Origin of the sequence: Pseudoduganella violaceinigra DSM 15887 (assembly GCF_000425385.1) — a bacterium.
Lineage (GTDB): Bacteria > Pseudomonadota > Gammaproteobacteria > Burkholderiales > Burkholderiaceae_D > Rugamonas > Rugamonas violaceinigra.
Map to the genome: position 1 here is coordinate 1 of NZ_AUDI01000016.1, position 55455 is coordinate 55455.

Genomic DNA, 55455 nt, shown 5'->3' on the forward strand with positions numbered 1-55455 from the left:
GTGCGTGCCAGCACACGTGCTTCAAGCCGGTCCGTTACTTTGAAGGCGGATCGTCCGGCGTGGCGCGAATACAAGCCAGCCAGGCGTTCGGCGGAGAAGCGCTTGTGCCAGAGCGCGATGAAGCCGTTGCTGCAATCGAGCTTGGCGCGGATTTCCTCCCACGTGTGCTTATCCGCCAACAGCAGAATCAGCCTCGCCCGTCGCACGACATCCGCACGCACATTGCGCGCATTGACCTGCTGCTGCAGTTCCGAACGTTCGCTATCTGTGAGTATCATGGACGCCTCCTTGCGTTCAATGATACTCCAGTTTTAACTGTTACAGTCCACTAGCTCTCAAGCCTGCGGCCATGCAGTGCGCCCCGATCCGGGCTTACCAACTTCTTGAGTTCCTCGTTAGCGGCAACTTGCGCGTTCGCGTTGACACCGCAAACCAAAAATATCAGCGCAACGATTATCTTCATTCTATTAAACTTACTCGTTGCATCAAACAGATTTCACTTGCAACGATGTTCCGGTTCTGGCCGTTCTCAGTCATACCTTCAGTCTACTGATTTTAATTGAAATTTTGTCACAGGTCCGATTTCCATCATGGCGTTCACCGCAAAAGCCTCTACTGTAAGGTTCCAAGGTTTTCGCTCTTTAGGCTCCTCATCATCAAATACGAAGAACAGTCGCATTGAGTTACCCGTTATTTTCCCAACTACCGGGCCAGTCTCAAATATGTCAGCGGTGTTGGCAGCATCTACAACCCGGAAATAAAAGCCGACTTCATCCAAACGATAGGCGCTGGACGCTGGCCAATCTATTTGAACTGTGATACTACCGTATTGACCGCACGGCATGGCATCTCTGCCAGGAGAACGGCGAACGTCTTTTAACGAAACATCGAAGGGGGGCAAGCGTGCCGGCATCAGCCCCTCTGACGTTTCCCGCATCTTTACCCTCACCGGTTTTTTAGAGGGTCGATAGCTCATTACGCTATCTGGTGCGGCACATGCAAACGCGGTTGTAGACAGCAGCACATAGGAGAAAAATGCGCAGCAAATCACTCGAAATTTTACTTTCATCAGCCATCCCGTTCAGTTTTCATTGTTTACTCTACAGGTGCCAATTCCCCTTGCCATGCGAGCGAAACCGGCAAGTCTAGAACTGCGCAGAGAACGCCGTTCGCCTCGGCAACGGTAATAGGTAATAGGTAATAGGTAATAGGTAATAGGTAATAGGTAAGCGTGACATGTCCGTCATTCCAAAAAATTCATGTTCGCTCAATCCGAGCGCCGCTCAACCTCTGCACGACTGCTCGAGAAAATGCGGGCTTACATAGACAGCTAGCGATCTGCTCACCATGTACAGGCGACGAGATCAGCTATCGGCGGACACCTTACCGCCATATGCGCGTAAATTGGCTGCCAGAAGCGCCACCGCGAAGATGACGAACGCAGCGCCAAGGTAGCTGACGAAATTGAATGGATCCTGCTGATGTATTCCTTCGTATCCGTAGACCGAGCCGCATACACCAAAGAAGGCGGGGCCAAGGAACCTCGATTTACGCGTAACCTTCAACATCTTTGTACTGCGCAGGGTAAGGGAATTCAGAGAAGCCGCACGCTCTTGGTGCTCGCCTTTGCATGAAATACTATGACCAAGATCGGCGGCGCATTCAGAACAAAGTCCGCGTGCGCAAACTCGACAAATTCCGACTGCGCTGCTATGGGGGTGGTTGAAACAGTTCATCTAATTCTATTCGATTAATTTGACTACAAAACTCTAGGCCGTCAATGCCGGGGAGTCGTTCGCTTCGGGTCGAAAGGGGCCGCCAGGCCGCGCGTGATCCCACCTTCGCCATGGCATCGCCGTTTAATGCGGCGCTGTGCTTCAGCTTCGGCTGGAAGTAAAACTCCCGCCGAAACCGATCAGAGAAAGCCGATGTGCTTGCGCTCGAGCCCCGACATCACCAGCTTGATATAGCGATTCGGGACGTACAGCTCCACCTCCACCGTCGCGCCTTCGGCGTTCTGCGCCTCTGACACCAGGTGGAAGAAATCGCGGTCGGGACTGGCCTCCTTGCAAGGCAGGTACCTGCCTGAAGGCCCCTCGGCCAGGTAGTCCTTCAGCGCGGCGCCCAGTTCCGCCACGCCCTCGTCGGTCAGCAGCACACCAAAAGCCATCATGGCCTCCTATTGTCCAAACATGCGCACTTTGGCCAGCAGCTTGGTGGTCGAGCGGTCATGCTCGAAGTCGATCGCCACCGCCTTGCCGCCGTATGCCAGCACCGCCTGCCCTTCCGGGATGGCGGTCATATCGTAGTCGCCGCCCTTGGCGTAAATTTCCGGCCTGGCCTGCAGCACCGCTTCCAGGGCGGTGTCCTCGTCGAAAGGCACCACCAGGCTGACGGATTCCAGCGCGGCCAGCAGCGCCATGCGGTCTTCGCAATTGTTCAGCGGACGATCATCCCCCTTGCCCAGGCGCTTGACGGAGGCATCCGTATTGGCGGCCACCACCAGCGAAGCGCCCAGCGCGCGTGCCTGCGCCAGATACGTCACATGGCCGCGGTGCAGGATATCGAACACGCCGTTGGTCATCACCACCGGTTTTGGCAGGGCAGCTACCCGCGCGGCCAGATCGGCGCGCGAGCACATCTTGTTTTCAAAATCGGTCATTCGCCTTCTTCCTCTTCTTCATCCAACTGCATGCTCAGGCCGCTCGACGCCTTCGGCGCCGCCACAACCTGGGCTGCCGCATCGGGCGGCGGACGGTTGCCATGCAGCTTGATCTGCAGGCGCAGGCCGTTGGTGGAGTCGGCGTTGCGCAGCGCCTCCTCGTAGGCGATGTAACCCTTATTATAGAGATCGAACAGGGCCTGGTCGAAAGTGCACATGCCCAGTTCGCGCGACTTGGCCATGATTTCCTTGATCGAGTGGAAGTTGCCTTTGAAGATCATCTCGGCGATGGTCGGCGTGTTCAGCAGGATCTCGATGGCCGCCTTGCGGCCCTTGCCGTCTTCGGTGCGGATCAGGCGCTGCGAGACGATGGCGCGCAGGTTGGACGAGAGGTCCATCAGCAGCTGGTTGCGGCGCTCTTCCGGGAAGAAGTTGATGATGCGGTCCATGGTCTGGTTCGCATTGTTCGCGTGCAGGGTGCCCAGGCACAGGTGGCCGGTCTCGGCAAAGGCGATCGCGTGCTCCATGGTCTCGGTGTCGCGGATCTCGCCGATCAGGATCACGTCCGGCGCCTGGCGCAGGGTGTTTTTCAGCGCATGGTGCCAGGACAAGGTATCCACACCCACCTCGCGGTGGGTGATCAGGCAGCTCTTATTCTTGTGCACATACTCGACCGGGTCTTCCACGGTGATGATATGGCCGGCCGAATTCTGGTTGCGGTAATCGATCATGGCCGCCAGCGAGGTCGATTTGCCGGAGCCGGTGCCGCCCACCACCAGTACCAGGCCGCGCTTGGTCATCACGACTTCTTTCAAGACTTCCGGCAAGTCCAGCTTCTGGAAATTCGGGATTTCCGAGGCGATGGTCCGGCACACCATGCCGACCGCCTGCTGCTGGACAAAGACGTTGATGCGGAAACGGCACACATTCGGCAGCGAAATCGCGAAATTGCACTCAAGCTCAGTCTCGAACTCGCGGCGCTGTTTCTCGTTCATGATGGCGTAGGCCAGGGCCCGCGTCACATCCGGGGTCAGGCGCTGCTGGCTCAGCGCGCGCATCGAGCCCTGCGATTTGATACTGGGTGGGAAGTCCGCCGAAATGAACAGGTCGGAGCCGCCGACCTGGTGCATGGCGGTCAGCAGTTTGTAGATATATGACTGGGCTTCTTCGTGGCCTAGTGTGGATGACATGTTTTGCCTCGTTTATTGGGATTGCTAGTCATTATAGCCAGTGCCATCCCCCATACCTGGCATTGCAACAAGGCATTCACCTGTGTTCAAATGGGTTCATGACGCTGACCGAGCTTAAATATATCGTAGCTGTTGCCAGAGCGAAACACTTCGGCCATGCCGCCGAGGCATGTTTTGTCGCCCAACCCACACTTTCCGTGGCGATCAAAAAGCTGGAAGACGAACTCGGCGTCGTCCTGTTCGAGCGCGGCGGCGCGGAAATCTCGGTCACCCCGCTGGGCGCCCAGATCGTGGCCCAGGCCGAACGGGTACTGGAACAGACGGCGGCCATCAAGGAGCTGGCAAAACAGAACAAGGACCCGCTGGCCGGCCCCCTGCGCCTGGGCGTCATTTACACCATCGGCCCCTACCTGTTGCCGCCCCTGGTCAAGCGGATGATCGAAACCACGCCGCAGATGCCCCTGATCCTGCAGGAGAATTTCACGGTCAAGCTGCTGGAAATGCTGCGCCAGGGCGAACTGGACGCGGCCATCATGGCGCTGCCGCTGCCCGAGCACGGCATGTCGGTACAGCCCCTGTACGACGAACCGTTCGTGGTGGCGATGCCGAAAAACCACCCCTGGGCCGCGCGCAGCAGCGTGCCGGCCGAGCACCTGAAAACGGAAACCATGCTCCTGCTGGGCAATGGCCACTGTTTCCGCGACCAGGTGCTGGAAGTCTGCCCGGAAATGGCCCGCTTCTCCTCGCCCGGCAACGGCATGCAGCGCACATTCGAGGGCTCGTCCCTGGAAACCATCCGCCACATGGTGGCCAGCGGCATCGGTCTGACGGTGCTGCCGCGCGCCTCGGTGCCGGATATGGAAGGCCGCGACGGCATGTTGGCATTCCGCTATTTCGAGAACCCGGAGCCGAACCGGCGCGTGGTCATCGTCTGGCGCAAGAGCTTCACCCGCAAGGCGGCGATCGATGCAGTCGTGGCGGCCGTGGCCGACTGCCGTCTGCCCGGCGTCCGCGTGCTGAACGGCCACGGGTAGTAAAATGCCGGGATGCACGCGACTACCCCACCCCTGAGCAAACTCGAACTCTATTTCCGCCTGGTCCGGCTGGACAAGCCGATCGGCACCGTTTTGCTGCTGTGGCCGACGCTGGCCGCCCTGTGGCTGGCCTCCGGCGGGGTGCCGGACTGGAAGCTGCTGCTGATCTTCTCGCTCGGCACTTTCCTGATGCGTTCGGCCGGCTGCGCCGTGAACGACTACGCCGACCAGGATTTCGACAAGCACGTCAAACGCACGGCCGAACGCCCCATCACCAGCGGCCGCGTCAGCGGCAAGGAAGCACTGGCCATCGCCGCCGGACTGTCCCTGCTGGCCTTCCTGCTGATCCAGCCCCTGAATATCCTGGTCAAGCAGCTCAGCGTGGCGGCCCTCGTCATTGCCGCCACCTATCCCTATTTCAAGCGCTTCTTCGCCATCCCGCAAGCCTATCTGGGCATCGCCTTCGGTTTCGGCATGCCGATGGCCTTCGCCGCCGTGCAGGGTACGGTACCGCCGGTGGCTTGGCTGCTGCTGGCGGGCAATGTGTTCTGGGCCGTGGCCTACGACACCGAATACGCCATGGTCGACCGCGACGACGACCTGAAAATCGGCATCAAGACTTCCGCCATTACCTTTGGCCGCTTCGACGTGGCCGCCATCATGCTCTGCTATGGCGTCCACCTGGCGATCCTGCTGGCGGTCGGCTGGCATTTCGGGCTGGGCCTGCCCTTCGTGCTGGGCCTGGCCATTGCGGCCGGCTGCGCCATTTACCACTACGTCCTGATCCGAGGCCGCGAGCGTGCGCCCTGTTTCGCCGCATTCCGCCACAATAACTACCTCGGCGCCGCTGTCTTTGCAGGCATTGCACTCGACTACGCGCTGCGCTGAGCTATACTGAAAGTTACCCTGCGTGCTGTTCACTGAGACGAGGCGATCATGGACCAGACACCCCAAACTGCAGCAAAACCCAACGGCGGCGGCATTGCCAACGGCAAGAGCCACAGCCACCACGAGAGTGCGGAAGCACGCGAACAGCTGATGAGTGACCTCAAGCAGGCGGTGCAGGACGCGGAAACCTGGCTACGCAATGCGGCCACGGCCAATTCCGACGACCTGGGCATGGTCAAGGCCAAGTTCGAAGACGCCCTGCGCACCGCCAAGCGCGATCTCCTGAAGCTGGAAGACAGCGTGATCGCGCGCGGCAAAATCGCGGCCCAGGCCACCGACCACTATGTGCACGACAATCCCTGGAAGGCGGTCGCCACCGGCGCCGCCATCGGCGTGATTGTCGGCCTGCTGGTCGCGCGCCGCTAGCGTCCGTTGCCGCCGGCTTCCCCGATCCGGTAGCTGGCGCGCAACTGCTGCAGTCGTCCCTGCTCCCGTTGCAGGAAGCGGTTGAATTGCTCAACCACTTCCTTGCAGCGCCATGTCGCCAGGCGGAAGTCGGAACGCGCGTGCGGCAATCCAGGGTCGAACACCAGCGCGCCCGGCGCTTTCAATGCCCCAGCCAGCATGTAGCCGGCGACGTCGACGTTCACATAGGCGGCATCCAGGTTGCCCATCATGGCCAGCCGCAGCAGGCCGTCGGTGGTATTCGAGGTCGACACCTTGAGCGCCCGGCTGTCGATGGCCGCCTTGTACGGCCACGGCGTAAATCCCAGTACCGTGCCCAGTGTTTTCAGGGAGGACAGCGGCTTGCCGAGCTTGTGCGGCAGCACCATGGCGCCCTCCTCCGTCGACACCACCACCGAGCTGTAGCTCAACTGCGCACCGCCGCGCAATTCTTCGCGCCATTGCGGGTTGTCCGGATACTTGAAGTCCAGCGTGCGTTCCGTGAGGAAGCGCGCATACAGCCGGTTGATCGGCAAGGGAATGTAATCGAAGGTATAGCCGTGATCGGCTGCGAAGGCGTCCAGCACGTCGCGCGCAAAGCCGCCGAAGTGGTTGTTGCCGTCGACCGTATGCAGCGGCAGGTATTGCAGCTTCTCGACACCGACCGTGAACGTGCTGCCGCGCACCGCCTCACAACCCTGCGCTGCCGCCAAGACGCCGGTCAGCGCTAGTGATGCACACAGTAAGAGCTTGGTCAACATCGGACCAGCATAGCCAAATCCCGTCCGAGCGGCAATCGCCAAGGCTGGAGCCCTGTCGCGCAGACAGGACAATGTGTCAGCCCAGCATTGCATTGTGGAGAGCCCAGGCGTACAAAGAGACTGTCAGCATCAGCCGGGGGATGGTCGTGAAACGGCTTGCACCGATATTCCTGGGAGTGGCCGCCTGCGCGCCAGCCCTCGCCCAGCAAGGCATCACCGTTTACGGCGTGGCCGACCTTGGCGTGCTGCGCGACCATGACTCCGGCACCACCACAATGAAGGTCGACAGCGGCCTGCAGACGGCATCGCGCCTCGGCGTCACAGGCACTGAGGCACTGGGCCGCGGCATGACGGCCAGCTTTGTCATCGAATCCCAGATCGAGGCCGACACCGGCACGCCTTCGTTTGCCGGCAAGGTGTTCGGCAGCCAGGTCTGGGTCGGCCTGGCCGGGCCGCTCGGCGCGCTCAAATTGGGCCGCATGTTCACGCCCTACTTCGGCGCCATCGCCACCAATGATCCGTTCGACGCCAAGGGGCCGGGCGAGGCGACCCGCCTGTTCCAGGATTCCGGGGTGCGGATGGACAATACCGTCAAATATTCGCTGCCGCCCCTGCTGGGCGGTGTTTACGCGGACTTGGCCTATGGCTTCGGCGAGTCCGGCGTCAGCCAGGCCGCCAACCGCCAGCTCAGCATGGATGCCGGCTATGCGGCCGGTCCGCTGAACACGGTGCTGGCCTACCACCAGACCAACGATGCAAAGGGCAACCGGCAGGTGCGCAGCGTGCTCGTGGGCGGCAATATGGACTTCGGCCCCGTGCGTGCCTGGCTGCTGGCCGCCCGCAACCGCAATGACGCCGAACTCGACACCCGCGACATCCTGCTGGGCCTGACCGTTCCGCTGGGCCAGTCATCCATCGCCGCGACTTATGTACGCAAGCAGGACCGCTTCCACGCCAACGCCGATGCGCACCAGCTGGCCCTGGGCTACTACTACACGCTGTCGAAGCGCACCAACACCTACATCATCGCGTCCGGCTTGCGCAACGAGGCTGCGGCGCGCTACCAGGCATCGCTGCCGGGCGGCGACCGGCGCCTGCTGGCCTGCGGCATGCGCCACCAGTTCTGAGGCAGACCATGCCAACGGCCGCCAACCTCAGCCTTGCCATCATCCTGGCGTTGCTGCTGCGGGCGGCATCGGCCGCGGACGTCAGCATGGCGTTCGGTGAAAAAATCCCGCCGTTCTGCTTCCCTGAAACCGATTCCGGCATCGAGCTGGAAGTGATGCGCGAGGCGCTGGCGTTCCGCGGACACGTGCTCAAGCCGCGCTATTACTCGTTCGCGCGGATTCCCGTCGCCTTCAAGTCCGGCGAGGTGGATGCGGCCATGACCGACCTGGGCGAGGACATGACATCCTGGGGCGCCTTCTACGGCAACCCCGCCGTCTTCTACGACAATGTCTTCATCACGCTGAAAGAGCGCCACCTGGCGATCAACCGGCCGGAAGACCTGCAGGGGCTGACCGTGATTTCCTTTGCCGGCGCCGCCAAGCGTTATCCAGAATGGCTGGACGCGGTACGCAAGGCCGGCCACTACTTCGAGCAGAACGACCAGGCGCTGCAGGTGCTGACGCTGGACCGCGGCCGCTACGACGTGGTCCTGAGCGACCGCAATATCTTCAAGTATTTCACCTTGCAGCTCAAGCTGAACAAGTCCTTCCGGCCCAAGCCGGTCACCGAGCACCCCTTCGTCCGGCTGAACCCGATGGACTACCGTCCCGTGTTCCGCGACAGCACCATCCGCGACGATTTCAACGCCGGCCTGAAGTACCTGAAGGAGAGCGGCCGCTTCCAGGCCATCTATTCCAAATACCTGGCCGGCGATTGAGCCGCGCCGGTGCGGAAAGCCGCCGGCGACACCCCGAACAGCTGGCAGAAGGTGCGGCGCAGCATGGCCTCCGTACGGAAGCCCGATTGCAGCGCCACCTGCAGCATCGACAGGCCCGGCCGGGCCAGCAGTTCCTTCGCATATTCGGCGCGGCAGCGTGCGATATAGATATGCGGCGCCATGCCGACCGCGTGCTGGAAGCGGCGTGAGAAATTGCGCACGCTCATGGCGGTGCGCTGCGCCGCGCTCTCCACCGTCAGGTCCTGCTTGAAGCAGCGTTCAATGTATTCCTGCGCTTGGCGGATGCGCTGGTCGCCATGCTGCTTCAAGCCCGCGTTGCGGATCGCCACCCGTCCCGTGCTGGGCTGGCTGGCGGGATTGGTGTAGCGCGACAGCTTGTGCGCCACCGCGTCGCCATGGAAGTGGCCCACCAGGTAGCTGCACGCGTCCAGACAGGGGTTGACCGAGCCGGCGCTGATGATGCTGCCGTCGATCACCAGCGGCGCGTCGGGACTGAAGCGCACGTCGGGATAGTGCTGGGCGAATACGCGCTGGTCGGCCAGGTTGCCGGTCACTTCGCGTCCGTCCAGCAGGCCCGTCTCGGCCAGGATGCGCATGCCGCCCGCCATCCCCACCAGCAGCGCGCCGGCGGCGTGGGCCTGCAACAGCCATGCGCGCAAGGCGGGCGCAATCGGCTGGCGCGCCGCCATCGGCAAATAGAACGGCGGCACGATGACCACCTGCGGTTCCGCCAGGTCCGCCAGGGTGGCGTCCGGCAGCAGGGCGGGGCCGGTAAACGAGCGCACCGGCCCCGCATCCAGCGCCACCAGGCGCACGCGGAACAGGGCCGTTGCCTCCAGGTTGGGATTGCGCGCATGCAGCGTGCCGGCGATGGCAAACGCTTCGCGCGCCAGCAGGGCAAGGCCGCCCCAGCAGTCGTCGGCAACGTAGATGGCGATAGTCACTGGCGCTCTCATCCTGGCCGATACTAACAGCAGAATTGGCCGATTTCGCGCATAACAGTTTAATAATGGACGGATATACTGGCTTCGCTGATGCATCTCTACAACGGCAAGGAGAATTTATGTATAAAGCCATCGGCGCGCTCGCGCTGTGCTGCATGCTGTCCGCCTGCTACAAGACCACACCATCGCTGCCGGCGCCCGTTTCGGCGGCCGACATCGCCTTCCAGAAGCAGTTGCAGGAACAACTGCTGGACGCCAAGCCAGGCTCGGTGATCGCAATCCCGGCCGGCAACTACAAATTCACCAGCGGACTGCAGCTGCGCGCCGACGGCGTGACCATCCGCGGCGCCGGCATGGACCAGACCGTCTTGTCTTTCAAGCCGCAAGTAACAGGGCCGGAAGGCTTGCTCGTCTACGGCAACAACTTCACCATCGAAGGCTTGACCATCGAGGATTCCAAAGGCGACGGCCTGAAGATCAACGACGGCGACCACATCACCATCCGCAGCGTGAAGGTGCAATGGACCGGCGGTTCCAAGGTCAGCAACGGCGCCTACGGCATTTACCCGGTCAAGACGAAAAACGTGCTGATCGATGACTGCGTGGCCATCGCGGCGTCCGATGCCGGCATCTATGTCGGCCAGTCGCAGAATGTGGTGGTGCGCAATTCGCGCGCCGAAGCGAATGTGGCCGGCATCGAAATCGAAAACACCATCAACGCCGACGTCTACGACAACGTGGCCACCCGCAACACCGGCGGCATCCTGGTGTTCAATATGCCGAACCTGCAGCAACCCGGCCACAGCACGCGCGTGTTCAAGAACAAGGTCGAGGCGAACAACCTGGGCAACTTCGCCGCCCGCGGCACGGCCGTCGCCAGCGTGCCGGCCGGCTCGGGCGTGGTGATCAACTCGAACTCGAAGGTTGAAATCTTTGACAACGACATCAGCGACAACCAGACCGCCAACGTGATCATCTCGAGCTACCATTCGACCGGCTACTACACCGAAAAAGGCGTGGACAAGGACTACGATCCGTATCCCAAGGCGATCTACGTATACGACAACCGCTTCAAGGGCGGCGGCGATTCGCCCGACGGTCTAGACCTGAAGACGCTGAAGGTGGCACTATACGGCCTGTCCGGCCACCTGCCCGACGTGCTGTGGGACGGCTACGCCGACAACGCGCTGGCCAGGAACGGCGTGCTGCCGGCCGACGCCCGCATCTGCGTGCAGGATGGCGCGGACGTGCTGAACGCCGATGGGCCGAACAAGTACAAGAACCCCAGGGCCGATTCGGCGCCGCACCGCTGCCGGCTGGCCAAGCTGCCGCCCGTCACCATTCCCCAACTCAGCTCGCAATCCTGATGATGCCTGCCGTTCCCGCTTTCCGCCTGTTGCGGGCGGCGCGTATGGCCGCGTGCGCGCTCCTTCTCGCTGCCTGTGCACGCAGCCCCGCCCCGCCCGCCGGGCCGGTGAACTTCATTGCCGACGGGCGTCCCGAAAAACTCAGCGCGTGGCGCCTGATGGCCGCCAGCGAAGGCCAGCTGGTGTTGAACAAGGAGGTGCTGCCTTACCGGCTCAACACGCCGCTGTTCAGCGATTACGCCCACAAGCTGCGCACCGTGTGGATGCCAAAAGGCGTAGCGGCGGCCTACCGGCCCGATACGGCCTTCGATTTCCCGGTCGGCACAATCATCAGCAAGACGTTCTACTATCCGCGCGATGGCGCCAGCGGAGCCGTGCTGGCCAGCGACGACAACGGCGCCGACAGCGCGCTCGACCTGCGCAAGGTGCGCCTGGTGGAAACGCGCCTGCTGGTGCGCCGCGAAGCCGGCTGGACCGCCCTGCCCTATGTATGGAACGAGGCGCAGACCGAAGCCGAGCTGAAACGCACGGGCGAGCAGATCCCGATGGAGCTGGTGTCGCCCCAGGGCCGCCAGAAATTCACCTACGTGGTGCCGAACGTGAACCAGTGCGCGTCCTGCCACGTGGCGGACCTGAAGAGCAGGAAGTTCGAGCCGCTCGGCCTCAAGGCCCGCCATATCAACCTCGATGGGCAGCTCGACAAATTCGCGCAGGCCGGCTTCCTGTCCGGCGCGCCGGCGGCGGCCGCGGCGCCGCGCAATGTCGACTGGCGCGACAAGCTCGCCAGCGTGGACGCGCGCGCCCGCGCCTACCTCGACATCAACTGCGCCCACTGCCACAACAACAAGGGCACGGCCAACACCACCGCCCTGCACCTGGAGATCGGCGCACCGGCCAACCAGCACCTGGGACTGTGCAAGCCGCCCGTGGCGGCGGGCGCCGGCACCGGCGGCAATGCTTTCGACATCACTCCGGGCAAACCGGACGATTCGATCTTCGTCTTCCGCCTGCAATCGACCGAGACGGGCGTGATGATGCCGGAACTGGGGCGCGCCACCTCGCACCGCGAAGGCGTGGAGTTGATCCGCGCATGGATCGCCGCAATGAAGGAAAGCTGCAACTGACAATAACGAGGGAGACCAGATGAAGCTGCGCAAGAAAGTCCTGACGTCCAGCATTTCCAGCGCCCTGCTCGCATGCAGCGGCGCCGCCTTGGCCGCCGACCAGGCGCCCAAGGAAGAAACCCATGTGGTGGTGGTCACCGCCCAGAACCGCACGCAGCAGGCGCAGGACGTGCCGATTGCGCTGCAGATCGTCGGCGCCGAGCAGATCGACAAGCTGGCGTCGCCCAGCCTGGCGGAGATGAACGGCTACATCCCCGGCCTGTCGGTCAACGCCGAGCAGGCCACCCAGCCCTCGATGTCGCTGCGCGGCATCGGCACCAGCGATTTCGGCATCGGCACCGACGCGCCGGTCGGCATCTATATCGATGGCGTCTACGGCGGCAAGACCGGCGGCGCGGTCATGAACTTCAACGACGTGCAGCGCATCGAAGTGCTGAAAGGGCCGCAAGGCACCCTGTTCGGCCGCAACAGCGCGGCCGGCGCCATCTCGATCGTCACGCGCGAGCCGGGCCGCGAAACCGAGCTGGAAGCGCGCCTGCGCTACGGCCGCTTCCACACCCGCAATGTGGAGCTGCTGGCCAATACGGCGCTGTCCGACAGCACGGCCCTGCGCATCACCGCCGTCCACCACGGCAGCGACGGCTGGCTGAAGGACGCCGCCAGCGGCGCCTCGCTGCAGCATGGCACCGACAACGGTGTGCGCGCCACCCTGCGCTGGGATGCGCCGGCGCGCGCCAAGGTGCTGCTGTCGGTGGAGGCGGAAAAGCTCGACCACATGGCCCGTCCCGCAATCGGCCTGGTGGCCGGCGTGCCGGCGGTGCCGGCCGACCCGGCCAGCTACCTCGACCCGCGCACGGCCCCCGTCTACAACGACGCCATCCACAACGGCGAGACGCGCAACTTCCGCGGCAGCACCCTGCGCATCGAAGTGCCCCTGGGCTGGGCCACGTTCAATGCCACCACCGGCTACCGCCGCTTCGACTCGCGCAACCGCCAGGACAACGACGGCACCAACCTGCCGACCCATTATGTCGACACCGAAAACTCGGAACGCAACCGCAGCTGGCAGCAGGAGTTCCGCCTGTCCGGCAATACGGGCATGGCGGACTGGGTGACAGGCGTGAGCCTCTATCACGAGAAAGCCGGGCAGACCAGCCAGGTCAACACCAATACCGATACCCTGGACAATATCTTCGGCAATGTGGCCGGCTTCCCCGTTTTCAGCCAGCTGGAAGGGGCTGCGGCCATGGCCGGTATTCCGGCCGGCCTGCTGGGCAACTCCTGGCAGGAGAACCTGCATGTGGAAGCCCGCAACAAGGCCAGCGCGATCTACGGCGACGTGATCTGGCATCTGGCGCCGAAGCTGAACCTGACCACCGGCGTGCGCTTCACCCGCGACGACAAGCGTTTCAGCTGGTATAGCCCGCTGCGTACCGCGGCCGGACTAGATGGCAGCATCGCCAATCTGCAGAACCTCGGCTTTTTCGACGCCCTGGTCGGCATGGGGGCCATCACGCCGGAGCAGCTGATGATGGCGATGGGCGCCATGACCCAGAATATCGAATTCACCAGCACCGGCGCGACAGCGGCGCCGCTGGCGAAGAAGAATAAATGGAACGACACCAGCCCGCGCATGGTGCTGGACTACAAGCTCAATGACGACATGATGGTGTACGGCTCGATTGCCAAGGGCTACCAGTCGGGCGGCTTCAACGCGCTGCAGGTGAATGCCAGCTATGACCCGGAGAAGGTGTGGAACTACGAGATCGGCATGAAGAACTACTACCGCCGCTACAAGCTGCTGGTCAACGCCTCGCTGTACAAATACAAGTTCAGCAACCTGCAGTCGCTGGCCCTGGTGAATAACGGCTCCGCCATCCCGAGCTACCAGGTCACCAGCAGCGACCAGGGCGCGCACGGGGTCGACTTCGACATGCGCTGGCAGCCGGTGCGCGACCTGCGCCTGAACATGAGCACCGCCTACATCGACCAGACCTACAAGAACTTCACCACCAGCGACGGCGTCAAGCTCGATGGCCAGCCGGTCGGCACGCCGAAATGGACCACCGCCCTGGGCGCCGACTACTGGGTGCGCGATGTGGCGGGCGGCGACCTGGATTTCACGCTGCAGCATGCCTACACGGGCGCCACCCGCTGCAATGCCGACGCGCTGCAGGGCGCCTGCCTCACCACCCCGCGCTTCCGCGTCGGCGGCGCCACCCAGCGCACCGATTTCCGTGTCGGCTACGAGGCGAACAGCCATCAGTGGGCGGCGGCGCTGTTCGTCAACAATCTGTTCGACAAACGCTATGTCACCAGCATCGGCAATATGACCACCGGCCTGCTCGGCACCCCGTACGCCATGGTCAATGCGCCGCGCCAGGTGGGGGTGGAAGTGCGCGTGAACATGTAGCGCCGGGCGCCGCAGCGGCGCGGAAATACTGGCTTGCACAGTGATAGAATCGATCTTTTGTCGTTCACTTTTCTTGCATGCCAGTCAACATCCGCACTCCTTTCGGTGCTCTGCGCGCGGCGCTGCCACGGCGGATTGTCACGCCCGGCGCCAATGCGGAACACCTGGGCGCCTGGCGTCTGAGCCTGTTGAACGGCATGTGCGCGGTGTCCTGCTACCTGGGCCTGCTGGTCGGAGCACCCAGCGTGTGGTTCAGCGTCCAGTACCAGTTGTGGGCCCTGGTGGCGGCCGACTTCCTGGCGCTTATCACCGTGGCAATATTGCATTTCCGCCGCGACCTTTCCTATCACTACCGCGCCGCCGCCTTCCTCACCACCGTCTACCTGCTGGCCGTGTCGCTGCTGTTTGCCATCGGGACCATGAGCCAGATCTACCTGCTGGCCTTGCCGCTGCTGTGCACCGTGCTCATGGGCAGCCGCTCCGCAGTGCTGGCCGTTGCCGGCTGCAGCCTCACCCTGTTCCTGGCAGGCTATTTCGGCGGCATCCCGCAAGGCACGCCCACCGATACCTCGACCCCGCTGCTGCACTGGACCATCGTCTCCATCAATTTCCTGCTGGTGGCGTCGCTGCTGGTGGTCTCCTGCGCCTACCTGCTGCACGGACTGCAAGGCGCCCTGAGGCGCCAGCGCGCCGTGCACGAAAAGCTCGAAGCGCAGATCGCCATCCTGCAGGCGCGCGAAGTGGCGCTGCGCGAATCGGTCGCCGCGCAAAAGGCGGCGGAAGAATCCAACGAACAAAAAAGCGAATTCCTCGCCATGATCAGCCACGAGGTGCGTACCCCGCTAGGGGGCGTGATCGGTATGCTGCGCCTGGCGAAGAAGGACAACAGCCTGTCGGCCGAAACCCGCAACAAGCTGCGCATCAGCCTGGGCAACGCCGAAGTGCTGCTGCACATCATTAACGACATCCTCGACTTCTCGCGCCTGGAAGCAGGCAAGATGCCTTTTGAGAACATCGATTTCGACCTGCCCGCCCTGCTGCACGACGTGGTGGCGCTGCTGGCCGACCGGGCCGAAACCAAGGGTATTTCCCTGGTGGCCGATATCGACGCCGCACTGCCGCGCTGGTGGCGCGGCGACCCGGTGCGGCTGCGCCAGGTGGTCATGAACCTGGTCGGCAACGGTGTCAAATTCACCGAACGCGGCGAAGTGCGCCTGGCCGCCGGCATGGCGCCCGATGGCTGCATCGCGCTGGCCATCAGCGATACCGGCATCGGCATCGAGCCGGACGCCATCTCGCGCCTGTTCGGCAGGTTCGAACAAGGCAACGCCGCCACATCGCGCAAATACGGCGGCACCGGCCTCGGCCTGGCAATCTGCAAGAACATCGTCGACGTGATGGGCGGCGCGATCGCCGTCCGCAGCGAGCGCGGCGCCGGCAGCGTATTCGACGTGCGGCTGCCGCTGCAGCAAGGCCAGCCCGCGGCGGTAAGGGCGCTGGAGAAGCCGGCCCCGCATGCGGCGCGCCTCGAAATCCTGTGCGCGGAAGACGGCAGCACCAACCAGATCATCCTGCGCGAGCTGCTGTCCGACATGGGACATGGGGTCACCATCGCGGAAGATGGCGCCGCCGCGCTCCAACAGCTGGCGCAGCGCGACTTCGACCTGGTGATCATGGACAGCCGCATGCCGCGCATGGACGGCATTGCCGCCCTGCGCTTGCTGCGCGCCGGCGCCTACGGCGTGCGCCAGCCGGCCGTGCCGGTGATCGCCCTGACCGCCAACGCGGCGGCCGAGGAGCGCCAGCGCTTCATGGAAGCGGGCGCCAACGGTTTCCTGCCCAAGCCGATCGACGAAGCGAATCTGCATGCCGAAATCGGCCGCCAGGCCGGCTTCCTGGTGCCGGCGCCGGCGCTGGCCGACCTCGACGCCATGTTCGGCATGGATAATGCCGCCCTGCCCCAGCCGCCGCTGCGCATGGTCAGCCCGGCGGCGCGCGCCGCCTTCAGGCTGGAAGGACCGCGCCAGCTGGCCGCCATCCGCCAGGGCATCGCCAACGGCGACATGGTGGCCGTCAGCCTGAACGCCCACAACCTGCAGGGCAGCGCCGGTCTGTTCGGCGACCGCGAGCTCAGCGCCCTCTGCGGCCAGGTGGAAATGCTGGCCAATGCCGGCGTAACGGAATATCTTGGCACGCTGGCGACGGAGCTGGAGAACAAGCTGGCATCCTTGCTGGCCCGGCTGGCCGAGGCTAAATAAGCGTATAGAAATTCAGGACGAGGCGGTCCTGGGGCACGTAATCGTGCATCCGGAAGCGCAGCGTAAGCGGGTCGATGCGTTCCCGCTTGCCGGGGAAGCAGAGGGAAACGATCTGCTGCGGCGTGTCCTTGACGATATCCAGGGTGAATTCGCCGATGCCGCCTTTGCCTTCATCCAGGCAGGCGCGGTCGGCCTCGTCGCTCGACGACACGGGCACACATTCGGCAGACGGGGGCGCGTGGCGTCCGCCACGCCGATGCGCGTTCTGCCGGCAAAGGCTCGCTCGCCCCTAATGCCTGCAGGCGGGCCACGAGCGGTTCCGGCAGCGTCATGCCGCCCTTGCCGAAGGCGTCGCCAAAGCTGCGGAAGATCTGGTTCCCGTCCAGGCCGGCCTGGCGCAAGTGCCTGCTGATGTCACGGCCGCCGACCCGCTGCGCGGCGCGCCAGGCGCATGGCCTGGCGCGCCATTCGCCGGGCGCGTTAGCCGGCGGCGCCGAGCTGCTCGCCCAGTTCCTTGCCGCGCGCCGCGGCGGCCTTGACGGCGGTGATGATGGCTGCCTTGACGCCGCTAGTTTCCATGCTGGTCAGCGCGGCGTAGGTGGTGCCGCCTTTCGAGGTCACTTTCTCGCGCAATACCGGCACCGGGTCGGGCGACTGCGCCGCCAGCTGGGCGGCGCCGCTGAAAGTCTCCATGGCCAGCTGCCGGCCCTGTTCCGCCGTCAGGCCCAGCTCCTCGGCGGCCTGCTGCATCGCTTCGATGAAATAGAACACATAGGCCGGGCCGCTGCCGGAAACCGCCGTCACCGCATCGATCTTCGCTTCATCGTCGAGCCAAACGGTGGCCCCCACGGCGCGCAGGATCTGGTCGGCGGCCGCGCGTTGCGCCGCCGTCACAGCCGGCGCGGCAACCATGCCGGTCACGCCCATGCCGATCAGGGCCGGCGTATTGGGCATGGTGCGCACGATCGCCGGGTAGCCGCCCAGCCAGCGCGCCAGGTCGGCGGCGCGGATGCCGGCCGCGATCGACAGCACCAGCGGGCTGCGGCCATCCGCCTGCGCCGCCTGCAGCAGCGGCAGCAGCTGCAGCGCCACTTCATGCATCACCTGCGGCTTGACGGCCAGCACCAGCACGTCGGCGCCAGCCACCGCCTCCCCCGCCGCCGGCGCGACGCTGACGCCGTATTCCTGGCGCAGCTTGTCCAGCGAAGCCGGATTCGGGTCGACCACGTGGATATTCGCGCCCGCCGTCAGCTTGCCGGCCAGGCCGGCGATCAGGGCGGCGGCCATATTGCCGCCGCCGATGAATGCAATCTTCATGACTTTTTATCCTTTGTTGTAATCACGGGCACCGAAGATGGCGCTGCCAACCCGCACGATGGTGGCGCCCTCGTGGATGGCGGCGCGCATATCGGCCGACATGCCCATCGACAGGGTGTCGAGCGCAAGGCCCTCGCCGCGCAGCTGTTCCCGCAGTTCGCCCAGCACGCGGAAGGCCGCGCACTGGCGCTCGAAATCGGGCTCCGGCTCGGGAATGGACATCAGCCCGCGCAAGGCCAGGCGCGGCAAACCGGCCACGGCGCGGGCCAGCGCGGCGGCGTCGGCGGGCAGCACGCCGCTCTTGCTGGCCTCCCCGCTGGTGTTGACCTGAATGCATACCTGCATGGGGTGCAGGCCCGCGGGACGCTGCTCGTTGAGGCGCTGGGCGATCTTTTCCCGTTCAATCGTGTGCACCCAATCGAAGTTTTCGGCTATAAGACGCGTCTTATTGCTCTGGATTGGTCCGATAAAATGCCATTCCAACGGAGTGCAGCCGCGCATGTTTGCCAGTTCGTGGATTTTATCCACCCCCTCCTGCACATAGTTTTCACCGAACGCCCGCTGCCCCGCCAGCACCGCCTCGAAAACTGCCTGCGCCGGGAAGGTCTTGGACACGGCCAGCAGCTGGACTTCGTTGGGCGCACGCTGCGCTTCTCGTGCGGCAACGGTAATTGCTTCAGTAACAACTTGCAAGTTGTGGGCTATTGTGGACATAATCGAATGAGACAGGGCCAAGGATTTTGGCTTATGAATAAAGCACAGGGATTATAAATGGACATTTCCGAACTTCTCGCATTCTCCGTCAAGAACAAAGCATCCGACCTGCACCTGTCTGCAGGCCTGCCGCCGATGATTCGTGTACACGGCGACGTGCGCCGCATCAACCTGCCGCCGCTGGAGCACAAGGACGTGCACGGCATGATCTATGACATCATGAACGACGGCCAGCGCAAGGCGTACGAAGAGATGCTCGAATGCGACTTCTCGTTCGCCATTCCGGGCCTGGCGCGCTTCCGCGTCAACGCCTACAACCAGGAACGCGGCGCCGCGGCCGTGCTGCGTACCATTCCGTCCAAGATCCTGACGCTGGAAGAACTCAACGCGCCGAAGATCTTCGCCGACTTCGCCATGAAGCCGCGCGGCCTGGTGCTGGTGACTGGCCCGACCGGCTCCGGCAAGTCGACCACCCTGGCGGCGATGGTCAACCACCTCAACGAAAACGAATACGGCCACATCCTGACCATCGAAGACCCGATCGAATTCGTGCACGAATCGAAGAAGTGCCTGATCAACCAGCGCGAAGTGGGGCCGCATACCCTGTCCTTCAACAACGCGCTGCGTTCGGCGCTGCGGGAAGACCCGGACGCCATCCTGGTTGGCGAATTGCGCGACCTGGAGACCATCCGCCTGGCGCTGTCGGCCGCGGAAACCGGCCACCTGGTGTTCGGCACCCTGCACACCTCCTCCGCCGCCAAGACCATCGACCGTATCATCGACGTGTTCCCGGCCGAAGAAAAGGAAATGGTGCGCGCCATGCTGTCCGAGTCGCTGCAGGCCGTCATATCCCAGTCACTGCTGAAAACCAAGGACGGTTCCGGCCGCGTCGCCGCGCACGAGATCATGGTCGGCACGCCGGCGATCCGTAACCTGATCCGCGAAGCGAAGATCGCGCAGATGTATTCTGCGATCCAGACCGGCAACAACGTCGGCATGCAGACGCTGGACCAGAACCTGACCGACCTGGTGCGCCGCAACCAGATTTCCCCGGCCGCAGCGCGCGCTGCCGCCAAAATCCCAGACAACTTCCCAGGCTGATAAAAATGGAACGCGACCAGGCTTCAAAATTCATGTTCGACTTGCTGCGCCTGATGGTCAGCAAGAAGGGCTCCGACTTGTTCATTACCTCCGGCTTCCCGCCGGCCATCAAGATCGACGGCAAGATGACGCCCGTCTCGGCGCAGGCGCTGACGCCGGCCCACACGGCCGATCTGGCCCGTTCGATCATGAACGACAAGCAGACTGCGTCCTTCGAGCAGACCAAGGAGGCCAACTTCGCCATCAGTCCCGGCGACCTGGGGCGCTTCCGCGTCTCGGCCTTCGTGCAGATGAGCGCCGTGGGCATGGTGCTGCGTACCATTAACAGTTCGATCCCGGAGTTCGACGAACTGGGCCTGCCGCCCATTCTGAAGGACGTGATCATGACCAAGCGCGGCCTGGTGATCATGGTCGGCGCGACCGGCTCCGGTAAATCGACCACGCTGGCGGCCATGGTGGGCCACCGCAACGCCAACAGCTACGGCCATATCATCACCATCGAAGACCCGGTCGAATTCGTGCACCCGCACCGCAACTGCATCATCACGCAGCGCGAAGTGGGGGTCGACACCGAGGACTGGGAAATTGCGCTGAAAAACACCCTGCGCCAGGCGCCGGACGTGATCCAGATCGGCGAGATCCGCGACCGCCAGACCATGGACCACGCGATCGCCTTCGCCGAAACCGGCCACCTGTGCCTGGCCACCCTGCACGCCAACAGCTCCAACCAGGCGCTGGACCGTATCATCAACTTCTTCCCGGAAGAACGCCGCCAGCAGCTGCTGATGGACTTGTCGCTCAACCTGAAGGGCATGATCTCGCAGCGCCTGATTCCGAAAAAGGACGCCAAGGGCCGCGCCGTCGCGGTGGAAATCATGCTGAACTCCCCGCTCATCGCCGACCTGATCTTCAAAGGCCAGGTGCACGAGATCAAGGAGCTGATGAAGCGCTCGCGCGAACTGGGCATGCAGACCTTCGACCAGGCCCTGTTCGACCTGTACGAGGCCGGCCAGATCACCTATGAAGATGCGCTGCGCAACGCCGACTCGGTCAACGACCTGCGCCTGGCCATCAAGCTGGAGTCGAAGGAAGCCAAGACGCGCGACCTGGCGGCCGGCACCGAGCACCTGGGGATCATCTGATGACGACGGTTTACGACTTCAGCGCCGACAGCCTGGCGGGCCAGGCGGTGGACCTGGGGCAGTACAAGGGCAAGGTGCTGTTGATCGTGAACACCGCCAGCAAATGCCGCTTCACCCCGCAGTACAAGGGCCTGGAGGAGCTGCACCGGCAGTTCGCCGGCCAGCCCTTCGAAGTGCTGGGCTTCCCCTGCAACCAGTTCGGCCAGCAGGAACCCGGCAACGCGGAGGAAATCGGCGCGTTCTGCGAACAGAATTTCGGGGTCAGCTTCCCGATGTTCGCCAGGATCGAGGTCAATGGCGACAACGCGCATCCGCTCTACCAGCACCTGAAAAAGAACGCGCCGGGCATCCTGGGGACGGAAGGCATCAAATGGAACTTCACCAAGTTCCTGGTGCGGAACGACGGCAGCATCCACGACCGCTATGCCCCGACCACCAAGCCGGAAGACCTGGCCGACGAGATCAGGAAGCTGCTGGCGCAATAACCGGAGGGGAGCGCAGTCATGGGCGCGATCAAGACCTACTTGATCCAGCTGTTTTCACCGCCCGCCGACCCGGCGCTACTCACCTACGGGAGTTACGATCCCTGGCTGGTCCTGCTATCGCTGCTGGTGGCCAGCTTTTCCTCCGCCATGGCCCTGCAGATGGCCGGCCTGGCGGCAGGCGGCACCCGGCCCGGCCTGCGCCTGGTGGCCCTGGCCACCGGCAGCCTGGCCCTTGGCAGCGGCGTCTGGGCCATGCATTTCATCGGCATGCTGGCCTTCACGCTGTGCACGCAAGTCTCCTACGACCCCACCACCACCCTGCTGTCGATGCTGCCCAGCATTGCCGCCTCCAGCGTCGCCCTGTCCCTGCTTAGCCGCAAGCGCATCGGCCTGCGCAGCCTGCTGCTCGGCGGCGCCATGGTCGGCGCGGGCATCGCCGCCATGCATTACACGGGCATGGCGGCCATGCGCTCGGCCCTGCAGCTGCGCTACGATCCCTGGATATTCGGCCTTTCCATTCTGGTGGCGATGGCGCTGGCGACCCTGGCCCTGTGGGTGCGCTTCGGCCTGCAGGGTCTGCGCGGCCGCCTGGGCCACACGGCCACAGTCGCCACGGCCGGCGTGATCATGGGCTGCGCCATCGCGGGCATGCACTATACCGGCATGGCGGCGGCGCGCTTCGTCGGCCGCATGCCTTTGGAGCCCGACAGCGGCATCGCCAACGCCGCGTTCCTGGCGCTGGCCGTGGGCATGACCACGGGGCTGCTGACGGCGCTGGTGGTGTCCGCCAACGGCATGCTGCGCTACCGCGCCCTGTTCCACCAGGTGAGCGGGCTGGAACTGGCGCTGCGCACCAGCGAGGAGCAACTGCGCTCGCTGGTGGCGAATATCCCCGGCATCACCTTCCGCTGCCGCAATGTGCCGGGCTGGCCGCTGCTGTTTGTCAGCGATGCCATCGAAAGCATGACGGGCTATCCGGCCGCCGATTTCCTGGGCGACCCGCCGCGGCGCCTGTTCGGGGAACTGGTGCACCCGGACGACTGGCCGGCAGTCCAGCAGGGCGCGCGCAGCGCGGTGATGGAGCGCCGCCCGTTCCGGCTGGAATACCGGATCCGCCACCGCGACGGCAGCATCCACTGGTTCTGGGGCAACGGCAATGTGGTGCCGGGCCCGAGCGGCGAGGTCGAGCTGATCGACGGGGTGGTGCTCGACATCAGCGGCCGGCGCCTGATGGAACAGGACCTGCGCATCGCCAAGGAGCGCGCCGAGCAGGCCGCCGCCGCGCGCGCCGCCTTCCTGGCCAATATGAGCCATGAAATCCGCACACCGATGAACTCCATCCTCGGCTTCACCGACGTGCTGCTGAACGGCGAGCTGACGCCGGTGCAGCGGCGCCACCTGGACACGGTGCGCAATGCCGGCCGCTCGCTACTGCGCCTGCTCGACGCGATTCTCGATACGGCCAAGCTGGACAAGGGCGCGGTGGAGCTGGAACTGCACGACTTCAGCCTGCTGGCCCTGAGCGACGAACTGGCATCGACCATGGCCACGGCGGCCCGGGCCAAGGGCTTGTCGATGTCGCTGCAGTACGACCCGGCCCTGCCGAACTGGATCCACGGCGACGAGCTGCGCGTGCGCCAGGTGCTGACCAACCTGATGGACAACGCCCTCAAATTCACCAGCCGCGGCAGCGTGTCGCTGGCGGTCAGCCCGGAAATCGAAGGCGAACGGCGCATGGTGCACTTTGCCGTCAGCGATACCGGCATCGGCATCGAGCCGGAGCGCATGCAAGCCATCTTCGAACCTTTCGTGCAGGCCGATGCCTCGATGAACCGCCGCTTTGGCGGCACCGGCCTGGGCACCACCATCTGCAAGCAGTTGGTGGAGCTGATGGGCGGGCGCCTGTGGGCCGACAGCGTGCCAGGCCAGGGCAGCACCTTTCACGTCCTGTTGCCGCTGCTGCCGGCGCGCGCTCAGGCTGCGCGCAGCGCCGCCGCGCCGACCCTGCTGCCGCCTTTGCACATCCTGGCGGCCGACGACGTGCCGCAGAACGTCGAAGTTCTGCAATTGCTGCTGGCGAAACTTGGCCATACGGTGACCGGCGCCAGCGATGGCGCCGTGGCGGCGCGGCTGGCGGCGGAAGCGCAATTCGACGCCATTCTGATGGATGTGCAGATGCCCGGCACCGACGGACTGGCGGCGACGCGCCGCATCCGCGCGGCGGAAGACGCGGCCGGCCGGCCGCGCGTGCCGGTGATCGCCATGACCGCCAATGTGCTGGCGCGCGACCGCGAAGCGGCCCGCGCCGCAGGCATGGACGGCTTCACCGCCAAGCCGGTGGACGTGGCGGTCCTGACCCAGGAACTGGCGCGCGTGCTGGACATGCCGGCCGGCGCCCCGCAGCTGGCGCCCTCCCCGTTCCCGGTGCGCGGCATGGTGCTGAACGTCGACAAGGGACTGCAGCGCTGGACCGGCCAGCACGCGCCTTACCTGCGCGCGCTGCGGCGCTTCGCCGGCGACCATGAAGATGCCGCGCAGGAGCTGGCTTCGGCCCTGGCGGCGGGACAGCATGCCGCCGGCGCAGCGCTGGCGCACCGCATGCGCGGCGCCGCCGCCAACCTTGGCCTGGAACAACTGGCCGACGCGCTGTGGCGGCTGGAAAACGGCCTGCAGGAGGCGGACGGCCGCGCAGTCCTGCCGCAGCTGCTGGAGCAGGCCGCCCAGCGCCTGTCCGAAGCCCTGGCCGCCATCCAGGAGCACTGGGACAGCCGGCAGGCCGCCCCCGCGGGCGCCGACGCCGCGCCGCCGGACCTGGCACAGGCATGCGCGCTGGGCACAGCGATGCTGCGCTCTCTCGAGCGCGGCAGCTTCGACCCGCGCGAGCTGGCCCAGTTGGCGGCCGCCGCCGGCAGCGCCGTCTCCGGCGAGCGGCTGGCGGCATTGCAGGAGGCGCTGGACGACTTCGACGCCACGGCCGCGCGCCACGCCCTGCAGGCGCTGCTCGACGAATGCAGGGACTTGCAAAGGAATGCACAATGACCCGCCAAGCTACGGCCACGGTGCTTGCCGTCGACGACGAAGCGGCCAACCTGCAATTGCTGCGCCAGGTCCTGCAGGAGCAATACCGCCTGCTGTTCGCCAAGGACGGCGCACGCGCCCTTGAGCTGGCCGTCAATGAAAAGCCCGACCTGATCCTGCTCGATGTGATGATGCCCGGGATGACCGGCTACGACGCCTGCCGGGCGCTGAAGGCAAATCCCGCGACCGCAGCCATTCCCGTCATCTTCGTGTCCGCACTGACCGATGCGGCCGACGAAATCGTCGGCTTCCAGGCCGGCGCCGTTGACTTCATCAGCAAGCCGCTCAGCCCCGCCGTGGTCAAGGCGCGCATCAAGCTGCACCTGTCGCTGGTGCGCATGGAAGAATTGCGCGCCAGCCGCCTGGCAATCGTGCAGCGGCTCGGCCTGGCCGCCGAATACAAGGATAATGAAACCGGCCTGCACGTGATCCGCATGAGCCATTACGCCCGCCTGCTCGCCATCGCGGCCGGCTTCGACGAGCAGGAGGCGGACGATCTGTTCATCGCCGCTCCCATGCACGATATCGGCAAGATCGGCATTCCCGACCACATCCTGCAAAAGACCGGACGCCTGACGCCGGAGGAATACCTGGTCATGCAGAACCATCCCGCCATCGGCGCGCACATCATCGGCCATCACGAAGGCGGCTTGCTGGCCATGGCGCACGATGTGGCGCTGTCGCACCACGAGAAATGGGACGGCAGCGGCTACCCCAACCGGCTGGCCGGCGCAGCCATTCCGCTGGCCGCGCGCATCGTCGCCGTGGCCGACGTATTCGACGCGCTGACGTCGGTCCGCCCCTACAAGCCGGCCTGGAACATCGAAGATGCGTGCGCATGGATGACCACGCAACGCGGGTCGCATTTCGAGCCGCGCCTGCTGGACCTGTTCCTCGAGCAGTTGCCCGCGATCCGGCAAATCATGGAGAGGTGGGCGGAACGCTAGCCGTGCAAGGCGCGGTCGACCAGCTCGATCCAATGCTCCACCGGCGTTTGCGTGCCCGACTGCAGGTGGCCGATGCAGCCGATATTGGCCGACACGATGCGTCCGGCGCCGGTATCGGCCAGGGCGGCCAGCTTGCGGTCGCGCAGCTGCTGCGACAGTTCCGGCTGCAGCAGCGAGTACGTTCCCGCCGAGCCGCAGCACAGGTGGGCGTCGCGGCACATTTTCACCTCGACACCGAGGGCGCGCAGCAGGCCTTCGACTTTGCCGCGGATCTGCTGGCCGTGCTGCAAGGTACAGGGCGGGTGCCAGGCCACAGCCTCGGAAGGCTGCCGCACCACCGCGCGCCGCACCAGCTCGGCCTCAAAGCCGGGCAGAATCTCGCTCAGGTCGCGCGTCATGGCGGAGATGCGCGCCGCCTTCTTCGCATAAGCGCCGTCATGCGCCAGCAGGTGGCCGTAGTCCTTGACCGTGACGCCGCAGCCGGAAGCGGTCATGACGATGGCTTCCGCCCGTTCCACCAAGGGCCACCAGGCATCGATATTGCGGCGCATATCGTCCAGCGCCGCCGCCTGGTCGTTCAGGTGAAAGCGCAGGGCGCCGCAGCAACCGGCGCCGGGCGCCGCGATCAGCTGCACGCCCAGCGCGTCCAGCACGCGCGCGGTGGCCGCGTTGATGTTGGGCGCCATGCCCGGCTGCATGCAGCCATCCAGCACCAGCATCTTGCGCGCATGCTCGCGCGCGGGCCATGCGCCGGCACGGCGAAGCGGCGGCAGCTTGTCTTGCAGCGGTTTGCCAAGCAAAGGCTTGAGCAGCTGGCCGGCGCGCAGCGCCGGCTCGAACAGCCAGCGGCGCGGCAGGGCCTCTTTCAGCACATAGCGTTTGATGCGTTCGGGCAGCTTGCGCGGCACGCGCTGTTCCACCACCTTGCGGCCGATGTCGGCCAGCCGTCCATATTGGACCCCCGACGGACAGGTGCTTTCGCAGTTGCGGCAGGTCAGGCAGCGATCCAGGTGCAGCTGGGTGCTGGCCGTCACCGGCGCGCCTTCCAGCACTTGCTTGATCAGGTAAATGCGGCCGCGCGGACCATCGAGCTCGTCGCCCAGCAGCTGGTAGGTCGGACATGTGGCGGTGCAAAAGCCGCAATGCACGCAGGCGCGCAGGATCGCTTCCGCCTCGTCGCCCTCCGGCGTACCCTTGATGAAATCTGCGAGCTTGGTCTGCATATCAGTACATGCGGCCGCAATTGAAAATGCCCACCGGATCGAAGGCGGCCTTGAGGCGTTCATGGATACGCGCGACGGCCAGCGCCAGCGGATGGAATGCGCCCTCCCCAGCGCCCAGGTCGGCGCGCTCGACGCGGTAGCGCGTGGCGTGCCCGCCGGAGGCCGCCGCGACGCGCCGGATGTCGTCCGCCACGCCGCGCTCCACCCGCAGCCAGCGCTGCGCACCGCCCCATTCGATCAACTGTTCGCCGCGCATGACGAGCGCGCTGGCGGCGCTCGGCACAGAAAGGCGCCATAGCTCCGCCGCGCCGCCCTCCGCGCTGGCGAAGAAATCGCTGCGCTGGTCGCGCAGGTTGCGCCAGAACGTCTCGCCGTCGGCCAAGGCCTCGCCGCCCATGCCGGCCATGGCCGCCTTCACCGCCGCCTGCGCGCCCGACAGCCGCACGGTCAGCAGGCCGCCATGCCAGCAGGTCGCCGACACCGGCAGCGGCAGCCCCGCCCATTCATTCATCCAGCGCAGCGCCTTGATTTCATCGACCTCGAAACGAAGGCTCGCCTCGCATAATGGTTGCGGCAGCACTTTCAGCGAGACCTGGGTCATCAGCCCCAGTGTGCCAAGAGAACCCGCCAGCAGCCTCGATACATCGTAGCCGGCGACGTTTTTCATCACCTGTCCGCCGAAGGACAACAGCTCGCCGCGCCCATCCATCAGCCGCGCGCCCAGCACGAAATCCCGTACTGCGCCCGACGACGCGCGCCGCGGCCCGGACAAGCCGCTGGCCACCACGCCGCCAATGGTCGATCCGGCGCCAAAGCGCGGCGGCTCGAACGCCAGCATCTGGCCGTTCCGCCCCAGCAGGGCTTCGATATCGGCCAGCGGCGTGCCGCAGCGCGCCGTGATCACCAGCTCGGTCGGCTCATAGTCGACCACCCCAGTATAGGCGCGCGTATCGAACACATCGCCCACCACATGCTGGCCATACCAGTCCTTGGTGCCGCCGCCTCGCAAGAGCAGCCGCGTGCCGTCTTCACTGGCGGCCCGGATACGGGCGCGGAACTGCTCGAGGATCGCATCCATCTCAGAACCTCGGCAGTCCGGCAAACGGCAGGCGCCCGGCGCGCACATGCATCTTGCCGAATTCGGCGCAGCGGTTCAGCGTTGGAATCGCCTTGTTGGGATTAAGCAGCGATAAGGGATCGAAGGCGCTCTTGACCGCGTGAAAAGCGGCCAGTTCGGCGTCGCGGAACTGCACGCACATCGAATCGATCTTCTCGATGCCCACGCCGTGCTCGCCGGTGATGGTGCCGCCCACGTCCACGCACAATGCCAGAATCTCGGCGCCGAAAGCCTCGGCCCGCTGCAGCTCGTCCGGCTGGTTGGCATCGAACAGGATCAGCGGATGCAGATTGCCGTCGCCGGCATGGAAAACATTGGCGCAGCGCAGGCCGTATTTGCCCTCCATCTGCGCAATGCCGGTCAGCACGCGCGCCAGATGCTTGCGCGGAATGGTGCCGTCCATGCAGTAATAGTCGGGTGAAATGCGCCCCGCCGCCGGGAAGGCGTTCTTGCGGCCCGACCAAAATTTCAGGCGTTCCGCTTCGCTGGTGGAGACCTGCACGGCGCTGGCTCCCGCCGCCTGCAGCACGGCCGTCATACGGGCGATTTCCTCCTCCACTTCATCGGCCGTGCCATCCGCCTCGCAGAGCAGGATGGCAGCGGCATCGGTGTCGTAGCCGGCGCGCACAAACGGCTCCACCATGCGCGACGAGGTGCGGTCCATCATTTCCAGGCCCGCGGGAATGATGCCCGCCGCAATCACGGCAGCCACCGCGTTACCGCCCGCGACCACGTCGTCGAACGAAGCCATGATGACGCGCGCGGCGGCCGGCTTGGGCACCAGCTTGACGGTAACTTCGGTCACGATGCCCAGCATGCCTTCCGAGCCGATAAAGGCCGCCAGCAAGTCCAGGCCCGGCGCATCGAGCGCCCCACTGCCCAGCTCCACCACATCGCCTTCGATGGTCACCATGCGCACGCGCATGACGTTGTGCACCGTCAGGCCATACTTCAGACAATGCACGCCGCCCGAATTTTCCGCCACATTGCCGCCGATGGTGCAGGCAATCTGCGAGGACGGGTCGGGCGCGTAGTACAGGCCGTGCTCTTCGGCCGCTTCGGAAATCGCCAGGTTGCGCACGCCCGGCTGCACCACCGCAGTACGGGAATACGCGTCCATGCGCACCACCTGGTTCATGCGCGCCGTGGACAGCACCACCCCATCGGCAATCGGCATGGCGCCGCCGGACAGGCCGGTGCCGGCGCCGCGCGGCACGAGCGGCACATTCAATTCGCGGCAGATCCGCAAGACCGCCAGCACCTGCGCCTCGTCGGCCGGCAGCACGACGGCCATGGGCAGCTGGCGGTAGGCCGACAGGCCATCGCATTCGTAGGGGCGGGTATCTTCCTGGTCGGACAGCACGCTGGCGGGCGGCAGGACCGCGCGCAATGCGGCGACGAGGGCGGTGCTGTTATTCATTAATCCATTGTAAGTTTAAATACATCCACGGCGCGGAATTCCCCTCCCAAGCAATGGTAATTTGTCGTATCCTGCCACCGTTATTGACAATTTGAGGCTGCAATGGGTAATCGACTCTCGAAAATCGCCACCCGCACCGGGGACAAAGGCACCACGGGACTGGGCGACGGCTCCCGCGTGGACAAGGACAATGCGCGCATCCAGGCCATCGGCGAAGTCGATGAGCTGAATTCCAACCTGGGCGTGCTGCTGGCCGAGGCCCTGCCGGACGAGATGCGCGAGGAACTGGTATCGATCCAGCACGACCTGTTCGACCTGGGCGGGGAGCTATGCATTCCCGGCTACCAGATGATCAAGGAAGAACATGTCGAGCGCCTGGACGCGCTGCTGGCCAAGTACAACGCCACCCTGCCGGCGCTGACGGAATTCATCCTGCCGGCCGGTTCGCGTGCCGCCGCCGTATCCCATGTCTGCCGCACCGTGTGCCGCCGCGCCGAGCGGGCCATCGTCACGCTGGGCAAGACGGAAACCATCCACGACTTCCCGCGCCAGTATGTGAACCGCCTGTCGGACCTGATGTTCGTGCTGGCGCGCGTCCTGAACCGATTTGCCGGCGGCAGCGACGTGCTGTGGCACCACGACCGCAAGCGCAGCTAAAAACCCGCCTGCCCGGCGAAGCGCTGCTGCAAATAGTCGAGCATGAGCCGCACCCGGTGCGGCAAGTAGCGCCGGCTGGGATAGAGCAGATTCAGTTCCTGCTCCGGACCATGCCAGTGGCGCAGCACCCGGCGCAGCTTGCGCTGCGCCAGCAGGTCCTGCACCAGCCATTCCGGACACAGGCCGATGCCGCCGCCCGCCGCCAGCGTGTCGCGGATCGCCAGCGCATTGTTGACGCGATAGCGGCCATGCGTGGCGACCGTCACGCTTTGCTCCCCATCCCTTAGTTCCAGCCGGTCGCCGCTGCTCAGCCAGGCGAAGCGGATGTACTCATGTTCGGCCAGTTGCTCCGGCGACTGCGGCGTACCATGGGCCTTCAAGTACTCCGGCGCGGCGACCAGGATGCGCTGCGAAGCGCCCACCCGGCGCGCAACCACATTCGGCGGCAGGTCGCTGCCAAGGCGTACCGCGATATCGACACCGTCCTCCACCAGGTCCACCATACGGTCGTTCAGGATCAATTCCACTTCCATCCTGGGGTATTGCCGCAGGAAGTCCTGCACATAGGCGTTGAGGCAGAACTGGCCCAATGCCACGGGCGCGTTGATGCGCACTAGGCCGCTGGCTGCCGCGGTCTCGCCGCGCGCATCGGCCACCGCATCGGCATAGTCTTCCAGCATGCCGCGCGCGCGTTCGTAAAAACGGCGCCCGGGCATGGTCGGCGACAGACTCGCCGTGCTGCGCTCCAGCAGGCGCACGCCAAGTTCGTCTTCCAGTGCGGCGACGATTTTGCTGATATTCGATTGCGTCGTGCCCTGCTCGCGCGCGACGGCCGACAAGCTGCCCAGTTCGACGGCACGCACAAAACAATTGAGGGAGCGTAAGGTGTCCATAATCATTCCATTTTAGACTTAACTATAGTCTATTATTCCGGCTACCAGTCCATTCCAGAATAATCGACACTCTCTCCACCTGAATCGTCGTGGAGAGCCATCATGAAACGCCTGATATGTACTTTTGCAGCCTTCCTATCCGCCGCCACCGCGCATGCCGCGGAATGGCGCACCACCTGGTATGCCGCCCCCATGCCTGCCTGGGGCGCTGAATTTCCCCTGCCGACCATGATGCCTTCCGCATTGGAGGCGCAGACTGTGCGCGAGGTGGTGCGCACCAGCGTGGGCGGCGCCCGGGTTCGCGTCACCTATTCCAACCGCTACGGCGATACGCCATTGACGATCGGGGAGGCACGCGTCGCCGCCACGCGGGACAATCCCGCGCGCGCCGCCTCGGCGCTCACGGCAAGCAATGGCGTTCTGTTGACCTTTGGCGGCCAGCGCGCCGTCACGATTGCACCGGGGCAGTCGGCCACCAGTGATCCGGCTGCAATGCCTGCCGCGGCGCACCAACGGCTGTCGGTTTCAACCTGGCTGCCGCAGCGCACACCCCTGACGACTTTCCACTGGGGCGCACAGCAGACAGCTTTCGTCGTGAAGGGCAACCAGACCGGCGCCACGGCCCTCACAGGCGTCGAAGAATGGAAGGGGCGAACCTTCCTGAGTGCCGTGCAGCTTGACGGGCCGGCGCGCCGCACCGTCGTTGCTCTGGGCGATTCCATCACCGACGGCAACGGCTCCACGCCCGACCGCAATCGCCGCTGGCCGGACCTTCTGTCCGAGCACATGGACGGTGTCGCTGTCGTCAATGCGGGAATTTCCGGTGCACGTCTGCTGGCGAACGGCATGGGGGAAAAGGCGCTGGCGCGTTTTGAGCAGGACGTGCTGTCGCAACCAGGAGCCGACACGGTCATCGTCCTGCTTGGGATCAATGACATCGGCTGGCCCGGCAGCGCCTTCGCACCGCAAGAACCGCCCGCGACGGCGCAATCCATCATCGCCGGCTACCGCCGCCTGATCGCAGCGGCGCGGACGCGCCAGGTCCGCATCGTCGGCGCCACCCTGCTTCCCTTCGAAGGCGCGCTGCAAGGTACGCCGTTCGCAGGCCACTATTCCCGCACCAAGGATGCTGTCCGCCGCGAGGTAAACGAATGGATACGCGGCAGCGGCGACTTCGATGCCGTGATCGACTTCGACTTGCAACTGCGGGATCCCGCTCAGCCATCGCGCCTGCGCCCGGATTTCGACGCGGGCGACCACCTGCACCCGAGCGACGCCGGCTATGCGGAAATGGCAAGGATTGCGGCACTAATCGCCAAGTAGGTGCGACATCCCTTTGGCGAGGCTGAGACGGGTGGCGCCGCCTGGATGGCTGGCAAGCAAGGCCGGGCCACTGGAGTCTTGCGCAAGCTTGCCGTAGAAGCTCAGCATCGCCGAACAAGGCCAGCCTGCACGGAAGGCAATGAGCATTCCCAGCTGGTCGGCCTCGCGTTCCTGGATGGCCGACAACTTCGACAAACGCAATTGCAGCGGAATATCGGAAACCAGCCGCTCCTCCACCACATCGAGCGGCAAGTCGCGCCGGCTGTCAATCAAGGCCTCGGACAAGGTCTCACGTGCATGTTCGGCAATGGCGTGGGCGATTTCATGCGCAAGCAGGACGGCCAGTTCACCATCGCTCAATTGAAGGCGCTCGACGAATGCACCGCCGACCAGCAGCTTGCCGCCCGCCTGGCTTTCCGCCTCGACATCGGGATCGCCGGCGACATGGACTTCCCATTGCCAGCCTGCGGCAGCGGGCTTGAGCGATATGCCGGCCCGGATCAAGCCGTCGGCGATGCGCTGCACGCGGACAAGCAGGACACGGTCGCGATCAAGTCGCCCGTCGGCGGCCAGCGACACCGTCTGTTCGATATAACGGTCTTCCGCTACCAGCCCGACCTCCTCCGCCGAAAAGCGCAGCTCCTGCCAGCGTCCCGAATCCGGCACCTGTGCATGGACATGTGCCGCAGCCAAGAGTAAAGCGGGCAACAGGCAGCGCATAAGCTTCTCCCACTGGCATAAACCATTTATACCAATCTAGGCCAAGAAAAGTCGTGCTGCAAGCCAGGGAGAACACAAGGAATAGTCGACGACGCCAGCATCGAACTCAAACCATGTACATCATCGGCGCGTAGGGCGGAAAGAGCTCGCGCAATCCCTTGCGCGAGCCCGAAGACGGCCTCCGCCCTGACGGTTGGCGCCCGGCCTAGCGGACGGCCTTGTCCGCGTCCGCCTTCAGCGCCGCATTGATCGCGGCGGGAATGAAGCCATCGATACGGCGGTCGCCGATCAATAGCAAGGGCACGCCGCCGCCGCCCAGCTTCGCGAACTCTTCGCGCGCCGGGCCCGGTTTGCCGGCATCCAGGTCGACATAGGCAATACCGTTCTGCTTGAAATAGTCGCGCGTTTTGGCGCAGTAGGGACAGGTCTCAGTCCCGTACAGCACCACCTTCGCTTTGTGCTCCTGCAGGTAGGCGCTGTAATCGCCCTGGACATAATCCTTCTTGAACAGGGCCGGCGCTTTGGCAACCGCCACGCCGACGCCAAGTCCGGCAGCCAGGATCAGGGCGTAAGCCCCAAAAGTCTTCAATTGCTTGATCATCGTGTGTTCGCAGATGTGGGGGACGTGTGCGGGCGCGGCTTAGCGTTCGTAGTCGAAATTATTGCAACGCTGGCTCATGCAGAGGCGGAACTTGTGTGTGCATAGCGCCATGGTGGAGGTGCAGCTGTTCAGCTCTTGGAAACACTGGTACTCGCATTCGTCCGGTTCATACGCGAATGCCGACGCGCCTAGGCCCAGCGCGAACAGGAATGCAGCAACTTTCTTGAACATCATGCTCCTCCAATCGTTGGAATTATAGTTAAGCAAATGACAATCACTTGCCGGCATGACGATAGCGAAGGCGTTTCTGCTGGTCAAATAAAAAATTTATTCCGCAACAATATTGCAACACTTGCAACTTGATAGGCGAAAAAAAAACGGCGCCGCAGCGCCGTTCGTTTTAGCCGTTGTTGACGACCAGCCTCGGTTCGTCGCCGAAACGGGCCTTGATCGAGGCCGCGATCCCGGCGGCGTCCAGGCCGACCAGTGCCAGCAGCTTGGCCGGGTCGCCGTGATCGATGAACTTGTCCGGCAGGCCGAGCATCTGAATCGGCTTGGTGATGCCTTCCGCTGCCATGGCCTCCGCCACGGCGGCGCCGGCGCCGCCCATGATGCAGCCCTCTTCCACCGTGACCAGATAATCGTGCTCGGCGGCCAGCTGTTTGACCAGTTCCACGTCCAGCGGCTTGACGAAGCGCATATTCGCCACCGTGGCGTTCAGCAGGTCGGCCGCGCCCATGGACGGCGCCACCATCGAACCGAAGGCCAGGATGGCGATCTTCTGGCCCTTGCGGCGGATCTCGCCTTTGCCGATCGGCAGCGTGGTCAGCTCCGGCGCGATGCTGGCGCCGATGCCGGAACCGCGCGGATAGCGCACGGCCGCCGGGCCGGGATAATGGTAGCCGGTGCTCAGCATCTGGCGGCACTCGTTCTCGTCGGATGGCGCCATCACCACCATGTTCGGAATGCAGCGCAGGTAGGCCAGGTCGTAGTTGCCGGCGTGGGTAGCGCCGTCGGCGCCCACCAGGCCCGCGCGGTCCAGCGCGAAGGTCACGTCCAGGTCTTGCAGCGCCACATCGTGGATCAACTGGTCGTAGCCGCGCTGCAGGAAGGTCGAATAGATCGCCACCACCGGTTTCAGGCCTTCGCAGGCCAGGCCTGCGCCGAAGGTCACGGCGTGCTGCTCGGCGATGCCGACGTCGAAGTAGCGGTCCGGGTATTCCTTATCGAAGCGCACCATGCCCGAACCTTCGCGCATGGCCGGAGTGATGCCGACCAGGCGCTTGTCGGCCTTGGCCATGTCGCACAGCCAGTCGCCGAACACTTCGGTGTAGGTCTTCTTGGACGGCGCCAGCGCCGGCTTGATGCCTTCGGCCGGATTGAACTTGCCGGTGCCGTGGTACAGGATAGGTTCGGCCTCGGCCAGCTTGTAGCCCTGGCCCTTCCTGGTCACCACGTGCAGGAATTGCGGGCCCTTCAGCTGCTTGATGTTCTGCAGGGTCGGGATCAGCGAATCGAGGTCGTGGCCGTCGATCGGGCCGATGTAGTTGAAGCCCAGTTCTTCGAACATGGTGGCCGGGACCACCATGCCTTTGGCGTGTTCTTCCAGGCGCTTGGCCACTTCCAGCAGCGGGCCGGGCAGCACCGACTTGCCGACGTTCTTGGCGGCCGCGTAGAACTGGCCCGACATCAGGCGCGCCAGGTAGCGGTTCAGCGCGCCCACCGGCGGCGAGATCGACATATCGTTGTCGTTCAAGATCACCAGCAGATTGCAGTCCTTCTCCACGCCGGCGTTGTTCAGGGCCTCGAAGGCCATGCCGGCGGTCATGGAGCCGTCGCCGATCACGGCGATCGAATGGCGGTGCTCGCCCTTGATCTTGGCGCCCATGGCCATGCCCAGCGCGGCGGAAATCGAGGTCGACGAGTGGGCGGTGCCGAAGGTGTCGTATTCCGATTCCACGCGGCGCGGGAAGCCCGAAATGCCGTTCAGCTGGCGCAGCGTATGGAACTGCTCGCGGCGGCCGGTCAGGATCTTGTGCGTGTAGGTCTGGTGGCCCACGTCCCACACGATGCGGTCCTGCGGCGTGTTGAATACATAATGCAGCGCGACCGTCAGTTCGACGGTACCCAGGTTGGACGACAGGTGGCCGCCGGTCTTGGAGACGGAATCGAGCAGGAAGGAACGCAGCTCATCGGCTAATGGCGTCAGCTGGTGGCGCGGCAGCTTGCGCAGGTCCGCAGGATGATTGATGGTGTCAAGCAGTTTCATGTTTAAGCTTTCCTCTGCACGATCAGGTCTGCGAGTTCACGCAGGCGCAGAGCTTGTTCTCCGAATGGCGCCAGCGCAGCGTGCGCATCCTGCCGTAGTTTTTCCGCCAAGGCGATCGATGGCTGCAGGCCGAGGATGGATACATAGGTCGGCTTGTTGTCCGCCGCATCCTTGCCAGCGGTCTTGCCCAACGTGGCCGAATCGGCCGTGGCGTCGAGCACGTCGTCCACCACCTGGAAGGCCAGGCCGATGGCGCGCGCGTAATCGTGCAGCGCCGCCAGCTCGGCTTCCGTCAACTCCTTGCCCGCCATCGCGCCCAGCACGACGGAGGCGCGCAGCAGCGCCCCGGTCTTCAGCTGGTGCATGCGCTCCAGCTGTTCCAGCGTCAGGCTAAGGCCTACGCTATCGAGGTCGATGGCCTGGCCGCCGCACATGCCGGCCGAACCGGCGGCATCGGCCAGCAGGCGCAGCATGCCCACCAGGCGCGCCGGCGGCAGCGTAGCGGCGTGCGCCAGCACCGAGAAGGCCTGCGCCTGCAGCGCGTCGCCCACCAGCAGGGCGGTGGCTTCGTCGTAGGCCACGTGCACGGTCGGCTTGCCGCGCCGCAGCGCGTCGTCATCCATGCAGGGCATGTCGTCGTGCACCAGCGAATAGGCGTGGATCATCTCCAGGGCAGCGGCGGCGCGGCTTAAGGCCTGCGCATCGGCGCCGAACAGGGCGCCGGCCGCATGCACCAGCAGCGGGCGCACGCGCTTGCCGCCGTCAAGAACGGCGTAGCGCATCGCGGCGTGCAGCTTGGCTGGAACGATGTCTTCGGCGGGCAGGTAGGAGGACAGGTCCTGCTCCATGCCGGCCTGGATGGTCTTCATCCAGTCCTGGAACGATGCGCTCATTGGACTGCCTCCTCGCCTTCGGCGAAGGGCTTAAGCATATCGCCTTCCAGCACTTTGACCTGGGCTTCGACCTTGTCCAGCTGTCCCGCGCAGAATTTCACCAGTTCGGATCCGCGGGCATAGGCCGCGACCGAGGCTTCCAGCGGCAGTTGGCCGGCTTCCATCTGGCTGACCAGCTGTGCCAGTTCGGCCATCGCTTCCTCGAAGGTGGCGGGCGCATTCATTTTCTTGGGCATGTTGTCTAACTTAAGTGTAGCCCGCTATTTTAGAACAAAGTCCTGTTGCCGGTCTAAAAAGCCCCCTCTAAAGCGGTGAAAACGTTGCAATTCCTTTCATCTTGCCTGCCTCGCGCCCCATCCGAGAAAGTTCAGCGAAGATACCCTGTTTGACGCTATAATCTCCGGTTCTGTCCGAAATACCGTTTTTTGATTCTCTAAATTCAGGTCTTTACGGATCTTTCTCTTCTTGGTTTGGTATTTAATTAAGGGGGGTTTGGATGTCCGATCTGGGTAGCCACGCCAAGCTGGCGCGTTCGAACGCGCAACTTCCGGTCAACGTCTATTTTGACGAAACGCTGCTGCAGCGTGAAATGCAGGAACTGTTCAAGAAAGGCCCGCGTTACGTCGGCCATGAGCTGATGGTGCCGAATATCGGCGACTTTGCTACGCTGGCGGCTGAAAATGAAGGCCGCATGTTGGTGCGCAATGCCAACGGCATCGAATTGCTGTCCAATGTCTGCCGTCACCGCCAGGCACTGATGTTCAATGGCCGCGGCAATGCCGAGACCATCGTCTGTCCGCTGCACCGCTGGACCTACGACCTGAAGGGCGAGCTGATTGGCGCGCCGCACTTCCCGGACACCCCGTGCCTGAACCTGCCCAAAGTCCAGCTGCAAAACTGGAACGGCCTGCTGTTCGAGCAGAACGGCTTCAGCGTGATGGACAAGCTCAAGTCGCTGTCCGTGACCAAGGACCTCGATTTCAGCGGCTATATGCTGGACCACGTGGAAGTGCACCACTGCGACTACAACTGGAAGACCTTCATCGAAGTCTACCTGGAGGACTACCACGTCGAGCCCTTCCACCCGGGCCTGGGCAGCTTCGTCACCTGCGACGACCTGCGCTGGGAATTCGGCAGCGACTACAGCGTGCAGACCGTGGGCGTGAACCGCGGCCTGAAGAAGTCCGGCTCCGACACCTACCAGACCTGGCACGAGCAGCTGCTCAAGTTCCGCAACGGCGAACCGCCCAAGCACGGCGCCATCTGGCTCACGCTCTACCCCAACATCATGGTCGAGTGGTACCCGCACGTGCTGGTGGTCTCGACCCTGTGGCCGGAAGGCCCGAACCGCACCCGCAACGTGGTGGAGTTCTACTATCCGGAAGAAATCGTGCTGTTCGAACGCGAATTCATCGCCGCCGAACGCGCCGCCTACATGGAAACCTGCGTCGAAGACGATGAAATCGGCGCCCGCATGGATGCCGGCCGCAAGGTCCTGCTGGAGCGCGGCGAAAACGACGCCGGCCCGTATCAATCGCCGATGGAAGACGGCATGCAGCACTTCCATGAATGGTACCGGAGCAAGCTGGACGTCTGATGCAATCGCTCTGGATGCTAGTTGCCAGTTTCCTGTTCGCCGCCATGGGGGTGTGCGTGAAACTGGCATCCGACCAATTCAGCGTTTCCGAAATGGTGATGTACCGCGGGATGATCGGCATGGTCATCCTGTTCGCCATGCTGCGCCTGCAAGGCGGCACCCTCAAGACCAGCATGCCGCTGGCCCACCTGTGGCGCGGCGCGGTCGGCGTACTCTCGCTCTGGATCTGGTACTACACCATCGCCCAGCTGCCCCTGGCCACGGCCATGACGCTCAATTACATGGCGCCGATCTGGATCGCCGTCTGGCTGTTCGGCCATGGCTGGTGGCACAGGAAAAACCGCGTCGAATGGCCGCTGATCCTGGCCGTCGGCATGAGCTTTGTCGGCGTCACCTGCCTGCTGCAGCCGGCCTTCCACGCCAACCAGCTGGCGCCGGCCCTGATGGCGCTCGGCTCCTCCGTCCTGTCGGCCATGGCCTATCTGCAGGTGCGCAAACTGGGCCTGGCGGGCGAGCCCGAATCGCGCGTGGTGTTCTTCTTCAGCGTGAGCAATTTCATGGCCGGTTTCAGCGGCCACCTGCTGGAAAGCGGCTGGCACTGGCATGCGCTGGACCAGCAGCGCGGCGTCCTGCTGATCCTGGGCATCGGCCTGTGCGCCACCGCCGCCCAGGTAGCGATGACGCGCGCCTACCGCCTGGGCAAGACGCTGGTGGTGGCCAACCTGCAATACACCGGCATCGTCTTCTCCAGCATCTGGGGCGTGCTGCTGTTCAGCGACAGCTTCGGCCCGCTCAGCTGGACCGGCATGGGCATCATCCTGTGCTCCGGCATCGCCGCCACGTTTTACAATACGCGCAACACTGAGCGCGGCAAAGCGATTGCCGATACCGACCCGATAGCCAGCGAAGCCTAAGGAGAACCATGTACGCCACCCTGATCGATGCCCCCACCCTCGCGCAGCATGTGACCGATCCCCGCTGGGTGGTGCTGGACTGCCGCCACGACCTGATGAACCCGGACTTCGGCCGCAATGCCTTCGCCGAAGGCCATCTCCAGAACGCGCAATACGCCAATATCGACACCGATCTCTCGGGGCCGAAAGTCGGCGCCGACGGCCGGTTCCGCGGGCGCCACCCGCTGCCCGAGCGCGAGCAGCTGCTGGCAACGCTGCGCGGCTGGGGCATCAATGACGACTCGCAAGTGGTCGCCTACGACGCGCACGGCGGCATGTTCGCAGCGCGCCTGTGGTGGCTGCTGCGCTGGGTCGGCCATGGCGCGGTGGCGGTGCTCGATGGCGGCCTGGCCAGCTGGCACGCGGCCGGCCTGCCCCTGGTAACGCCATCCGCCCCCCGTCCGACCGGCAATATCGCCGCCAAGCCGGCGCTGGTGCGCACCGTCTCGGTGGGTGAACTGGTGGAAAACCTGGACGCCAAACGCCTGCAGGTGGTCGACGCCCGCGCCAACGACCGCTTCCGCGGCGAAAATGAAACCATCGACCCGGTGGGCGGCCACATCCCCGGCGCGCGCAACCGCTTCTTCAAGGACAACCTGCGGGCGGACGGCCGCCTCAAGGATGCCGCCACGCTGCGGCAGGAACTGGCGCCGATTATCGGCACGCCGGCCGGCGCCGTGATGCAATGCGGCTCGGGAGTCACCGCCTGCCATAACCTGCTGGCCCTGGAAGTGGCCGGCCTGCCGGGCGCCGCGCTCTACCCGGGCTCCTGGTCCGAATGGTGCGCCGACAGCGCCCGCCCCATCGCCACCGGCCCCGCCTGATCACAGCCCAGCCTGCGGCAACCTTGGGGTCAGGCTCGCAGGTTGACACGGGCTCGTCCACAAGCTGCGGCTGGGCTTGTGGCAAGCAAAGAGCCTGACCCAAAGGTTGCCACGGACTCAGCTGTTAGTCGCCGCCTCCGCCGCAGCTGCTGCCACAGCTGCTGCCGCAACTACTGCCGCTGTCGCTGCTGTCGCTGCCGCAGCCGGAACTGCAACTGCTGCCGCAGCTGCTGCCACTGTCGCTGCTCGCTGCCTGCCGGCGCGCGCGCATTTCGAAATCCTGAAACTGGGCCGTCGTGATCAGGCCCGCCGTCAGCAGGCCCGCGGCCGCCATCTGCGGCGGGCAGTTGATCGCCGGGTTGAAGCGGCCGCGCCCATCGAGCTGGCTGTAGCCCGGCTGGCCGCGCTTGAGCGAGTAGCCGAAACCTAAGGGCATCTTCAGCCGTTTATCCAGCAGGAACAGCGATGGCATGCGCGGGCCTTCGCGGTCCAGTCCCTCGGCCTGGCGCGCCCGCACCAGGCAGACCGCCAGCGCCGCGTCCATATCGCCGCCCATGTCGGCCGCTTCCACATGCGGCACCACGCGCTTGAAGTGCTTACGGCAGAAGGTTTCCAGCCGCAGCGGCGAAAACCGCAGCCAGGCGTGCCAGACCGAATCGGCGGCCTTGGACGGCAGGGCGCACGGTCCCGTGCCCTGGGCGGCGCATTCGAAAAAGTCCAGCAGGCCCAACGTGGCGCGGGCAAAAAAAACGGCATCTGTCGGGATGCCGTGGTATTCGCCGGGTGCACTGCTTTTCCAGTAACTGTATAAATTGGCCGGGATGTCCTTGACGGCCTTGCTGTGCCGCGAACGCTGCAGGATGCGTTGCGCGTACCAGGTATTCAACATTGTCCAAATCATGACGACAGCCTAGTAAAAGATTGTGACAAGTGTATTGCATCGTGGCGTGCTTGCCGCAACAGCGCGTTTTCCGATGGAAATTTACGGAGGAAAGTGTGACTATATTCTTGAGAGTTCGTCGGAACACCAGGCTGTGTGGCGGGGGCAATGTTATGAAAACGAGAACCGAGCTGGCGGCTGCGGAATTCACTGCGCAGGATATCGTCCAGATTGCCATGCGCATCAATGTGGAGGCGGGCAGCATCCATGCCTGGATCTTCCTGAAGCAGAACGGCTTCGGGGACGATGAGATCATGAACCTGCTGCGCCACACTCCGGCACTACGCGTCGTGCACTGACGCTTACTTCTTCTTCAGCACTTCCTTGCGCGCGCTCTCGAAGGACGGGGTCCAGAGCGGATGCCCTTTCTCGCCCGGGCTCAGGTCGAAGGACTTGTCCAGCTTGAAGCCTTTGACGAACTGCTGGCGGCATTGCGCGGTGCGGTTGGTGACGCAGTAGCTGAACGCCGTGTACTTGATCGCGTCCAGCTGCACCGACGGTTCCGCTTTGGCCAGGTCCGGAATGGAACCGAGCTGCTTGATGGCGCCGTTGAAATTACCCGCCTTGTACAAGTCGATGCCGGTATTCACCGCCTTGCGGGCCGGCGAAGGCTCGGGCGGCGCCGGCGCCACCACAGGCGGCGGCGGTTTGACCGGGGCCGGCGCCGGTTCTTTCACAGGGGCCGGTTTGGGCGCGGGATGCTGCGGCTGGGGGCCGAAGGTTTCACAGCCGGCCAGCAGCGCAGCGGCGGCGATTAGAAAAAGCTTACTCTTCATGCTCCGAAATCGTGTTTGATGGTGACAGGTTTCTTGGCGTCGACCGTTACCTTCTGGACGTACGCTGGGAAGTTAGGATTGACCAGGCGAATTTCATGGTTGCCCAGCGGTAGCGTCAGTTTTTTCAGCGGCGGTGTTACGCCGTATTGGACGCCATCGACATAGATTGTAGCCCATGGCTGGACGGTGATACTGACCGTCCCGCTGGCCGGTGCGGCAACTTCGGCCGCGACAGCTGCGGCGCTGGCCTGGGCGGCTGGCGCGGTGGCGCTGGCGGCGTCCACCGCCGGCTGCTCCGCGGGCACTTCGGCTGGCGCGCTGGCGCCGGCATCCGCTACCGCGGGCGTGTCGGCGGCCGGCACGGCGACCGCGGGCGCGCTGGCGACATTGGTGGCTGGCTGGCTGGCGGCGCTTGCCGCTTCGCTGGCCGCCGGGACTACCGGGCTGCCGTCGGCGAACCAGGTCAGGCCGAGCACGACCAGGGCCATCGCGCCCAGGCCGGCGGCGATCATGGTGTTCTTCGCCGGCAGCTTGCGCCCGGAAGATGCCGCTTGCTTGCCTGGCTTGGCGCCGGATTTGCCGACCAGCGGCACCGGCGGCTTGGCGCGCCTGGAGCGCTTCTCGGGATCGGTAAACGCCGGCGCGCCCCTGTCGCCGCTGCGCGAGGCTTTGGCCGACGAAGCGCTGCCAGGGCTGGCGGCTTGGCGGCTGGCCGAACCGCCCCCCCCGGCCGAACTGGCAGGCTGCGGTGCACTGGCCGCTTGCGGCGCAGCGGCCGGTTGCGGGGTGCTGGCCGCTTGCGGCGCGCTGGCAGGGGGCGGCACCGGCGCACCGGCAGCGGCGGCCAGGCTGGCCACCGGCGTATGGCCGCTGACGGCCGTCGGCGACGAGGTGGCGCCGGCCAGGCCGTCAAGGCCGAGCAGTTCAGCGAATTCCGCGATGGTTTGCGGACGGATTTCCGGCCGCACCGCCATGCCGCGGTCGATCGCTTCCAGGAACTGCATGTCGTAGCCGGTGCGTCCGCTGATGGAGAGCGGCTCGACCGGGTCGTTCAGCATGCGCGCCACGGCGGCCGGCGGTGCCTTGCCGGTAATGGCGGCATACACCACGGCCGACAGCGAATAGATATCGGTCCAGGGGCCCTGGCGCATCGATTCGTCGTCGGCGTATTGCTCGACCGGTGCGAAGCCAGGCTTCAGGATCACGGTCAGCGACTGCGCCATGTCCTGCACGATCTGGCGCGCGGCGCCGAAGTCCAGCAGCACGGGCTGGCCGTCCGGCTGGATCATGATGTTTTCCGGCGAGACGTCGCGGTGCAGGATCTTGGCCGCGTACAGCGCATCGAGCGCGCCGAGGATAGGCTTGAGCAGCTGCTTCAGCCAGGCTTCGGTGACCAGCTCGGGATGGTCGTGCACCACGGACTTGAAGGTGCGGCCTTCGTAATAACGCATCGCCATATAGGCCGTGCCGTGCTGTTCCCAGAAACGGTACACCTTGACCAGCGCCGGATGGTCGAATTGGGCCAGCAGGCGCGCTTCGTTGATGAAGCTGCGCAGGCCGGCGTGGAAGGCCTCCGCGTGGCGCTTCGAGCGCACTTGCACGGTCTGGTCGGTGGAGCGTGCAGCCAGGGCTGCCGGCATGTATTCCTTGACCGCCACGGTACGCTGCAGCGAGTGGTCGAAGGCGAGATAGACGATGCCGAAACCGCCTTCTCCGATCACTTCGCGAATCTCAAACTCCGCGACGCGGGTGCCGATTGGCAGGCTATTAGGCAGTTCGACTGCTTTGTTCATGGAGCTTCACCAATAAAAATTGCCTGCGCGCTGTAATTGTCGCGCGCCTTGTGCATCAGGCCCGCGCGTTCGTCGGCCAGGGCGCAGATGGCCGACAGCCATTCCTGCGCACTCCCCGCCTTAGCCAGCAGCAATTCCATCTGCGGCTCGGCCACCCATTCCCACAGGCCGTCGGTGCAGATCAGGATAGCATCTCCGGCGCGCACGCCCATTGGCGGCATCACGGATGGCGGCACCTCGTTGTCGGTGCCGATGGCGGCATACAGTACATTGCGTTTTGGATGGCTGCGCGGGTCGGCGCCGGCGGCCAGGCCGGCATCGATCATCTGCTGCACCATGCTGTGGTCGCGCGTGGCGTGCAGCAGACGGCCGCGGCGAAACAGGTAGATGCGGGTGTCGCCCATATGGGCCCAGGTGGCCTGCGCACCGGCGCGGTCCACCAGCGCCAGCGCCACAGTGGCACTCATGCTTTGCAGCGCCGGGCGCTGCTTCTTGCTGCGCGCGACGGCGATGGCCGCTTCGGCCACCATGGCCGGCGTGGCGTCCTCGCTGAAATCGGGGCGCGCGTAAAAATTGGACAGCACGGTCTGCACCACCGTGCGCGACGCGACTTCGCCGCCCTCATGGCCGCCGGCGCCGTCGGAAACGACGAAACAGGCCAGTTCGCCGCGCTCGGCGCGGCCCATGGCATCCTGGTTCGATGAACGTCCGCCGACAGAGGTCACTTCCGCGACATTGAGCGCAATGCGCTGGGGCATATCAGCCATCTTCTTGTATTCCCTTATTCCATTGAGTCCTGGCGGCGCTCGTAAGCGCTCAGGAAAGCATCGCCCAGGACAGCATGGAAATCGGCAACAGTCGACTTGGTCAGTGCAGCGTGTTTGGCGCAATAGCGGTCCCACAGGGCGGCCTTGCGCATGGCGGGCAGCATCGAGCCGAGCGCACTGCTCGGCTGCAGCGATTCGATCTCCGCCGGCGAGATGCGCGAGAGCGCCTCGGCCACCGCGCCTTCCATACCACCCATCACGCATTTCTGGTGGGCGGCCAGGTCGACGTAGGCGTCTTCCATCGCTTCCACCGGCCCCATAAAGCCGGGCATCTTCTTGCGCAGCATCTGGGTCTTGGCGGCTTGGCCATCGGGCAGGAACTTCAGCGGGTTGTTGTTGCGCACCACCACCACGGTGGCGTCGGCGTGGATGTCGCGCTTGAGCGCCGCACGGGTGCGCAGCAGCTTATGGGTGCCGTCGATCGAAGTGGCGACCAGTTTGCCCAGCATTTCCATGAATTCAGGCGTCAGTTGCCAATTTGGCTGCACGCCGGCGCCGCGCTGGAAGGCGGCCATCAGGGTGTCAGCGGTGTAGTGTTCGGTCGCGGTTTCTTGCATCGGGATTCTCCTATCCCATAAGCGTAGCAAAAATGATGCCAGTCGGAAACCGTTTAATGCGTATCGTGCGCGCTAGCGGTAAGGAATAGCACGATTGCCACACCCAGCGCAATCAGCAAGACTTGCGGGATGGTTTCACGCATCGTCGCGCGGCGTTGCATTTGTGGCATCAAATCGCTGACAGCGATATAGATGAAGCCCGAGGACGCGAACACCAGCACGAAAGGAATCAGGTTGGTCGCCTTGTCCAACGTGTAATAGCCGAGCAGGCCGCCGGCCACGGCCAACAGACTGCACAACAGATTATAGACATAGGCGCGGGTGCGCGAGAAGCCCGCATTGAGCAGCACGATGAAGTCGCCGATTTCCTGCGGGATTTCGTGGGCAATGATGGCCACGCCGGTGACGATGCCCAACTGCGGGTTGGCCAGGAAAGCCGCCGCGATCAGGATGCCGTCGGTGAAATTGTGCATGCCATCGCCCAGCAGGATCATCCAGCCGGCGCGGCCCGCCTCGGCCTTGTCATGGCCGTGGTGATGGTGGTGGCCGTCGTGCTCGTGGTGGTGCGAGTGGCGCAGGATGGCCAGCTTTTCGAGCAGGAAGAAGGCCAGCAGGCCGGCCAGCAGCGCGCCGAACAGGTGGCGCGGGTCGGTGCCCGACTCGAAGGCCTCCGGCAGCGCGTGCAGCAAGGAAGTGGACAGCATGATGCCGACCGACAGGCTGACCATCTTTTCGACCACCTTCGACAACAGGGCGAACGAAAACACCGCCGCCGCCGTAATGCTGGCAACGCCGGCAATCGTGGTAGCCAGCAGGATGGAGGTCAGGACGGGATCGATGGTGCTTCCTTTGGGTGCAAACCGGGCATTTTACCGCCCGGCTGCAATTCTTGCTAATTTGGCTCAGGCCACGCCGTGCGACTTGAACCAGCCCAGCGCCAGTTGCCAGCCCTCGGCCGCGTCGGCGGCATTGTAGCTGGGGCGGTAGTCGGCAAAGAAAGCGTGGCCGGAATGCTCGAAAATCCGGAATTCGGACTGGTTGTGGGCCTGGGCCAGGGCCGCCTTCATCTTCTCCACCGATTCGACCGGGATGCCCGTGTCCTGGGCGCCGTACAGGCCCAGCACCGGGGTTTTCAGGCGGGCGGCGATATCGATCGGGTGCTGCGGCCAGGCCGGCGTCGCCTGCCCGACCACGCGGCCATACCAGGCCACGCCGGCTTTGACGTGCGGATTGTGGGCGCTGTACATCCAGGTGATACGCCCGCCCCAGCAGAAGCCAGTGATGCCCAACTTTACAGTATCCGCACCGTAAGTGCGCGCCCACTCCACGACCGCATCCAGGTCAGCCAGGACCTCGCTGTCCAGGGTCTTGCTGATGATGTTTTTTTGCAAATCCGCGATGGATGGCTCGCGGCTCGGGTCGCCATGCCGCACGAAGAGGTCGGGCGCCAGCGCCAGATAGCCCGCCTTGGCAAAGCGGCGCGCCACGTCGGCGATGTGCTCGTGCACGCCGAAGATTTCGGAAATGACCAGGATGACCGGGAGATTGGTCTTGCCTTCCGGGTGGGCCATATAGAGCGGCACGGTCTGGCTACCCGATTTGATGTGGACGGTGCGGGCGGTCAAGCCCTTGGAATCGGTGCTGATCACATGTTGCGCCTGCGCCGGCATCACTGCGGCGGCGAAGCCGGTGCCAAGGGCGGCTTTGATAAAGTCGCGGCGGTCAACGCCCCCGGCTTGGCCGATCAGGGCCATGGCATCGTTTTGCAAATCGTTCATGGATCTCCCCTCATGCTGACTGGAGGGCAATTGTATCAGGATGACATGACAAGGATTGTCGTCGCAGCTGACAAATTTTGTCATACAAACCTGACAATTTTTGGCGAGTGTTATGGTTGATGAGCATTTGCCAAAAATCAATGTCGGCAACTCGCGTGGATGACACCCTCGACATCGAACATTCGTACTCGGCGCGGGAGGCCACATCGCTACGCAAATGGGAATTGGCATGCAGGACAAAACGTCGCAAGTGTGGCTCGTTGCGCCAATCGTTTTCGTGTTTGTCGGCGCAGGATGTTTTACACCTATCGCTTGTGCAGGTGAGCCAATGAAACAAGATTCCGCCAACAGAATGCTAGAAGCATTCAAGATTCAGAAGACGATATGTGTCGACAGGTTTCTTTTGGATGTTCCTGCTGATTCCGACGTCATATATGGTCCGGCAAGGCTTCCTTCAGGATGCGATAACTCGTATTAATGCTGTTGCACCGCTCTTACGGCCCCGTCTTGAGGATGAACTGCCTTCGGAACCCGGCATATGCCTTGACGGCGCCTTTGGGCAGAGAACCGAACAACCCAATGTTGCCGGCTTTCGACATCGCGCTCGACACGGGTGTAAAGGGCAACAGAACAAGCGGCTCGATCCCAAGCATTACCGATGAAGAAGCCGTGTATTTATGGGACAGACTCACCGCATCCATCAGGCCCCGGCCCGTAACGAACAACAGAACGAAGTGAGCGGTTGTGCGACTTTGACGTTCTCAAAAAACCAACAGGCTAAACCCGGCCCCCGCAGTCTTGAGACCGTTGGGGGGCAGGCACTTGTGCCTGCCCCCGGTTTACCGGTTCTAGTGCGCCTCTTCCCAATTACAGCCCACACCGACCTCCGCCACCAGCGGCACCTTCAGCTCCGCCACGCCCGCCATCAGCTTCGGCAGCATATCCTTCACCAGGGCCAGTTCAGCATCCGGCACCTCCAGCACCAGTTCATCATGCACCTGCATGATCATCTTGGTCGCCAGCCCTTCCCGCTCAATCCACTCCTGGACCGCAATCATGGCCAGCTTGATCAGGTCCGCCGCCGTACCCTGCATCGGCGCATTGATCGCCGCGCGCTCGGCGCCCTGGCGGCGCGGGCCGTTCGGCGAATTGATCTCCGGCAGCCACAAGCGGCGGCCGAACACGGTCTGCACAAAGCCTTGCGCCTTGGCCTCGGCGCGCGTGTCGTCCATATAGCGCTTCACGCCGGCAAAGCGCGCAAAGTAGCGGTCGATATAGTTCTGCGCGGCGGTGCGGTCGATGCCCAGGTTGGCCGCCAAGCCGAAAGCGCTCATGCCGTAAATCAGACCAAAATTGATCACCTTGGCGTAGCGGCGCTGCTCCGGCTGCACATCGGCCGGCGCCACGCCGAAGATTTCGGCAGCGGTGGCGCGGTGGATATCCTCGCCCTCGGCGAACGCGCGCAGCATCGCCTCGTCGCCCGAGATATGCGCCATGATGCGCAGCTCGATCTGCGAGTAGTCTGCCGACACGATGTGAGAGCCGGGTGGCGCGATAAAGGCTTCGCGGATGCGCCGTCCTTCCGCCGTGCGCACCGGGATGTTCTGCAGGTTCGGGTCGTTGGAGGCCAGGCGTCCGGTGATCGCCACCGCCTGCGCATAGTTGGTGTGCACGCGGCCGGTAAGCCTGTTGATCATCTTCGGCAGCTTGTCGGTATACGTCGACTTGAGCTTGGCCATGCCGCGGTACTCCAGCAGCACCTTCGGCAGCGGGTAATCCTCGGCCAGCTTTTGCAGCACTTCCTCGTCGGTGGAAGGCGCGCCGCTCGGCGTCTTTTTCACGACCGGCAGTTCCAGTTTGGTAAAGAAGATCTCGCCGATCTGCTTGGGCGAACCGAGGTTGAACGGCTGACCCGCCAGTTCATATGCTTTCTGCTCCAGCTCCAGGATGCGGGCGCCCAGCTCGTTGGATTGGGTCGCCAGCAGGCCGGCGTCGATCAGCACCCCATTGCGTTCGATCTTCTGCAGCACCACGGCGGTCGGCAGCTCGATGGTGTTATAGATGCGGGTCAGGCCTTCGTCTGCGCTGACCTGGCCGTGCATGGCCAGGTGCAGGCGCAGCGTGATGTCGGCGTCTTCCGCCGCGTACTCGGTGGCGCGGCCGATTTCGACCTGGTCGAAGCCGATCTGGCTGGCGCCCTTGCCGCACACTTCCTCGTAGGCGATGGTCTTGTGGTTCAGGTGGCGCAGCGCCAGGCTGTCCATATCGTGGGTGCGGTGCGATTCGAAGACATACGATTGCAGCAGGGTGTCATGCACGATGCCGCGCAAGCTCACGCCATGGTTGGCGAAGATATGGGCGTCGTATTTCAAATTCTGGCCCAGCTTTGGTTTGCTGGCGTCTTCCAGCCAAGGCTTCAGCTTGGACAGCACCCAGTCGCGCTGCAGCTGCCGCGGCGCATCCGCATAGCGGTGCGCCAGCGGAATGTAGCAGGCGATGCCCGGCTCGGTCGACAGCGAAATGCCGACCATTTCGGCCAGCATCGGCTCCAGCGAGGTGGTTTCGGTATCCAGGGCGGTCAGCTCGGCGGCATCGATGCGCGCCATCCAGGCGTCCAGCTGCTCCTCGGTCAGCACGGTTTCATAGCTGATCGTGGCCGGCGGCGCGGCGAACAGGTCGGCGGTGGCGCCCGGCGCCGGTTGGGCGGCGGCGCTGCCCGGTGCCGGCGCGGCCGGGGTCAGTCCGGACAACTCGCGCAGCAGGGTCTTGAAGCCGTACTTGGTGAAGAAGGCAATCAGCTGCTCGCGGTCTTCATCCTTCGCGCCCAGCGATTCGGAAATCGACATCATGTGCGCCGACAGGTCGCAGTCGCACTTGACGGTGATCAGCTCGCGGCCCTTCGGCAGCCAGTCCAGCGCGGCGCGCAGGTTGGCGCCCACCACGCCGCCGATCTTGTCGGCGTTTGCCATGATGCCAGCCAGGCTGTCGTATTCCTGCAGCCATTTCAGCGCGGTTTTCGGGCCGCATTTGCTCACACCCGGCACATTGTCGACGGTGTCGCCAATCAGGGTCAGGTAATCGATGATACGGTTCGGCGGCACGCCGAATTTGGCCAGCACGCCTGCCTCGTCCAGCTTTTCGTTGGTCATGGTATTGACCAGCGTGACTTTCGCCGTGACCAGCTGGGCCAGGTCCTTGTCGCCGGTGGAAATCACCACATCCATCCCGGCCTGTTCGGCCTGCACCGACAGCGTGCCGAGCACGTCGTCCGCCTCCACTCCTTCCACCATCAGGATCGGCCAGCCCATGGCGCGCACCGCTTCGTGAATCGGCTCGATCTGCAAGCGCAGGTCGTCCGGCATCGGCGCGCGGGTGGCTTTATAGTCGGGATACATATCATCCCGGAACGTCTTGCCCTTGGCGTCGAATACGCAAGCAATGTAGGCAGCCGGGAAATCGGCGCGCAGGCGGCGCAGCATATTGACCATGCCGTGCATGGCACCGGTCGGGTGGCCTTCAGCACTGCGCAGGTCAGGCAAGGCGTGGAAGGCACGGTACAGGTAGCTGGAACCATCGACCAGCAACAGGGTCTTTTGCATAGCGGGGGAGTGGTGTAAATCTCAATATTCCATTATCGCAGAGTTTTGCAACGGGACTGGGGGGCTTTTGATACAATGGTCGAACCAATAAATTGAACGAAATCCCATCATGCGCGCCTCTACTTCATGGCTTGCCCTTCCCCTGCTCCTGCTGGCTACCGGCGCATCCGCGCAATCGGCCCCGCCCCAGCAGCTGGAAAAAATCGAGGAAGTGGACAACCCGGTGACCGTGACTTCCAAGCCCAGCTCGGAAACCAGGATTGTGGAAAAGCGCGAAGGTGGCCGTGTGACCGAAGCCAAGGTCAGAAGCGGCAAGAGCACGTATACCGTCAAGCCGAATACCCCGGCTGGCAGCGCACTGCCCGGCGATGCCGCCGGCTCGGCCAACCGTGGCCCGCAGTGGACCGTGCTGGAGTTCGACATCCTCGGCAAGAAGAAAAAACGCTCCGCCGAGGAAGCGGACAAGGAAGACGGCCCGCCGCCCCCTCCGCCAGCCCAGCCGGCCGCGCCGACCAAGTAAGCGCGCGCCCCGTACGAACATTTAACCTGGTTTCTCATGGCAGTTTTTACCCCGGTCACACTGGAAGATGTCGGCCATTGGATTGCGCAATTCCCCCTTGGCCAAGCCGTTGCGCTGAAAGGTATCGCGTCCGGCATCGAAAACAGCAACTTTTTCCTGACGACGGAGCGCGGCGAGTACGTGCTCACGATTTTTGAAAACCTCAGCTTCGAACAGCTGCCCTTCTACCTGCAATTGATGCGCCACCTGGCCGACCATGGCGTGCTGGTGCCGGCGCCGGTCGCCAACGACAAGGGCGAGCTGTGCGTACCGCTGCACGGCAAGCCGGCGGCCATCGTCTCCCGACTGGAAGGCAAGCCGCAAATGGCGCCGCAGCCGGTGCATTGCGCCGCCGTGGGCGCCATGCTGGCGCGCATGCATCTGGCCGGCCAGGACTACCCGCTGCAACAACCCAACCTGCGCGCCCTGCCTTGGTGGCGCGAAGCCACTGCCGCCGTGCTGCCGCATATGGCGCTGGAACAGGCCCACCTGCTGCACGATGAAATGAAATTCCAGGAAGCGCTGCACGCTTCCGCCGACTACCACTCACTGCAGCGCGGCCCGGTGCACGCCGACCTGTTCCGCGACAACGTCATGTTCGACGGCGAACGCCTGACCGGCTTCTTCGACTTCTACTTCGCCGGCTGCGACAGCTGGCTGTTCGATGTCGCCGTCACCGTCAACGACTGGTGCATCGATCTGGCCACCGGCGCCCTCGACGAAGCGCGCGTGCGCGCCATGGTCGACGCCTACCACGCCGTGCGTCCGTTCACCGCGGCCGAGCATTCGCTGTGGCCGGCCCTGCTGCGCGCCGGCGCCCTGCGCTTCTGGCTGTCGCGCCTGTACGATCTGCACTTGCCGCGTGCCGCCGAAATCCTGACGCCGCACGACCCGACCCATTTTGAGCGCATCTTGCGCACACGCATTGCCGTTCCGGCTCCGGAGTTGTATTAATGAGTAATATCCCCGCCAGCGCAGGCGTCGCCTGGATCCGTGAAGGCTTCGCCATCTTCCGCAAGCAACCGGGCGGGCTGATGTTGATGATGCTGGCCTACCTGGTGGCCAGCGTGCTGCTGGCATTTGTTCCGCTCCTTGGACAAGTGCTGCCGATGATCCTGGCGCCGGTCTTCACCGCCGTCTTCGTGCAAGCTTGCGCAGCGGCCGACCGCAGCCGCCCCCTGACGCCGGAAATGCTGCGTCCGATCTTCCAGAAGCCGGTCTTCTCGCGCCTGACAGGCCTGGGCACCCTGCTCATGCTGGTGCTCCTCATGCTGCTCCTGCTATTTGTCTGGATGGTCGGCTTGGACGTCATGCGCCAATTGGCCGAGCAAAAGCTCAAGCCGGAAGCAGTAGCCGCCAACGGTAACTTCGGCTTGGCCATGCTTGTGGTATTCCTGCTGTCGCTTCCGATCAGCATGGCGATGCTCTTTGCCGCGCCGCTGATTTTCTGGCAGCAGATGGGCGTGGGCAAAGCACTCTTCTACAGCTTCTTCGCCGTGTGGCGTGCACTGCGTGCCTTCCTGCTGTATTTTCTGTGCTGGATGGCGATCGTCATGCTGCTGACAAACCTGGTGTACCTGCTGGTCGGCATGACATTGCTCGGCAAAGCCGTGCAGCAATCGGCGCTGATGGTGGTCATGATGGTAATCCAGTGCTCGGTGTACGCGGCTTACAAGCATATTTTCGGCGAGCCGCAGCTGCCAGCGGAAGGCGCCTGAGCTTGGCGATACAGCAGCCAGCCCGAAAGCAAAGCGAGCGCCAAGCGGTCGGAGATCAGTTAACCAAGCTGTTAGAAACGGAAATCCAGCAATCCGCTGCTCACAGCTGTTCCAATTGGCGTAGCTGGGTCGACCAGGTAGTGGGGCTGCGCGTTCGTGTAATCAAGGCTGAACACGCGGACGACGACGGCATCGTCCACGAATCCAAGCATGGACGTATGCGATGATGAATATTGCAGAAACCCCGAAGCCAGAACCGTTTCGACCAGATCCTGAAGCGACGCGGGAGCGTCCAGCTCAATTTTTAATTCCAGCGGGCCGGCCTGGTCATCTGCAGCGCAACAGGCATCCCTCAAGACTCTAATTTTCATATGGTAAATGCTCGCCTTACGCGGAATACAGCTCTTCGGCGACTTTCTTCAATTCGTGTCCTGGCATGAGCTGATCGCAGATCGTCAGGATAGAAAACAAATTCCTCTTCAGCCCCTCCTCGAACAACTCACCATCACGCAAGCTCGTTTGCAGCAAATGGAGAGCCATATCCGCCAGGAGAATTCTTTGCTTATCCATCCAGCCCGGCGCGCCCCGTATGGACGCATTCGCTTGATAGGACGATTCGGTCAAGTCGTGCGCGGCCTTGGCCAGGGACAAAATTTCGTTTCTAACTACTTCGTCCATCTACTCCGTCCTTCAAAAATTTAACTCCTCGATCACGCTATCCCTCTACGGGCGCGCCAAAGATCATTGCACTCGATGGGGACGGTAGGAGCGCGCCCGGGATAAGTAACTGCCCTGTGCTGCTGGAGCTACTCGGATTGACATACCTTTCTCCAATACGCTCACTCAGGCCCGCAACCAGCTTGCGATAAAGCGTAAGACCCGCATCATTGAACGGCTTGGGGCCGCTGAAATAAAGCGTCTGCTCGCTGGACCAGTCGCCCGGCTGCAGCGGAAGGCCTACCAGGTACTCTTCGGGCACGCGAATGGAATATATCCGGAAATGGGGCTCGCGCGCGGGATTGTGCTGCTCTTGGAATCCGAGGCGCTGCAGCTCATTCAGCACTTTCGACGGGGTGCTGGCCCCCGCTTCAGCAACCGAAATACGAATATAGGCTGTCGCAGTTTCGGGCGTCGGCGGCTTGCAGCCGAATAATGCAATGAATAGTGCGACGACTAACCAGCGCAGCATACCGCTCTCATTTGACGAAGTTGAATGCACGAGGATTTCTGGACCATCGCAGGAGAATTCCAATTAGGGGGTGACACCTGTGCCAGATGCCAAGCAAACGGGCGCCACATTAACGTTTTGATAAACCTCATTATGCCGTCGAATCCCGCGCCGATCAATGTCCTGGCGCCGGGCTGGCGTCTCCCCGCCCGGCTCCCCTGGCCGCTCGCCGGTATAATGGCGGGATGCAAAATCTCCTCCACAACCTCAATCCCGAACAACTCGCAGCAGTCACCCTGCCACCGCAAAACGCCCTGATCCTGGCCGGCGCCGGATCTGGCAAAACACGGGTGCTGACCACACGCATCGCGTGGCTGATCCAGACCGGCCAGGTATCGCCGGCCGGCGTGCTGGCGGTGACCTTCACCAACAAAGCGGCGAAGGAAATGCTCACCCGTTTGAGCGCCATGTTGCCAATCAATACACGCGGCATGTGGATCGGCACCTTCCACGGCCTGTGCAACCGCCTGCTGCGCACCCATTACAAGGACGCGGCGCTGCCGCAGACTTTCCAGATCCTCGATTCGCAGGACCAGCTGTCGATGATCAAGCGCCTGCTCAAGGCGAACAATATCGACGACGAGAATTTCCCGCCGAAGCAGGTGATGTACTTCATCAATAACAACAAAGATCAGGGCTTGCGCGCCTCGCAGGTGGAGGCCTACGACGCGCTGGAGCGCAAGCTGGTCGAGTTGTATCAGTTGTACGACGACCAGTGCCAGCGCGAAGGCGTGGTGGACTTCGCCGAACTGCTGCTGCGCACCTACGAGCTGTTGTCGCGCAACGAGCCGCTGCGCCAGCATTACCAACAGCGCTTCCGCCATATCCTGGTCGACGAGTTCCAGGATACGAACAACCTGCAGTATGCCTGGTTGAAGCTGATGGCGGGCCACGGTTCCCAGTTCGGCGGCGCCCTGTTCGCCGTCGGCGACGACGACCAGAGCATCTACGCTTTCCGCGGCGCCAATGTGGGCAATATGCAGGCCTTCGAAAGCGAGTTCCAGGTCAAGAACCTGATCAAGCTGGAACAGAACTACCGCTCGCACGGCCACATCCTGGATGCGGCCAACCTGCTGATCTCGAACAACAGCCGCCGCCTGGGCAAGAACCTGCGCACCGACGCCGGCCACGGCGAGCAGGTTCGCGTGTACGAGGCCAGCTCGGACCTGCAGGAAGCGCAGTGGATCATCGAGGAGGCCAAGTCGCTGATCGCCGAAGGCGCCCTGCGCCGCGAGATCGCCATCCTGTACCGCTCCAACGCGCAGTCGCGCGTGATCGAACATGCGCTGTTCTCGGCCGGCATGCCTTACCACGTGTACGGCGGCCTGCGCTACTTCCAGCGCGCCGAGGTGAAGCACGCCATCGCCTACCTGCAGCTGATGGACAACCCGCACAACGATTCGGCCTTCCTGCGC

The 55455-nt window shown here is 64.0% G+C and carries 56 protein-coding genes (1 of these 56 only partly in view); 25 read left to right on the forward strand and 31 right to left on the reverse strand.

What is annotated here, in order from left to right:
- The 5 genes from H597_RS30495 to H597_RS0110830 all read right to left on the reverse strand — a co-directional run.
- A partial coding sequence (locus H597_RS30495; protein ID WP_035373889.1) for a helix-turn-helix domain-containing protein occupies positions 1 to 278 on the reverse strand: 278 nt, incomplete at its 3' end.
- Positions 279 to 541: 263 nt separating this feature from the next.
- On the reverse strand, positions 542 to 1069 hold the full coding sequence (locus H597_RS34775) for a hypothetical protein (RefSeq protein WP_154668047.1): 528 nt from the start codon (positions 1067 to 1069) through the stop codon (positions 542 to 544).
- Between the two features lie 846 nt (positions 1070 to 1915).
- A complete protein-coding gene (locus H597_RS0110820; protein ID WP_028102157.1) occupies positions 1916 to 2173 on the reverse strand; it encodes a hypothetical protein in 258 nt (85 codons plus the stop codon).
- A gap of 6 nt (positions 2174 to 2179) precedes the next feature.
- Positions 2180 to 2662: an adenylyltransferase/cytidyltransferase family protein gene (locus tag H597_RS0110825; RefSeq protein ID WP_028102158.1), complete on the reverse strand. Its 483-nt coding sequence runs from the start codon at positions 2660 to 2662 to the stop codon at positions 2180 to 2182.
- Positions 2659 to 3852 (reverse strand): PilT/PilU family type 4a pilus ATPase, encoded by a 1194-nt coding sequence (locus H597_RS0110830; RefSeq protein WP_028102159.1) that lies wholly within the window; start codon positions 3850 to 3852, stop codon positions 2659 to 2661. The genes H597_RS0110825 and H597_RS0110830 overlap by 4 nt, the downstream gene beginning before the upstream one ends.
- A 98-nt stretch (positions 3853 to 3950) precedes the next feature.
- On the opposite strand from H597_RS0110830, the gene H597_RS0110835 reads away from it, so the two are divergent.
- From H597_RS0110835 to H597_RS0110845, 3 genes are read left to right on the forward strand one after another with little or no spacing between them, the layout of a single operon-like run.
- The gene (locus H597_RS0110835) at positions 3951 to 4886 is read left to right on the forward strand and encodes a hydrogen peroxide-inducible genes activator (RefSeq protein WP_028102160.1); all 936 of its coding nucleotides are present in this window, start codon (positions 3951 to 3953) and stop codon (positions 4884 to 4886) included.
- A gap of 33 nt (positions 4887 to 4919) precedes the next feature.
- Entirely contained in the window at positions 4920 to 5774 is an 855-nt protein-coding gene (ubiA, locus tag H597_RS0110840) for a 4-hydroxybenzoate octaprenyltransferase (protein ID WP_028102161.1), read from the forward strand.
- Positions 5775 to 5822: 48 nt separating this feature from the next.
- Complete coding sequence (locus H597_RS0110845) at positions 5823 to 6200, forward strand: ElaB/YgaM/YqjD family protein (protein ID WP_028102162.1); 378 nt, start codon at positions 5823 to 5825, stop codon at positions 6198 to 6200.
- On the opposite strand, the gene H597_RS30500 is transcribed toward H597_RS0110845, so the two are convergent.
- Positions 6197 to 6979 carry a substrate-binding periplasmic protein gene (locus H597_RS30500; protein WP_154668048.1) on the reverse strand — a complete coding sequence of 261 codons (783 nt, stop codon included), beginning with the start codon at positions 6977 to 6979 and terminating at the stop codon, positions 6197 to 6199. The two genes, H597_RS0110845 and H597_RS30500, sit on opposite strands and share 4 nt — an antisense overlap.
- Positions 6980 to 7125: 146 nt before the next feature.
- Between H597_RS30500 and H597_RS30505 the strand changes: the two genes are divergently transcribed.
- Both H597_RS30505 and H597_RS0110860 read left to right on the forward strand, forming a co-directional pair.
- Complete coding sequence (locus H597_RS30505) at positions 7126 to 8106, forward strand: porin (RefSeq protein ID WP_161630595.1); 981 nt, start codon at positions 7126 to 7128, stop codon at positions 8104 to 8106.
- A gap of 8 nt (positions 8107 to 8114) precedes the next feature.
- Positions 8115 to 8864, forward strand: a complete 750-nt coding sequence (locus H597_RS0110860) for a substrate-binding periplasmic protein (RefSeq protein ID WP_028102163.1) — start codon at positions 8115 to 8117, stop codon at positions 8862 to 8864.
- Here H597_RS0110860 and H597_RS0110865 read toward each other — a convergent pair.
- Positions 8837 to 9829: a GlxA family transcriptional regulator gene (locus H597_RS0110865; RefSeq protein WP_028102164.1), complete on the reverse strand. Its 993-nt coding sequence runs from the start codon at positions 9827 to 9829 to the stop codon at positions 8837 to 8839. The genes H597_RS0110860 and H597_RS0110865 overlap by 28 nt on opposite strands.
- Before the next feature lie 119 nt (positions 9830 to 9948).
- Here H597_RS0110865 and H597_RS0110870 point away from each other — a divergent pair, with 119 nt between their 5' ends.
- The 4 genes from H597_RS0110870 (at position 9949) to H597_RS30510 (ending at position 16991) form a co-directional block, all read left to right on the forward strand.
- The gene (locus H597_RS0110870) at positions 9949 to 11196 is read left to right on the forward strand and encodes a parallel beta-helix domain-containing protein (protein ID WP_028102165.1); all 1248 of its coding nucleotides are present in this window, start codon (positions 9949 to 9951) and stop codon (positions 11194 to 11196) included.
- Entirely contained in the window at positions 11196 to 12320 is a 1125-nt protein-coding gene (locus H597_RS0110875; protein ID WP_229632145.1) for an SO2930 family diheme c-type cytochrome, read from the forward strand. The genes H597_RS0110870 and H597_RS0110875 overlap by 1 nt, the downstream gene beginning before the upstream one ends.
- Before the next feature lie 19 nt (positions 12321 to 12339).
- Positions 12340 to 14733, forward strand: coding sequence for a TonB-dependent receptor (locus H597_RS0110880; protein ID WP_028102167.1), 2394 nt, complete (start codon positions 12340 to 12342; stop codon positions 14731 to 14733).
- Positions 14734 to 14810: 77 nt separating this feature from the next.
- Entirely contained in the window at positions 14811 to 16991 is a 2181-nt protein-coding gene (locus tag H597_RS30510) for an ATP-binding protein (RefSeq protein ID WP_051293694.1), read from the forward strand.
- On the opposite strand, the gene H597_RS0110890 is transcribed toward H597_RS30510, so the two are convergent.
- The 3 genes from H597_RS0110890 to H597_RS0110900 form a co-directional block, all read right to left on the reverse strand.
- The gene (locus H597_RS0110890) at positions 16984 to 17208 is read right to left on the reverse strand and encodes a DUF4424 family protein (protein WP_083941048.1); all 225 of its coding nucleotides are present in this window, start codon (positions 17206 to 17208) and stop codon (positions 16984 to 16986) included. The two genes, H597_RS30510 and H597_RS0110890, sit on opposite strands and share 8 nt — an antisense overlap.
- A gap of 263 nt (positions 17209 to 17471) precedes the next feature.
- The gene (proC, locus tag H597_RS0110895; protein ID WP_028102169.1) at positions 17472 to 18308 is read right to left on the reverse strand and encodes a pyrroline-5-carboxylate reductase; all 837 of its coding nucleotides are present in this window, start codon (positions 18306 to 18308) and stop codon (positions 17472 to 17474) included.
- Between the two features lie 6 nt (positions 18309 to 18314).
- The gene (locus tag H597_RS0110900) at positions 18315 to 19022 is read right to left on the reverse strand and encodes a YggS family pyridoxal phosphate-dependent enzyme (RefSeq protein WP_028102170.1); all 708 of its coding nucleotides are present in this window, start codon (positions 19020 to 19022) and stop codon (positions 18315 to 18317) included.
- Positions 19023 to 19079: 57 nt separating this feature from the next.
- Here H597_RS0110900 and H597_RS0110905 point away from each other — a divergent pair, with 57 nt between their 5' ends.
- Genes H597_RS0110905 through H597_RS0110925 form a run of 5 tightly spaced genes read left to right on the forward strand, consistent with a single transcriptional unit; the run spans position 19080 to position 25775 of the window.
- Positions 19080 to 20123, forward strand: a complete 1044-nt coding sequence (locus tag H597_RS0110905) for a type IV pilus twitching motility protein PilT (RefSeq protein WP_028102171.1) — start codon at positions 19080 to 19082, stop codon at positions 20121 to 20123.
- 5 nt (positions 20124 to 20128) lie between these two features.
- On the forward strand, positions 20129 to 21265 hold the full coding sequence (locus tag H597_RS0110910; protein WP_028102172.1) for a PilT/PilU family type 4a pilus ATPase: 1137 nt from the start codon (positions 20129 to 20131) through the stop codon (positions 21263 to 21265).
- Complete coding sequence (locus tag H597_RS0110915; protein WP_028102173.1) at positions 21265 to 21750, forward strand: glutathione peroxidase; 486 nt, start codon at positions 21265 to 21267, stop codon at positions 21748 to 21750. The genes H597_RS0110910 and H597_RS0110915 overlap by 1 nt, the downstream gene beginning before the upstream one ends.
- 18 nt (positions 21751 to 21768) lie before the next feature.
- Positions 21769 to 24789 (forward strand): MHYT domain-containing protein, encoded by a 3021-nt coding sequence (locus H597_RS30515; RefSeq protein WP_051293695.1) that lies wholly within the window; start codon positions 21769 to 21771, stop codon positions 24787 to 24789.
- Positions 24786 to 25775 (forward strand): response regulator, encoded by a 990-nt coding sequence (locus H597_RS0110925; protein WP_028102174.1) that lies wholly within the window; start codon positions 24786 to 24788, stop codon positions 25773 to 25775. The genes H597_RS30515 and H597_RS0110925 overlap by 4 nt, the downstream gene beginning before the upstream one ends.
- Here the strand turns inward: H597_RS0110925 and glcF are convergent.
- From glcF to H597_RS0110940, 3 genes are read right to left on the reverse strand one after another with little or no spacing between them, the layout of a single operon-like run.
- The gene (gene glcF / locus H597_RS0110930) at positions 25772 to 26998 is read right to left on the reverse strand and encodes a glycolate oxidase subunit GlcF (protein WP_028102175.1); all 1227 of its coding nucleotides are present in this window, start codon (positions 26996 to 26998) and stop codon (positions 25772 to 25774) included. The two genes, H597_RS0110925 and glcF, sit on opposite strands and share 4 nt — an antisense overlap.
- 1 nt (position 26999) lies before the next feature.
- Positions 27000 to 28076 (reverse strand): glycolate oxidase subunit GlcE, encoded by a 1077-nt coding sequence (gene glcE / locus H597_RS0110935; protein WP_028102176.1) that lies wholly within the window; start codon positions 28074 to 28076, stop codon positions 27000 to 27002.
- Between the two features lies 1 nt (position 28077).
- Positions 28078 to 29535: an FAD-linked oxidase C-terminal domain-containing protein gene (locus H597_RS0110940; RefSeq protein ID WP_028102177.1), complete on the reverse strand. Its 1458-nt coding sequence runs from the start codon at positions 29533 to 29535 to the stop codon at positions 28078 to 28080.
- 102 nt (positions 29536 to 29637) lie between these two features.
- Between H597_RS0110940 and H597_RS0110945 the strand changes: the two genes are divergently transcribed.
- On the forward strand, positions 29638 to 30192 hold the full coding sequence (locus tag H597_RS0110945; protein ID WP_028102178.1) for a cob(I)yrinic acid a,c-diamide adenosyltransferase: 555 nt from the start codon (positions 29638 to 29640) through the stop codon (positions 30190 to 30192).
- Here H597_RS0110945 and H597_RS0110950 read toward each other — a convergent pair.
- On the reverse strand, positions 30189 to 31085 hold the full coding sequence (locus tag H597_RS0110950) for a LysR family transcriptional regulator (RefSeq protein WP_028102179.1): 897 nt from the start codon (positions 31083 to 31085) through the stop codon (positions 30189 to 30191). The genes H597_RS0110945 and H597_RS0110950 overlap by 4 nt on opposite strands.
- A 102-nt stretch (positions 31086 to 31187) precedes the next feature.
- Here H597_RS0110950 and H597_RS0110955 point away from each other — a divergent pair, with 102 nt between their 5' ends.
- The gene (locus H597_RS0110955; protein WP_035373896.1) at positions 31188 to 32408 is read left to right on the forward strand and encodes an SGNH/GDSL hydrolase family protein; all 1221 of its coding nucleotides are present in this window, start codon (positions 31188 to 31190) and stop codon (positions 32406 to 32408) included.
- Here H597_RS0110955 and H597_RS30520 read toward each other — a convergent pair.
- From H597_RS30520 to H597_RS0110985, 6 genes are all read right to left on the reverse strand, one after another.
- A complete protein-coding gene (locus tag H597_RS30520) occupies positions 32394 to 33128 on the reverse strand; it encodes a M48 family metalloprotease (protein WP_051293696.1) in 735 nt (244 codons plus the stop codon). The two genes, H597_RS0110955 and H597_RS30520, sit on opposite strands and share 15 nt — an antisense overlap.
- Positions 33129 to 33333: 205 nt before the next feature.
- Positions 33334 to 33729 (reverse strand): glutaredoxin family protein, encoded by a 396-nt coding sequence (locus H597_RS0110965; protein ID WP_028102181.1) that lies wholly within the window; start codon positions 33727 to 33729, stop codon positions 33334 to 33336.
- 39 nt (positions 33730 to 33768) lie between these two features.
- Positions 33769 to 33963, reverse strand: coding sequence for a hypothetical protein (locus H597_RS0110970; protein WP_028102182.1), 195 nt, complete (start codon positions 33961 to 33963; stop codon positions 33769 to 33771).
- A 166-nt stretch (positions 33964 to 34129) separates the two neighbouring features.
- Positions 34130 to 35998, reverse strand: coding sequence for a 1-deoxy-D-xylulose-5-phosphate synthase (dxs, locus tag H597_RS0110975; RefSeq protein ID WP_028102183.1), 1869 nt, complete (start codon positions 35996 to 35998; stop codon positions 34130 to 34132).
- Between the two features lie 2 nt (positions 35999 to 36000).
- Positions 36001 to 36891, reverse strand: a complete 891-nt coding sequence (locus tag H597_RS0110980; RefSeq protein WP_028102184.1) for a polyprenyl synthetase family protein — start codon at positions 36889 to 36891, stop codon at positions 36001 to 36003.
- Positions 36888 to 37127: an exodeoxyribonuclease VII small subunit gene (locus tag H597_RS0110985; RefSeq protein WP_028102185.1), complete on the reverse strand. Its 240-nt coding sequence runs from the start codon at positions 37125 to 37127 to the stop codon at positions 36888 to 36890. The genes H597_RS0110980 and H597_RS0110985 overlap by 4 nt, the downstream gene beginning before the upstream one ends.
- Before the next feature lie 260 nt (positions 37128 to 37387).
- On the opposite strand from H597_RS0110985, the gene H597_RS0110990 reads away from it, so the two are divergent.
- From H597_RS0110990 to H597_RS0111000, 3 genes are read left to right on the forward strand one after another with little or no spacing between them, the layout of a single operon-like run.
- Positions 37388 to 38488, forward strand: coding sequence for an aromatic ring-hydroxylating oxygenase subunit alpha (locus H597_RS0110990; RefSeq protein WP_028102186.1), 1101 nt, complete (start codon positions 37388 to 37390; stop codon positions 38486 to 38488).
- Positions 38488 to 39402, forward strand: coding sequence for a DMT family transporter (locus H597_RS0110995; protein ID WP_028102187.1), 915 nt, complete (start codon positions 38488 to 38490; stop codon positions 39400 to 39402). Before H597_RS0110990 ends, H597_RS0110995 begins: the two co-directional genes overlap by 1 nt.
- An 8-nt stretch (positions 39403 to 39410) precedes the next feature.
- Positions 39411 to 40265, forward strand: a complete 855-nt coding sequence (locus tag H597_RS0111000) for a sulfurtransferase (protein ID WP_028102188.1) — start codon at positions 39411 to 39413, stop codon at positions 40263 to 40265.
- A gap of 124 nt (positions 40266 to 40389) precedes the next feature.
- On the opposite strand, the gene H597_RS0111005 is transcribed toward H597_RS0111000, so the two are convergent.
- Positions 40390 to 41154, reverse strand: a complete 765-nt coding sequence (locus H597_RS0111005; RefSeq protein WP_028102189.1) for a UCP032817 domain-containing protein — start codon at positions 41152 to 41154, stop codon at positions 40390 to 40392.
- Between the two features lie 164 nt (positions 41155 to 41318).
- Here H597_RS0111005 and H597_RS0111010 point away from each other — a divergent pair, with 164 nt between their 5' ends.
- Positions 41319 to 41504, forward strand: a complete 186-nt coding sequence (locus H597_RS0111010) for a hypothetical protein (RefSeq protein ID WP_028102190.1) — start codon at positions 41319 to 41321, stop codon at positions 41502 to 41504.
- A gap of 3 nt (positions 41505 to 41507) precedes the next feature.
- Here H597_RS0111010 and H597_RS0111015 read toward each other — a convergent pair whose 3' ends face one another.
- From H597_RS0111015 to H597_RS0111040, 6 genes are all read right to left on the reverse strand, one after another.
- Positions 41508 to 41981 (reverse strand): TssQ family T6SS-associated lipoprotein, encoded by a 474-nt coding sequence (locus H597_RS0111015; RefSeq protein WP_051293697.1) that lies wholly within the window; start codon positions 41979 to 41981, stop codon positions 41508 to 41510.
- On the reverse strand, positions 41978 to 43774 hold the full coding sequence (locus H597_RS0111020; protein ID WP_028102192.1) for a serine/threonine-protein kinase: 1797 nt from the start codon (positions 43772 to 43774) through the stop codon (positions 41978 to 41980). Before H597_RS0111020 ends, H597_RS0111015 begins: the two co-directional genes overlap by 4 nt.
- Positions 43771 to 44541, reverse strand: coding sequence for a PP2C family protein-serine/threonine phosphatase (locus tag H597_RS0111025; RefSeq protein ID WP_051293698.1), 771 nt, complete (start codon positions 44539 to 44541; stop codon positions 43771 to 43773). Before H597_RS0111025 ends, H597_RS0111020 begins: the two co-directional genes overlap by 4 nt.
- Before the next feature lie 14 nt (positions 44542 to 44555).
- On the reverse strand, positions 44556 to 45158 hold the full coding sequence (tagH, locus tag H597_RS0111030) for a type VI secretion system-associated FHA domain protein TagH (protein WP_028102194.1): 603 nt from the start codon (positions 45156 to 45158) through the stop codon (positions 44556 to 44558).
- A gap of 53 nt (positions 45159 to 45211) precedes the next feature.
- Positions 45212 to 45925, reverse strand: coding sequence for a ZIP family metal transporter (locus H597_RS0111035; RefSeq protein ID WP_051293699.1), 714 nt, complete (start codon positions 45923 to 45925; stop codon positions 45212 to 45214).
- 135 nt (positions 45926 to 46060) lie between these two features.
- Positions 46061 to 46936 carry a dienelactone hydrolase family protein gene (locus tag H597_RS0111040; RefSeq protein ID WP_028102196.1) on the reverse strand — a complete coding sequence of 292 codons (876 nt, stop codon included), beginning with the start codon at positions 46934 to 46936 and terminating at the stop codon, positions 46061 to 46063.
- A 513-nt stretch (positions 46937 to 47449) separates the two neighbouring features.
- On the opposite strand from H597_RS0111040, the gene H597_RS36225 reads away from it, so the two are divergent.
- Complete coding sequence (locus H597_RS36225) at positions 47450 to 47674, forward strand: T6SS immunity protein Tli4 family protein (RefSeq protein ID WP_371850727.1); 225 nt, start codon at positions 47450 to 47452, stop codon at positions 47672 to 47674.
- Between the two features lie 110 nt (positions 47675 to 47784).
- On the opposite strand, the gene polA is transcribed toward H597_RS36225, so the two are convergent.
- Positions 47785 to 50535, reverse strand: a complete 2751-nt coding sequence (gene polA / locus H597_RS0111050) for a DNA polymerase I (protein WP_028102198.1) — start codon at positions 50533 to 50535, stop codon at positions 47785 to 47787.
- A 109-nt stretch (positions 50536 to 50644) separates the two neighbouring features.
- On the opposite strand from polA, the gene H597_RS30525 reads away from it, so the two are divergent.
- From H597_RS30525 to H597_RS0111065, 3 genes are read left to right on the forward strand one after another with little or no spacing between them, the layout of a single operon-like run.
- A complete protein-coding gene (locus H597_RS30525; protein ID WP_229632146.1) occupies positions 50645 to 51055 on the forward strand; it encodes a hypothetical protein in 411 nt (136 codons plus the stop codon).
- 36 nt (positions 51056 to 51091) lie between these two features.
- Positions 51092 to 52048, forward strand: coding sequence for a homoserine kinase (locus tag H597_RS0111060; protein ID WP_028102199.1), 957 nt, complete (start codon positions 51092 to 51094; stop codon positions 52046 to 52048).
- A complete protein-coding gene (locus tag H597_RS0111065; protein ID WP_028102200.1) occupies positions 52048 to 52812 on the forward strand; it encodes a BPSS1780 family membrane protein in 765 nt (254 codons plus the stop codon). The genes H597_RS0111060 and H597_RS0111065 overlap by 1 nt, the downstream gene beginning before the upstream one ends.
- A gap of 71 nt (positions 52813 to 52883) precedes the next feature.
- Here the strand turns inward: H597_RS0111065 and H597_RS30530 are convergent, their stop codons facing one another.
- From H597_RS30530 to H597_RS0111080, 3 genes are read right to left on the reverse strand one after another with little or no spacing between them, the layout of a single operon-like run.
- Positions 52884 to 53183, reverse strand: a complete 300-nt coding sequence (locus H597_RS30530; protein ID WP_051293700.1) for a hypothetical protein — start codon at positions 53181 to 53183, stop codon at positions 52884 to 52886.
- A 16-nt stretch (positions 53184 to 53199) separates the two neighbouring features.
- The gene (locus tag H597_RS0111075) at positions 53200 to 53490 is read right to left on the reverse strand and encodes a hypothetical protein (RefSeq protein WP_028102201.1); all 291 of its coding nucleotides are present in this window, start codon (positions 53488 to 53490) and stop codon (positions 53200 to 53202) included.
- Positions 53491 to 53527: 37 nt separating this feature from the next.
- Positions 53528 to 54001: a hypothetical protein gene (locus H597_RS0111080; protein WP_028102202.1), complete on the reverse strand. Its 474-nt coding sequence runs from the start codon at positions 53999 to 54001 to the stop codon at positions 53528 to 53530.
- 224 nt (positions 54002 to 54225) lie between these two features.
- On the opposite strand from H597_RS0111080, the gene H597_RS0111085 reads away from it, so the two are divergent.
- Positions 54226 to 55455 carry the 5' portion of a UvrD-helicase domain-containing protein gene (locus H597_RS0111085; RefSeq protein ID WP_028102203.1) on the forward strand. It continues 1080 nt past the right edge of the window, so 1230 of the gene's 2310 nt are visible here — the first part of the coding sequence; it begins with the start codon at positions 54226 to 54228; its stop codon lies off the right edge, out of view.

What these genes read in the sequence shown, in the direction of transcription:
- H597_RS34775 (WP_154668047.1), bottom strand. Translation starts at nt 1,069, where the DNA reads ATGAAAGTAAAATTTCGAGTGATTTGCTGCGCATTTTTCTCCTATGTG.
- H597_RS0110820 (WP_028102157.1), bottom strand. Translation starts at nt 2,173, where the DNA reads ATGATGGCTTTTGGTGTGCTGCTGACCGACGAGGGCGTGGCGGAACTG.
- H597_RS0110825 (WP_028102158.1), bottom strand. Translation starts at nt 2,662, where the DNA reads ATGACCGATTTTGAAAACAAGATGTGCTCGCGCGCCGATCTGGCCGCG.
- H597_RS0110830 (WP_028102159.1), bottom strand. Translation starts at nt 3,852, where the DNA reads ATGTCATCCACACTAGGCCACGAAGAAGCCCAGTCATATATCTACAAA.
- H597_RS0110835 (WP_028102160.1), top strand. Translation starts at nt 3,951, where the DNA reads ATGACGCTGACCGAGCTTAAATATATCGTAGCTGTTGCCAGAGCGAAA.
- H597_RS0110845 (WP_028102162.1), top strand. Translation starts at nt 5,823, where the DNA reads ATGGACCAGACACCCCAAACTGCAGCAAAACCCAACGGCGGCGGCATT.
- H597_RS30500 (WP_154668048.1), bottom strand. Translation starts at nt 6,979, where the DNA reads ATGTTGACCAAGCTCTTACTGTGTGCATCACTAGCGCTGACCGGCGTC.
- H597_RS0110860 (WP_028102163.1), top strand. Translation starts at nt 8,115, where the DNA reads ATGCCAACGGCCGCCAACCTCAGCCTTGCCATCATCCTGGCGTTGCTG.
- H597_RS0110870 (WP_028102165.1), top strand. Translation starts at nt 9,949, where the DNA reads ATGTATAAAGCCATCGGCGCGCTCGCGCTGTGCTGCATGCTGTCCGCC.
- H597_RS0110875 (WP_229632145.1), top strand. Translation starts at nt 11,196, where the DNA reads ATGATGCCTGCCGTTCCCGCTTTCCGCCTGTTGCGGGCGGCGCGTATG.
- H597_RS0110880 (WP_028102167.1), top strand. Translation starts at nt 12,340, where the DNA reads ATGAAGCTGCGCAAGAAAGTCCTGACGTCCAGCATTTCCAGCGCCCTG.
- H597_RS30510 (WP_051293694.1), top strand. Translation starts at nt 14,811, where the DNA reads ATGCCAGTCAACATCCGCACTCCTTTCGGTGCTCTGCGCGCGGCGCTG.
- proC (WP_028102169.1), bottom strand. Translation starts at nt 18,308, where the DNA reads ATGAAGATTGCATTCATCGGCGGCGGCAATATGGCCGCCGCCCTGATC.
- H597_RS0110900 (WP_028102170.1), bottom strand. Translation starts at nt 19,022, where the DNA reads ATGTCCACAATAGCCCACAACTTGCAAGTTGTTACTGAAGCAATTACC.
- H597_RS0110905 (WP_028102171.1), top strand. Translation starts at nt 19,080, where the DNA reads ATGGACATTTCCGAACTTCTCGCATTCTCCGTCAAGAACAAAGCATCC.
- H597_RS0110910 (WP_028102172.1), top strand. Translation starts at nt 20,129, where the DNA reads ATGGAACGCGACCAGGCTTCAAAATTCATGTTCGACTTGCTGCGCCTG.
- H597_RS0110915 (WP_028102173.1), top strand. Translation starts at nt 21,265, where the DNA reads ATGACGACGGTTTACGACTTCAGCGCCGACAGCCTGGCGGGCCAGGCG.
- H597_RS30515 (WP_051293695.1), top strand. Translation starts at nt 21,769, where the DNA reads ATGGGCGCGATCAAGACCTACTTGATCCAGCTGTTTTCACCGCCCGCC.
- H597_RS0110925 (WP_028102174.1), top strand. Translation starts at nt 24,786, where the DNA reads ATGACCCGCCAAGCTACGGCCACGGTGCTTGCCGTCGACGACGAAGCG.
- glcF (WP_028102175.1), bottom strand. Translation starts at nt 26,998, where the DNA reads ATGCAGACCAAGCTCGCAGATTTCATCAAGGGTACGCCGGAGGGCGAC.
- glcE (WP_028102176.1), bottom strand. Translation starts at nt 28,076, where the DNA reads ATGGATGCGATCCTCGAGCAGTTCCGCGCCCGTATCCGGGCCGCCAGT.
- H597_RS0110940 (WP_028102177.1), bottom strand. Translation starts at nt 29,535, where the DNA reads ATGAATAACAGCACCGCCCTCGTCGCCGCATTGCGCGCGGTCCTGCCG.
- H597_RS0110945 (WP_028102178.1), top strand. Translation starts at nt 29,638, where the DNA reads ATGGGTAATCGACTCTCGAAAATCGCCACCCGCACCGGGGACAAAGGC.
- H597_RS0110950 (WP_028102179.1), bottom strand. Translation starts at nt 31,085, where the DNA reads ATGGACACCTTACGCTCCCTCAATTGTTTTGTGCGTGCCGTCGAACTG.
- H597_RS0110955 (WP_035373896.1), top strand. Translation starts at nt 31,188, where the DNA reads ATGAAACGCCTGATATGTACTTTTGCAGCCTTCCTATCCGCCGCCACC.
- H597_RS30520 (WP_051293696.1), bottom strand. Translation starts at nt 33,128, where the DNA reads ATGCGCTGCCTGTTGCCCGCTTTACTCTTGGCTGCGGCACATGTCCAT.
- H597_RS0110965 (WP_028102181.1), bottom strand. Translation starts at nt 33,729, where the DNA reads ATGATCAAGCAATTGAAGACTTTTGGGGCTTACGCCCTGATCCTGGCT.
- H597_RS0110970 (WP_028102182.1), bottom strand. Translation starts at nt 33,963, where the DNA reads ATGATGTTCAAGAAAGTTGCTGCATTCCTGTTCGCGCTGGGCCTAGGC.
- dxs (WP_028102183.1), bottom strand. Translation starts at nt 35,998, where the DNA reads ATGAAACTGCTTGACACCATCAATCATCCTGCGGACCTGCGCAAGCTG.
- H597_RS0110980 (WP_028102184.1), bottom strand. Translation starts at nt 36,891, where the DNA reads ATGAGCGCATCGTTCCAGGACTGGATGAAGACCATCCAGGCCGGCATG.
- H597_RS0110985 (WP_028102185.1), bottom strand. Translation starts at nt 37,127, where the DNA reads ATGCCCAAGAAAATGAATGCGCCCGCCACCTTCGAGGAAGCGATGGCC.
- H597_RS0110990 (WP_028102186.1), top strand. Translation starts at nt 37,388, where the DNA reads ATGTCCGATCTGGGTAGCCACGCCAAGCTGGCGCGTTCGAACGCGCAA.
- H597_RS0110995 (WP_028102187.1), top strand. Translation starts at nt 38,488, where the DNA reads ATGCAATCGCTCTGGATGCTAGTTGCCAGTTTCCTGTTCGCCGCCATG.
- H597_RS0111000 (WP_028102188.1), top strand. Translation starts at nt 39,411, where the DNA reads ATGTACGCCACCCTGATCGATGCCCCCACCCTCGCGCAGCATGTGACC.
- H597_RS0111005 (WP_028102189.1), bottom strand. Translation starts at nt 41,154, where the DNA reads ATGTTGAATACCTGGTACGCGCAACGCATCCTGCAGCGTTCGCGGCAC.
- H597_RS0111010 (WP_028102190.1), top strand. Translation starts at nt 41,319, where the DNA reads ATGAAAACGAGAACCGAGCTGGCGGCTGCGGAATTCACTGCGCAGGAT.
- H597_RS0111015 (WP_051293697.1), bottom strand. Translation starts at nt 41,981, where the DNA reads ATGAAGAGTAAGCTTTTTCTAATCGCCGCCGCTGCGCTGCTGGCCGGC.
- H597_RS0111020 (WP_028102192.1), bottom strand. Translation starts at nt 43,774, where the DNA reads ATGAACAAAGCAGTCGAACTGCCTAATAGCCTGCCAATCGGCACCCGC.
- H597_RS0111025 (WP_051293698.1), bottom strand. Translation starts at nt 44,541, where the DNA reads ATGGCTGATATGCCCCAGCGCATTGCGCTCAATGTCGCGGAAGTGACC.
- tagH (WP_028102194.1), bottom strand. Translation starts at nt 45,158, where the DNA reads ATGCAAGAAACCGCGACCGAACACTACACCGCTGACACCCTGATGGCC.
- H597_RS0111040 (WP_028102196.1), bottom strand. Translation starts at nt 46,936, where the DNA reads ATGAACGATTTGCAAAACGATGCCATGGCCCTGATCGGCCAAGCCGGG.
- H597_RS36225 (WP_371850727.1), top strand. Translation starts at nt 47,450, where the DNA reads ATGAACTGCCTTCGGAACCCGGCATATGCCTTGACGGCGCCTTTGGGC.
- polA (WP_028102198.1), bottom strand. Translation starts at nt 50,535, where the DNA reads ATGCAAAAGACCCTGTTGCTGGTCGATGGTTCCAGCTACCTGTACCGT.
- H597_RS30525 (WP_229632146.1), top strand. Translation starts at nt 50,645, where the DNA reads ATGCGCGCCTCTACTTCATGGCTTGCCCTTCCCCTGCTCCTGCTGGCT.
- H597_RS0111060 (WP_028102199.1), top strand. Translation starts at nt 51,092, where the DNA reads ATGGCAGTTTTTACCCCGGTCACACTGGAAGATGTCGGCCATTGGATT.
- H597_RS0111065 (WP_028102200.1), top strand. Translation starts at nt 52,048, where the DNA reads ATGAGTAATATCCCCGCCAGCGCAGGCGTCGCCTGGATCCGTGAAGGC.
- H597_RS30530 (WP_051293700.1), bottom strand. Translation starts at nt 53,183, where the DNA reads ATGAAAATTAGAGTCTTGAGGGATGCCTGTTGCGCTGCAGATGACCAG.
- H597_RS0111075 (WP_028102201.1), bottom strand. Translation starts at nt 53,490, where the DNA reads ATGGACGAAGTAGTTAGAAACGAAATTTTGTCCCTGGCCAAGGCCGCG.
- H597_RS0111080 (WP_028102202.1), bottom strand. Translation starts at nt 54,001, where the DNA reads ATGCTGCGCTGGTTAGTCGTCGCACTATTCATTGCATTATTCGGCTGC.